Source organism: Sediminibacterium goheungense (assembly GCF_004361915.1).
In the GTDB taxonomy this organism is placed as follows: Bacteria; Bacteroidota; Bacteroidia; order Chitinophagales; family Chitinophagaceae; genus Sediminibacterium; species Sediminibacterium goheungense.
Window position 1 is genome coordinate 346,029 of sequence record NZ_SNWP01000011.1, and the last position, 57,671, is coordinate 403,699.

At 40.6% G+C, this 57,671-nt stretch carries 54 protein-coding genes and 1 tRNA gene (2 of these 55 cut by a window edge); 22 read left to right on the plus strand and 33 right to left on the minus strand.

Annotated features, from left to right (window positions below):
- Together BC659_RS09105 and BC659_RS09110 are read left to right on the plus strand one after the other, a co-directional pair.
- Positions 1 to 183 carry the 3' portion of a hypothetical protein gene (locus tag BC659_RS09105; protein WP_133474401.1) on the plus strand. Its footprint begins 30 nt before the window's first position, so the window shows 183 of its 213 coding nt (coding positions 31-213); the start codon falls outside the window, past its left edge; its stop codon occupies positions 181 to 183.
- 299 nt (positions 184 to 482) lie between these two features.
- Entirely contained in the window at positions 483 to 716 is a 234-nt protein-coding gene (locus BC659_RS09110) for a hypothetical protein (RefSeq protein WP_133474403.1), read from the plus strand.
- A 110-nt stretch (positions 717 to 826) separates the two neighbouring features.
- Here BC659_RS09110 and BC659_RS09115 read toward each other — a convergent pair whose 3' ends face one another.
- The gene (locus BC659_RS09115) at positions 827 to 1,159 is read right to left on the minus strand and encodes a hypothetical protein (RefSeq protein WP_133474405.1); all 333 of its coding nucleotides are present in this window, start codon (positions 1,157 to 1,159) and stop codon (positions 827 to 829) included.
- Positions 1,160 to 1,484: 325 nt separating this feature from the next.
- Between BC659_RS09115 and BC659_RS09120 the strand changes: the two genes are divergently transcribed.
- Positions 1,485 to 1,736: a hypothetical protein gene (locus BC659_RS09120; RefSeq protein ID WP_133474406.1), complete on the plus strand. Its 252-nt coding sequence runs from the start codon at positions 1,485 to 1,487 to the stop codon at positions 1,734 to 1,736.
- A 27-nt stretch (positions 1,737 to 1,763) separates the two neighbouring features.
- Here BC659_RS09120 and BC659_RS09125 read toward each other — a convergent pair whose 3' ends face one another.
- The 3 genes from BC659_RS09125 to BC659_RS09135 are packed head-to-tail and all read right to left on the minus strand — an operon-like array spanning position 1,764 to position 7,876.
- Entirely contained in the window at positions 1,764 to 3,278 is a 1,515-nt protein-coding gene (locus BC659_RS09125; RefSeq protein WP_133474408.1) for a TlpA disulfide reductase family protein, read from the minus strand.
- Between the two features lie 10 nt (positions 3,279 to 3,288).
- Positions 3,289 to 4,665, minus strand: coding sequence for a RagB/SusD family nutrient uptake outer membrane protein (locus BC659_RS09130; protein ID WP_133474410.1), 1,377 nt, complete (start codon positions 4,663 to 4,665; stop codon positions 3,289 to 3,291).
- Positions 4,666 to 4,681: 16 nt separating this feature from the next.
- Positions 4,682 to 7,876, minus strand: a complete 3,195-nt coding sequence (locus BC659_RS09135) for a SusC/RagA family TonB-linked outer membrane protein (RefSeq protein ID WP_133474412.1) — start codon at positions 7,874 to 7,876, stop codon at positions 4,682 to 4,684.
- Positions 7,877 to 8,352: 476 nt separating this feature from the next.
- Between BC659_RS09135 and BC659_RS09140 the strand changes: the two genes are divergently transcribed.
- Positions 8,353 to 8,640 (plus strand): helix-turn-helix transcriptional regulator, encoded by a 288-nt coding sequence (locus BC659_RS09140; protein ID WP_211340760.1) that lies wholly within the window; start codon positions 8,353 to 8,355, stop codon positions 8,638 to 8,640.
- A 173-nt stretch (positions 8,641 to 8,813) separates the two neighbouring features.
- On the opposite strand, the gene BC659_RS09145 is transcribed toward BC659_RS09140, so the two are convergent.
- Together BC659_RS09145 and BC659_RS09150 are read right to left on the minus strand one after the other, a co-directional pair.
- Positions 8,814 to 10,463, minus strand: coding sequence for a serine hydrolase domain-containing protein (locus BC659_RS09145; RefSeq protein WP_133474414.1), 1,650 nt, complete (start codon positions 10,461 to 10,463; stop codon positions 8,814 to 8,816).
- 49 nt (positions 10,464 to 10,512) lie between these two features.
- Entirely contained in the window at positions 10,513 to 11,715 is a 1,203-nt protein-coding gene (locus tag BC659_RS09150) for a helix-turn-helix domain-containing protein (protein ID WP_133474416.1), read from the minus strand.
- Positions 11,716 to 11,830: 115 nt separating this feature from the next.
- Between BC659_RS09150 and BC659_RS09155 the strand changes: the two genes are divergently transcribed.
- Positions 11,831 to 13,075: a hypothetical protein gene (locus tag BC659_RS09155; protein WP_133474417.1), complete on the plus strand. Its 1,245-nt coding sequence runs from the start codon at positions 11,831 to 11,833 to the stop codon at positions 13,073 to 13,075.
- Between the two features lie 85 nt (positions 13,076 to 13,160).
- Here BC659_RS09155 and BC659_RS09160 read toward each other — a convergent pair.
- Positions 13,161 to 13,231 (minus strand) — tRNA-Cys (locus BC659_RS09160).
- A gap of 150 nt (positions 13,232 to 13,381) precedes the next feature.
- Between BC659_RS09160 and BC659_RS09165 the strand changes: the two genes are divergently transcribed.
- From BC659_RS09165 to BC659_RS09180, 4 genes are all read left to right on the plus strand, one after another.
- Positions 13,382 to 14,590, plus strand: coding sequence for a sterol desaturase family protein (locus BC659_RS09165; RefSeq protein ID WP_211340761.1), 1,209 nt, complete (start codon positions 13,382 to 13,384; stop codon positions 14,588 to 14,590).
- A gap of 1,143 nt (positions 14,591 to 15,733) precedes the next feature.
- A complete protein-coding gene (locus BC659_RS09170) occupies positions 15,734 to 16,210 on the plus strand; it encodes an Lrp/AsnC ligand binding domain-containing protein (protein WP_133474419.1) in 477 nt (158 codons plus the stop codon).
- Positions 16,211 to 16,243: 33 nt separating this feature from the next.
- Complete coding sequence (locus BC659_RS09175) at positions 16,244 to 17,116, plus strand: Wzz/FepE/Etk N-terminal domain-containing protein (protein WP_133474420.1); 873 nt, start codon at positions 16,244 to 16,246, stop codon at positions 17,114 to 17,116.
- On the plus strand, positions 17,116 to 18,576 hold the full coding sequence (locus BC659_RS09180) for an O-antigen ligase family protein (RefSeq protein ID WP_133474423.1): 1,461 nt from the start codon (positions 17,116 to 17,118) through the stop codon (positions 18,574 to 18,576). Before BC659_RS09175 ends, BC659_RS09180 begins: the two co-directional genes overlap by 1 nt.
- Positions 18,577 to 18,665: 89 nt before the next feature.
- Here the strand turns inward: BC659_RS09180 and BC659_RS09185 are convergent, their stop codons facing one another.
- From BC659_RS09185 to BC659_RS09195, 3 genes are all read right to left on the minus strand, one after another.
- Positions 18,666 to 19,712, minus strand: a complete 1,047-nt coding sequence (locus tag BC659_RS09185; protein ID WP_246027108.1) for an ABC transporter permease — start codon at positions 19,710 to 19,712, stop codon at positions 18,666 to 18,668.
- A 253-nt stretch (positions 19,713 to 19,965) separates the two neighbouring features.
- Complete coding sequence (locus tag BC659_RS09190; protein ID WP_133474427.1) at positions 19,966 to 21,114, minus strand: glycosyltransferase; 1,149 nt, start codon at positions 21,112 to 21,114, stop codon at positions 19,966 to 19,968.
- Positions 21,115 to 21,194: 80 nt separating this feature from the next.
- Positions 21,195 to 22,001: an alpha/beta fold hydrolase gene (locus BC659_RS09195; RefSeq protein WP_133474429.1), complete on the minus strand. Its 807-nt coding sequence runs from the start codon at positions 21,999 to 22,001 to the stop codon at positions 21,195 to 21,197.
- 74 nt (positions 22,002 to 22,075) lie between these two features.
- On the opposite strand from BC659_RS09195, the gene BC659_RS09200 reads away from it, so the two are divergent.
- The 3 genes from BC659_RS09200 (at position 22,076) to BC659_RS09210 (ending at position 25,771) form a co-directional block, all read left to right on the plus strand.
- Positions 22,076 to 22,516, plus strand: coding sequence for a MarR family winged helix-turn-helix transcriptional regulator (locus tag BC659_RS09200; protein WP_133474431.1), 441 nt, complete (start codon positions 22,076 to 22,078; stop codon positions 22,514 to 22,516).
- Between the two features lie 152 nt (positions 22,517 to 22,668).
- Positions 22,669 to 24,459 (plus strand): acyl-CoA dehydrogenase family protein, encoded by a 1,791-nt coding sequence (locus BC659_RS09205; protein WP_133474433.1) that lies wholly within the window; start codon positions 22,669 to 22,671, stop codon positions 24,457 to 24,459.
- Between the two features lie 142 nt (positions 24,460 to 24,601).
- A complete protein-coding gene (locus BC659_RS09210; RefSeq protein WP_133474434.1) occupies positions 24,602 to 25,771 on the plus strand; it encodes an N-acetylmuramoyl-L-alanine amidase in 1,170 nt (389 codons plus the stop codon).
- A gap of 111 nt (positions 25,772 to 25,882) precedes the next feature.
- On the opposite strand, the gene BC659_RS09215 is transcribed toward BC659_RS09210, so the two are convergent.
- Positions 25,883 to 28,036, minus strand: coding sequence for a S9 family peptidase (locus BC659_RS09215; protein ID WP_133474436.1), 2,154 nt, complete (start codon positions 28,034 to 28,036; stop codon positions 25,883 to 25,885).
- Positions 28,037 to 28,122: 86 nt separating this feature from the next.
- Here BC659_RS09215 and BC659_RS09220 point away from each other — a divergent pair, with 86 nt between their 5' ends.
- Entirely contained in the window at positions 28,123 to 28,476 is a 354-nt protein-coding gene (locus tag BC659_RS09220) for a carboxymuconolactone decarboxylase family protein (RefSeq protein WP_133474438.1), read from the plus strand.
- A 54-nt stretch (positions 28,477 to 28,530) separates the two neighbouring features.
- The gene (locus BC659_RS09225; RefSeq protein WP_133474440.1) at positions 28,531 to 29,571 is read left to right on the plus strand and encodes a 2-oxoacid:ferredoxin oxidoreductase subunit beta; all 1,041 of its coding nucleotides are present in this window, start codon (positions 28,531 to 28,533) and stop codon (positions 29,569 to 29,571) included.
- A 125-nt stretch (positions 29,572 to 29,696) separates the two neighbouring features.
- On the opposite strand, the gene BC659_RS09230 is transcribed toward BC659_RS09225, so the two are convergent.
- Together BC659_RS09230 and BC659_RS09235 are read right to left on the minus strand one after the other, a co-directional pair.
- Positions 29,697 to 30,347: a response regulator transcription factor gene (locus tag BC659_RS09230; RefSeq protein WP_133474442.1), complete on the minus strand. Its 651-nt coding sequence runs from the start codon at positions 30,345 to 30,347 to the stop codon at positions 29,697 to 29,699.
- A gap of 335 nt (positions 30,348 to 30,682) precedes the next feature.
- Complete coding sequence (locus BC659_RS09235; RefSeq protein WP_133474444.1) at positions 30,683 to 31,561, minus strand: cupin-like domain-containing protein; 879 nt, start codon at positions 31,559 to 31,561, stop codon at positions 30,683 to 30,685.
- Between the two features lie 217 nt (positions 31,562 to 31,778).
- On the opposite strand from BC659_RS09235, the gene BC659_RS09240 reads away from it, so the two are divergent.
- Positions 31,779 to 32,387: an L-threonylcarbamoyladenylate synthase gene (locus BC659_RS09240; protein WP_133474446.1), complete on the plus strand. Its 609-nt coding sequence runs from the start codon at positions 31,779 to 31,781 to the stop codon at positions 32,385 to 32,387.
- Positions 32,388 to 32,389: 2 nt separating this feature from the next.
- Here BC659_RS09240 and BC659_RS09245 read toward each other — a convergent pair whose 3' ends face one another.
- Positions 32,390 to 32,989 carry a ribonuclease HII gene (locus BC659_RS09245; RefSeq protein WP_133474448.1) on the minus strand — a complete coding sequence of 200 codons (600 nt, stop codon included), beginning with the start codon at positions 32,987 to 32,989 and terminating at the stop codon, positions 32,390 to 32,392.
- A 165-nt stretch (positions 32,990 to 33,154) separates the two neighbouring features.
- Between BC659_RS09245 and BC659_RS09250 the strand changes: the two genes are divergently transcribed.
- Both BC659_RS09250 and BC659_RS09255 read left to right on the plus strand, forming a co-directional pair.
- Positions 33,155 to 34,216 carry a COX15/CtaA family protein gene (locus BC659_RS09250; protein ID WP_133474449.1) on the plus strand — a complete coding sequence of 354 codons (1,062 nt, stop codon included), beginning with the start codon at positions 33,155 to 33,157 and terminating at the stop codon, positions 34,214 to 34,216.
- A gap of 61 nt (positions 34,217 to 34,277) precedes the next feature.
- Positions 34,278 to 36,509: a patatin-like phospholipase family protein gene (locus BC659_RS09255; protein WP_162847399.1), complete on the plus strand. Its 2,232-nt coding sequence runs from the start codon at positions 34,278 to 34,280 to the stop codon at positions 36,507 to 36,509.
- On the opposite strand, the gene BC659_RS09260 is transcribed toward BC659_RS09255, so the two are convergent.
- From BC659_RS09260 to BC659_RS09270, 3 genes are all read right to left on the minus strand, one after another.
- The gene (locus BC659_RS09260; RefSeq protein WP_133474452.1) at positions 36,510 to 37,412 is read right to left on the minus strand and encodes a diacylglycerol/lipid kinase family protein; all 903 of its coding nucleotides are present in this window, start codon (positions 37,410 to 37,412) and stop codon (positions 36,510 to 36,512) included.
- Between the two features lie 107 nt (positions 37,413 to 37,519).
- Complete coding sequence (locus tag BC659_RS09265; RefSeq protein ID WP_133474453.1) at positions 37,520 to 38,569, minus strand: 3-oxoacyl-ACP synthase III family protein; 1,050 nt, start codon at positions 38,567 to 38,569, stop codon at positions 37,520 to 37,522.
- A gap of 155 nt (positions 38,570 to 38,724) precedes the next feature.
- Positions 38,725 to 39,711 carry an alpha/beta hydrolase gene (locus BC659_RS09270; protein ID WP_133474455.1) on the minus strand — a complete coding sequence of 329 codons (987 nt, stop codon included), beginning with the start codon at positions 39,709 to 39,711 and terminating at the stop codon, positions 38,725 to 38,727.
- A gap of 204 nt (positions 39,712 to 39,915) precedes the next feature.
- Here BC659_RS09270 and typA point away from each other — a divergent pair, with 204 nt between their 5' ends.
- Positions 39,916 to 41,730, plus strand: a complete 1,815-nt coding sequence (gene typA / locus BC659_RS09275) for a translational GTPase TypA (RefSeq protein WP_133474456.1) — start codon at positions 39,916 to 39,918, stop codon at positions 41,728 to 41,730.
- 54 nt (positions 41,731 to 41,784) lie between these two features.
- Here the strand turns inward: typA and BC659_RS09280 are convergent, their stop codons facing one another.
- The 12 genes from BC659_RS09280 to paaA all read right to left on the minus strand — a co-directional run bounded on the left by BC659_RS09280 (position 41,785) and on the right by paaA (position 49,442).
- Positions 41,785 to 42,240: a GNAT family N-acetyltransferase gene (locus tag BC659_RS09280; protein WP_133474458.1), complete on the minus strand. Its 456-nt coding sequence runs from the start codon at positions 42,238 to 42,240 to the stop codon at positions 41,785 to 41,787.
- Positions 42,224 to 42,418, minus strand: coding sequence for a hypothetical protein (locus BC659_RS09285; RefSeq protein ID WP_133474460.1), 195 nt, complete (start codon positions 42,416 to 42,418; stop codon positions 42,224 to 42,226). Before BC659_RS09285 ends, BC659_RS09280 begins: the two co-directional genes overlap by 17 nt.
- 156 nt (positions 42,419 to 42,574) lie before the next feature.
- Positions 42,575 to 42,967, minus strand: coding sequence for a hypothetical protein (locus BC659_RS09290; RefSeq protein WP_133474462.1), 393 nt, complete (start codon positions 42,965 to 42,967; stop codon positions 42,575 to 42,577).
- 172 nt (positions 42,968 to 43,139) lie between these two features.
- On the minus strand, positions 43,140 to 43,547 hold the full coding sequence (locus tag BC659_RS09295; protein WP_133474464.1) for a hypothetical protein: 408 nt from the start codon (positions 43,545 to 43,547) through the stop codon (positions 43,140 to 43,142).
- A 258-nt stretch (positions 43,548 to 43,805) separates the two neighbouring features.
- Entirely contained in the window at positions 43,806 to 44,816 is a 1,011-nt protein-coding gene (gene obgE, locus BC659_RS09300; RefSeq protein ID WP_133474466.1) for a GTPase ObgE, read from the minus strand.
- 51 nt (positions 44,817 to 44,867) lie between these two features.
- Positions 44,868 to 45,476: an acyltransferase gene (locus tag BC659_RS09305; RefSeq protein ID WP_133474468.1), complete on the minus strand. Its 609-nt coding sequence runs from the start codon at positions 45,474 to 45,476 to the stop codon at positions 44,868 to 44,870.
- Positions 45,473 to 45,883 (minus strand): hydroxyphenylacetyl-CoA thioesterase PaaI, encoded by a 411-nt coding sequence (paaI, locus tag BC659_RS09310; protein WP_133474470.1) that lies wholly within the window; start codon positions 45,881 to 45,883, stop codon positions 45,473 to 45,475. Before paaI ends, BC659_RS09305 begins: the two co-directional genes overlap by 4 nt.
- Before the next feature lie 6 nt (positions 45,884 to 45,889).
- Entirely contained in the window at positions 45,890 to 46,666 is a 777-nt protein-coding gene (locus tag BC659_RS09315) for an enoyl-CoA hydratase-related protein (protein WP_133474472.1), read from the minus strand.
- Positions 46,667 to 46,731: 65 nt separating this feature from the next.
- Positions 46,732 to 47,259: a 1,2-phenylacetyl-CoA epoxidase subunit PaaD gene (gene paaD, locus BC659_RS09320; protein WP_211340762.1), complete on the minus strand. Its 528-nt coding sequence runs from the start codon at positions 47,257 to 47,259 to the stop codon at positions 46,732 to 46,734.
- Positions 47,260 to 47,266: 7 nt separating this feature from the next.
- The gene (gene paaC, locus BC659_RS09325) at positions 47,267 to 48,019 is read right to left on the minus strand and encodes a 1,2-phenylacetyl-CoA epoxidase subunit PaaC (protein ID WP_133474474.1); all 753 of its coding nucleotides are present in this window, start codon (positions 48,017 to 48,019) and stop codon (positions 47,267 to 47,269) included.
- Between the two features lie 15 nt (positions 48,020 to 48,034).
- Complete coding sequence (paaB, locus tag BC659_RS09330) at positions 48,035 to 48,403, minus strand: 1,2-phenylacetyl-CoA epoxidase subunit PaaB (RefSeq protein WP_133474476.1); 369 nt, start codon at positions 48,401 to 48,403, stop codon at positions 48,035 to 48,037.
- A gap of 94 nt (positions 48,404 to 48,497) precedes the next feature.
- Entirely contained in the window at positions 48,498 to 49,442 is a 945-nt protein-coding gene (paaA, locus tag BC659_RS09335; RefSeq protein ID WP_133474478.1) for a 1,2-phenylacetyl-CoA epoxidase subunit PaaA, read from the minus strand.
- A 154-nt stretch (positions 49,443 to 49,596) separates the two neighbouring features.
- Between paaA and BC659_RS09340 the strand changes: the two genes are divergently transcribed.
- Positions 49,597 to 50,265 carry a GDSL-type esterase/lipase family protein gene (locus BC659_RS09340; protein ID WP_133474480.1) on the plus strand — a complete coding sequence of 223 codons (669 nt, stop codon included), beginning with the start codon at positions 49,597 to 49,599 and terminating at the stop codon, positions 50,263 to 50,265.
- Positions 50,266 to 50,317: 52 nt separating this feature from the next.
- On the opposite strand, the gene paaE is transcribed toward BC659_RS09340, so the two are convergent.
- Positions 50,318 to 51,397 carry a 1,2-phenylacetyl-CoA epoxidase subunit PaaE gene (gene paaE / locus BC659_RS09345; RefSeq protein ID WP_133474481.1) on the minus strand — a complete coding sequence of 360 codons (1,080 nt, stop codon included), beginning with the start codon at positions 51,395 to 51,397 and terminating at the stop codon, positions 50,318 to 50,320.
- 12 nt (positions 51,398 to 51,409) lie between these two features.
- The gene (locus BC659_RS09350) at positions 51,410 to 52,000 is read right to left on the minus strand and encodes a TetR/AcrR family transcriptional regulator (RefSeq protein ID WP_133474483.1); all 591 of its coding nucleotides are present in this window, start codon (positions 51,998 to 52,000) and stop codon (positions 51,410 to 51,412) included.
- A gap of 177 nt (positions 52,001 to 52,177) precedes the next feature.
- Between BC659_RS09350 and BC659_RS09355 the strand changes: the two genes are divergently transcribed.
- Both BC659_RS09355 and BC659_RS09360 read left to right on the plus strand, forming a co-directional pair.
- Entirely contained in the window at positions 52,178 to 53,101 is a 924-nt protein-coding gene (locus BC659_RS09355) for a PfkB family carbohydrate kinase (protein ID WP_133474485.1), read from the plus strand.
- 310 nt (positions 53,102 to 53,411) lie between these two features.
- Entirely contained in the window at positions 53,412 to 54,401 is a 990-nt protein-coding gene (locus tag BC659_RS09360; protein ID WP_133474487.1) for an aspartate-semialdehyde dehydrogenase, read from the plus strand.
- Positions 54,402 to 54,460: 59 nt separating this feature from the next.
- On the opposite strand, the gene BC659_RS09365 is transcribed toward BC659_RS09360, so the two are convergent.
- Together BC659_RS09365 and ligA are read right to left on the minus strand one after the other, a co-directional pair.
- Positions 54,461 to 55,132, minus strand: a complete 672-nt coding sequence (locus BC659_RS09365) for a DUF2461 domain-containing protein (RefSeq protein WP_133474489.1) — start codon at positions 55,130 to 55,132, stop codon at positions 54,461 to 54,463.
- Between the two features lie 4 nt (positions 55,133 to 55,136).
- Positions 55,137 to 57,257: an NAD-dependent DNA ligase LigA gene (ligA, locus tag BC659_RS09370; protein ID WP_133474491.1), complete on the minus strand. Its 2,121-nt coding sequence runs from the start codon at positions 57,255 to 57,257 to the stop codon at positions 55,137 to 55,139.
- Between the two features lie 140 nt (positions 57,258 to 57,397).
- Here ligA and BC659_RS09375 point away from each other — a divergent pair, with 140 nt between their 5' ends.
- A protein-coding gene (locus BC659_RS09375; RefSeq protein WP_162847400.1) for an NUDIX hydrolase crosses the window boundary here: on the plus strand, positions 57,398 to 57,671 show its 5' portion. Its footprint extends 464 nt past the window's final position; 274 of the gene's 738 nt are visible here — the first part of the coding sequence; it begins with the start codon at positions 57,398 to 57,400; its stop codon lies beyond the right edge, outside the window.

The window sequence follows — 57,671 nt, forward strand, 5'->3', positions numbered from 1 at the left end:
ACTGTTGTGCTATTGGGAATTATTGCATGGAGTTTATTTACGACTGCCAACAAGAAAGAAGGGGGATCAGTGCGATTTGTTCAAAACGGTCAATTGATATTAGATACACAAAATGGATCGGTTTATGAAATAGACGGATATGGTAACGATCCTAAACTCATTTCAAAAAAGATAGCAAAATAAACATTTCATAACTTTAAAGTATGAAAGAAAAGAAACCCATAAAGAAAAAGCCTGCTAAAACCGTTCAGGTAGTAACAGGCTCTTTTATGGATATTATGAAAGCATCTGCATAACAAGCTGAAAATAAATCAGCTAAGAAAAAACAGTAAAATCTACTACATTACTGATTATCAATTCTTTTATTTTATTGTGCGTGTAAATGGGTATAGTTGCCAAAAACATTTGTCCACCTAACAAAAAGAGTATTTACCACCTTTTTATTATCAGACTCTAGTTTTAGTTTTATGAAAACTTGATTTATGCAAACAACTAAGCTAGATATTTCTGAGGAATTGGAAGAGCTTTTAGATTTTGCTCACCCAACTGCTGCGAGAGAAATTTTGTGGGATTGGTTAAAGTTAACTATTGCTGGAAATTTTGCAACTGAAATTGGCCCCAATGAAAAAACTCTCATCATTAATTTATACGAGAAGCTCGATAATTTTTTGAGAGCAGTTGAAATGAATAAATGCACGATTACTCAAATTAATTAAATGGTTTTTTATCTCATAAGTATTCGTATTGTCAAAAAAAATGCTTACCTTTTTAAGACTACTTTAGAGTACTCTAATGATAAGCATCCTTTGGTTTTAGTCTATAGTTATTATCCATTTAAAGGAGATGGAGGCGGGCAAACAGGTGGGCACTGAAACGCATCTTCAAGAATAATTCCATCATCTTCAGTTCTCATTTCCAGAGATGAAGTAGGCAGAATATCATTTCCATTTTTATCAACTCCTACTAAGACACTACAAATAGTATTATTTTCTTTTTTCCCATAATATATACGAAATGATTCACAACCCTCTTGATTTAGCAAGCTTCTAATTGATTGTGCTTGAAATGTCTCAGAGTTTGGTAAATTCTTTTCTGGATTTTCCCGGTACTTTTTTGTGTACTCAATAGCTTGTGCTAAAGTGATTTGATGTTGTATCATATTTTGATGTTTTGGTGACGGCTTAAATACAACGGGGGAATAAAGTTTTATAAATATATGTATTCTATTTAATATCTCCTACTGTTTTATTGATTTTTTAAGTATTATTCGTGCCTTTATCTAGATAATTTCGACGCATTTGTATTAGTCTGATGTTGTTTTATAACAGTTGGGCTGGAAGGAGCATCTGGTATTCAATCTTTTTTTCTTGGTCATCAGTATAACCGCTATCCGTTTACACAAACATATTCATGCATGAACAGGGTAAGCCGAAAACCTGTACAAACGAGTAGGCAAATATTCAATCATTTTTAATGCAACAATTATGAAAAAGATCTCAGTTTTTCTCATGGCAGCACTCCTGGTGGGAGTAGCCAGTGCTTTTACAACGGTTAAACCTGTAAAACAACAGGTGGCTTATGGTTTTGATGGCGTACAATGGCACGAAGTAAATACAGAAGATATCAATGTGACCTTCCAGTGTATCAGTGGCACGGAATATTGTCTCTTTGATGAACCCAACGGAACACCATTGCCAGGTCGATTATCAAACGAACAGTTTGTAAAAATTCCATAAACAAAAAAGGGGGTAACACCCCCTTTTTTATTTTTTTTTCGCATCTATAATATCCTGTACAAGTAGTTCAACTTCATCCCGGTTTTTAGGCATATGTGGGTTCGATTTGAACATTTTATTTCCCTTACCCATAATCATTACCCTTGGATATGCTTGAATTTGGTATTGCTGAATTAAACTATGTTCCATTCCCATCCCATTGGTATAGGCATTTACAAAATCAGCATGTGAGTAAATTCCTTTTGATACACTATTGAGCCAGGTTTCTCTGTCTGTATCTATTGAAATACTCATAAAAACAATATCCGGGTCACCTGCCAACCGGTCTTTCGCTAATCTGAGTACCCGGGCCATGGTAACGCATGCGTCACAACCGGTAAACCAGAAATCTAAAACCACTACTTTATCTATATAATCTTGGCTATTAATTTTTTCTCCATTTAATCCTGTTAAAGAAAAAGGTGGTACTGCGATGCCTGGGGTATATTTTTTTTGAAAATTTTCAACGATGGCCTTAAGCTCAGGTTTATACACCATGGTACCCACTTTGGCCAGCAGTTCCTGAATATTTTCTGTATTTGAATTGTAGATAAAAATATATGCTAATAGGGCAGTTGCTATTGCTTCTCTTTTATTCTCCGGCCATTGCTCTAAGCCATGTACATATTTTATAGCAGGAAATTTATGATTGTTATTCTCCATTATTTTGGTATCGAGCATAGTTTTCCTAACAGCTATATCTAAAAATTTCGGCGATACAGTTGAAGTAGTACTGTTGGTAAGCAGTTCTTGCAGCATCGGGTTAATGATGCTTGCAAACTCGGTATTAAGCTGTTGAATATCTTTTTCAGATGATTTTTTGCTGATTAATTTATCTTTTAATGCGCTATATGTACTGATGATGCCATTAATTTTCCCTATTGTAAATTCGCTTTCAATGATTTTTTTCGACTGTTCGGAAAAATCAGACGTATTTGCTTTTGTTAAGCTATCCCAATATGCTCTATATATTTGTTCATTATTTTCAAAAACAAGAATTGCTTCAGCAAGATTTGTGTATCGTTCAACTAAATTTTTTTTAATTCCTGAAATCTTGTTATACAATCGTGCATAATCGAAAAGATGAATTGCCTGATTTTTAGCTGCATTTCTACCGGTAATTTTTAAAAAAGGAAGATTCGTTTGTGAATAGTTTTTATAACTGTCTTGTTCGGCTTTGATCGAAATACTATCACCAGGTTCAATTAACTGATCAATAAAGAGGAGCCCTTGTAAACGGGTAGATTTAATAGAACAATAATAGGGATGATCCATATCAGTAATTTTAATTCGGAAATTGCCATCACTGGTTACAATTTTTTTCTCTGTACTTCCAATAACAGTTATCCCAAGTTTATATGGATAGTAGTTGATGATAATGGTATCGTTTGTAAAAGGCCATAGTGTGCCATTCAGAATAGCAGATTTAGCATTTTTGTCGACCTGTCCAAAAGCGCAGTTACAAAGTAGGATGTTTATTAAGATAAATTGAATCGTTTTCATATTTAAAATTTTATCTGGGGTTTTGAATAATACCACTCATGCTGATTTCATTAGCTGGAATGGCGAAAATATATTTATTGGCACCTGGCAAAAGTGTGTAGGTCTGGCTACCCAATTTTCTGTTAAGCGTAATATTGGCACCTTCTTTATTGTACCGCTTCAGATCGGGCCAACGATGACCACGCCAAACCAACTCTTTTCTTCTTTCCACTCTTATTTTTTCAAGTGCATCTGTGGCATTGATAGCTGTAAGAGGAGTAAATGTGCCTGAACGCCATCTTTTTTGCAGCAGGTTATTCAGGTCGGCCATACCAGCCTGCCATTGCCCTGTTTTCGCAAGTGCTTCAGCGCGGATCAGCCATACTTCATCGGTAGCAATACCTGTAAATGGAAGTACAGTACCGGTATAGCCTCTTTTGAAACCCATATTACTACCACTGGCAACCCTGAAAAAAATACTTCTTCTCAGGTCATTGGTAGCATAAGATCTGTATAAGGTGGTGTCTGCAAAAACAGTTGTGGAAGTGGTAAACAAAACAGCGTATTCACTGATAGCCTGTGAAAAATAAATGGTTTCTGCATGTGAGCGGTCAAACGGACTTACAGCAGTTGTACTAACGGTATTATAATCTGTAAGGTAATTGTATAAGCCTAAGCAGCTGTCTGCATAGGTTCTCGCTTTTTCGTATTGGCCGGAAGCGATTGACATTCTTGCCAGCTGTGCAAAAGCAGCAGGTTTAGAAGGTCTGTTCTTTGCTATTGGAGGTACCGCATCAGATAACAAAGAAGTAGCTCTGATTAGATCAGCAAAAATACTATCGTAACATTCTTTGATACTGCTTCTTGGTACATTTTCATGTACATTGGTATTTCGTCTGATCGGAATGCCAGCGGTGGTGGTCATACTGGTACTGTCGAATGCAGCAGCAAAATGTTGTACCAGATTACTCATCGCAAACCCCCTAAGGAAAAAAGCAGAACCTTTTATATTGTTCCACTCGGTCTTGGAAGCTGCTGTCGGTTGATTTTTTTCTAGCTGTTCCAGTACAATATTGGCATAAAGTATTTGTTGATGAGGAAGGGTCCAGTCAGTAATATTCAGCTGACTGCCATATAGATCAGACTCCCATGTATAGCTGGATCTTTCTACAAACGGTAGGGCCTGCCAGTTGGTTTCTGTCATATAATAATCATCACTCCCCATTTCACCTAAACCTGGTGAATAGGTAAATACCTGTGTATTGTCAAGCAAAGACCTTAGTTCGGGCAGGGTAGAAGGAATGATGATTGCTGTGTTGGGTTTTTTATCCAGAAAAGCATCTTTATCACAGCCTGTTAATACCCAGCAAAAGAGTGATAGGTACAAGAACTTTTTATGTGTAGTCATAAATATGATGTTGAGGTTAAAAATCAATTTCCAATCCTAGCGCATAGGTTCGCGGCGAAGGAAAGCCGGTAATATTATCGGGGTCAATACCTGCTTTATTCGATCTCCAGAGTATCCCTATGTTATTGACATAGGCATATACACGACAGGATTGTATTCGAAGTGGATTGTTTTTTTGTATTGGTAAACGCCAGCCGAATCTGATATCTCTTAAACGAATATGATCGCCTTTTTCAATCAGTGTGTTTGAGTATTGATAAAATTCATCTCTGGCAGGAACGGCCGGATATACCATTGATGGAATGGTGGTAAACATTTCATCACCAGGTACCTTCCATCTTCTGGCATAATCTGCATGTGTAGAAGGTGTTGCAGAAAGAGAAGAAGAGAAAGCAGTTGTATACAGTACCGAAGGTCTTCTGAAATAATAACCCATTGAATACACCATATTTACGGATAAAGTGAACCCTTGATAGCTGATGTCATTTCTTAATCCACCAAAAAATGTGGGTCTGCCAGAACCTATATACATAAACTCATCTTTTGAAGCAGGATTTACCAGACGACTGTAATTTGTACTGGTAGCATTATCGAGCAACCCTAATGGATTTCCTGTATTGCTTTCCAGACCCGCCATAGGATAAGCGAAAATGGCTGACCAGGGTTTTCCTTCGTATGGATTAGTGGTAATATTGGTGAGGTAAAATTTTGTGAGTGCAGCCGGAACAAGGTAACGTTGAATGATATCTCTGTTATAACTGAATAATAATTGTGCAGACCATTGTAAGGATCTTTGCATGATCAGGGCATTGAGTGTGAGGTCAATTCCCTTTGTTTGGAGGTCAGCAATATTCTGCCGGAATTGCGTTACACCTGTTTGTGGTGCCATGGGGCTTGCGCCTAAAAGATTTTTGCCATTTTTTACATAGTACTCCAGACTGGCATCTATTCTTCCATTGAGTACAGAAAAATCAATACCTGCATTCAGCATATGAATTTTTTCCCAACTGAGTTCGGGGTTAGGAGGATTAATCAGGTAAGCGGTAGGTTGACTAAAAAAACTGTTAATGTCACTGCCTGCTGTGGTGTAGGCGGTAGCTGCTTTATCAATATTGCCGCTTACACCGTATGTGAGTCGAAACTTAAGAGTATTCAAAAAACCTGATTTCCACCAGTTTTCTTTATGCACCATCCAGCCTGCTCCAACTGACCAAAGGGGTACCGTTTTCTGATTCGCTTCCACACCAAAAAGATTAGAAGCATCTCTTCTTGCACTAAATGTAAATTGATACCTGTTGTGGTAACTATAACCCAGATTCATAAACTGCGAAAGAAACCGATCAGCAGTCTGGTTATTGGTTGTATTGGTAGGAATTCTTGATGCGAGTGCATTGGGAAGTGTAGGGAAGGTACTGATAGGATTAATTTCCTGATCAAGGCCAATGCTTTCATTCACACCATAGCGTCTGATACCAGATCGTCTGATGGTGATATCACGAATCTCCATACCCCCTAACAGATCCAATACATGATTTTGTTTCCAGCTGGTTCGGTAGTTTACCTGAATACGACCATTATGGGACACCAGTCTTTGATCATTTTTGTTCAGGATATCACCAAAGGGAATCGCATTGGTAGGTATACCTGTAACATAATTTGGTAGCGTATAACGATTGATCAGGTCCCTGGTAAAAAACTGATCCATTGACTGCAGGTTCCGCGTTTCTGAATTGCCCGTTTCGAGTTGATAACTCATTTGTACCTGTAGCCCCTTTCTAATGCGCCATAGCAAAGATGTGAGCATACGTGTATCCAGTCTGGATGTCTTATGATTTGCAAATCTTATTTCTTCATAAGGCTTATGCAACCATGGCAATAATTGTCCCTGACCAATGGTATCTAACCATGCTTTGCGATAATCTCTATAAACAGGTAGTGCTGCTCCTTGATCATCTACCAGATCCTGATACACTGAATAGTTATTTGAATAGGCTGACGACGGATTATTATTGGTAGACATAATCATATTGAGGTCAGTAGAAAAATCTAGTTTATCCCGAATTAACTGTATCTGTGTTTTGTTCCTGAGCGTGAACCTGTTAAGATCGCTCTGTAATTGCGACTGCTGTTGTTTATCCCACCCCGCAGAAAAATAATATTGCGCTCTTTCACTGCCACCCGAAATATTCAATGCATATTGCTGGGCAACCGATGGGCGATAGAAATAACGAAGCAGATCAGAACGATTATCGGTTTGTAGCAGTTGTTGAATCTGTGTAGCTGAATCGGCCGCAGTAATTCTGCCGTTTCTTCTGTCATCAAAAATTACAACGGCGGGTGAAAGACCGGCAAAACGCTGGTTAATACGGTTATTGTAATAACCCCTGCCAAACAGAAAGGATTCCATTTCTATCAGTGCAGACGCATCGGCGATGGGCTGGTAATACAGATCAGGTTTTTCACCGATGGTAATATTGGTATTGAAGCGTAACTTAGGAGCTGATGATTGTTTGGCTTTTTTGGTGGTAATCACAATCACACCATTACCAGCCCTCACACCCCAGATAGAAGAAGCAGCTGCATCTTTTAAAAGGGTCACAGATTCAATATCATTGGGATTGAGCTGGTTGATATCGCCTTCAAAAGGAAAATTATCAACCACAATCAAAGGTTCTGTATTGGCAAAGATGGTGCTGCGTCCGCGTATCTGGATGGCAGACTCATTGGCATTGGGTGTACGGTTGCGGTTAAAGATTAGTCCCGAAGCAATACCATCCAGCCGGTCGAGTATGGAAGCACCTACTTTCCGGTTAAAAAGATCGGTGTTGATTTTGGTAAAAGAACCGGTTGCTCTTTCAGCTGGTAAGGATTGATAACCTGTTTGTACTTCAACAGTAGCCAGTTCTTCTGCTGAAGGTTCAAGCAGAATATTGGGAAGTTGATAACTGTTAACAGCTAAACGTAAGGTGGTATAACCCGTATAACTGATAACCAGTGTATCGGGCAGCGCTGATATGGAAAGTTGAAAACGACCTTCTTTATCAGTGATGGTGCGTTTATTGTTGGAACGAAGGTATACCACAGCACCCTGAAGGTATTCAGCAGTGTGGGCTGCCCTGATCTGCCCTTTTAGAAGAGAGGCATTGGACGGAGAAACCTGAGCCATGCTTAACATAGGGCAAAGCAGTGCCAGTAAGCAAAATATTCGCATTTTTTGCAGTTAAAGTGTTTGAGAAATAGATGATAGACTTGTGTAAGAGATGGGCGAAAGGAAGCCTACACGGGGTTCTTTGGTTTTTTGGCAAACTGGGTTTGTAATAAACACCAGGCAATGCCAAGAGGGTGAAGATAGGTGAGCTGGTTTTTCATATTAAAGGAATGCCATGGAATTACAGAATGGAATCGAAAATGAAAAAACCGGGGGATATTTTTTTGACGATCAACCTTGACGGAAAAAAAATGACGCAACACAGCAGCCAGTGTTTCTCTCGAAACAAAGACTGCCTGTGTCCGGATTTCCTTTTTCAGCAAGATGGTTTTCATGTTTTGTTATAATGATTGAATCATAAGAGTCTTATAGAGACTGCATTTCAGCAGATTTCTATAAAACTCAGTGTAAAAAAATACCGGATGCACTATTCACCCGTATAGAAAATGCCTATTCAAATATAATAAATATTCTTAGTCATGACTAAGTGGATAGGTTTTTTTCTTTCCCGTCATTGCAGATATATCGTGAGTAGCAATCTGAAAAATAAAGTAGACTGGTTTGTGATCAACAGGATCAAGGAGATACGCTCTGAGCTGGGCATATCGCAGGTAGATATTGCTGTTCATCTCGATGTATCGTCCGGCTTTATAGGGCAGGTGGAAAGCCCCAATTACCGCACCAAATACAAAACGGCACACCTCAATGAAATAGCCAAACTGTTGAATTGTTCCCCCAAAGATTTCTGGCCCGAGAAGCCGCTCTAGAAACGGTAAGAAAATATTGAATAGCGAAGTTCGAACCGGGATAGTATTAACCTGAAGTCATTCTCCCAGAATAAAAACTCCCCTTCTTCCCTTCTCCCTGCAAAAAAAGCTCCATAATTAAAATTCTTTTCGCAGAGAGAAAGGAAGAAGGGGAGGCATAGGTAGAAGGTATTCTAACGGATTCGCTTGAAGACGAGTTTTTTAACCCGCTCACCATCCAGTAAAACAGTATCCTTATCTGCTAATTGTAAGCTATAGTTGCCAGCTAATAATTTTGTAGGTGTTACGAGTATACCATTGAAACGATTATCACGCATCAGCAAACGGTAATTTTTATCAGCTGTTTTTTCAATGCTGAGTTCCACACCGGTTTCATCGTTCACAAATACGCCTGTCCATACATTTTCATCAAACCCGTTCCAGTTTACAACAGGTCTGGTTAAACTATAGGGTGCATGTGTGGTATAGTAGGCCGTTACTTTCATTTCACCCTTTTCGTTAAGCGTAAATTCCTGTTTAAAGGCCGGATCATTTTTCTGGTGAAAAATATTATCGGCCTCCCTTTCCAGTACAATATCATTTCTGCCCACCCTCTTCAGGTAAAGCACACCCTTATCGATGCTAAACTGAAAACTGAAATTATTATCGGTAAGATAAGTGCCGGTGATATCGGTTTCACTTACATATTTTCCAACAGCAGCAGGTTGTGTAAGGTAGGATGCGGTAGACTTTCCGGTAAATAAGAGCAAATCGGCCATTTGCCGGGTTTGCATGGAGGGAATGGATTTGCCTGTATTGGTAAGCGTGATAAGAGATAGTTTTTTACCGGGAAATCGAAGCACAGTTGCCTTCCAGGCACCTGTGGCACCTTCATGAAAAACATAAGGCTGTTCTTTGTAATGCCCGAACTCGAGTCCATAACCATACTGTCGGGTAAGGCCTGGGTTAATGAGTTGCTGACTGGCTTCGATGATTTTCTTTTTAACGGTGGTATTGATTTTTCCCTGAATAATCATCTCCCACCGGATCTGGTCGCGAAGGGTGGTAAAAAGGTTGCCATCGCCACATACATTCCAGATCCACTGATAGGTGGTCCAGGTATTGAAATTAAAATAGGCGCGTGCGATGGGGCCTTTAATAGTCTTGTAGTCCTCTTCAAAAGCCGTGTGTAACATCCCCAGTTTTGTAAAAAGGGTATGGGTGACTTTAGCAAAAGATTGTCCCGAAATTTTTTCAATCAATAAAGCCAGCAGAATATAATTCGAATTGCTGTAGAGGTATTGAGTACCGGGTGTAAAATTGAGTGCTGTTTGCTGTTCTAATAAACGAAGTACCTCTTTATTATCATAAGATTGTTTCCACCAGGTAAGCCCTTTCAGCGACCATAGATCGTATACATCTCTGATACCACTGGTATGGGTAAGCAGCTGTTCGATGCGGATAGGAGAAGCAATGCTTGTAAAAAGAGCAGGAAAGTACTGGCGTATATCGTCCTGCAAACGCAGTTTGCCGGCATCTATCAGTTCGAGTATGGCGAGGGCGGTAAACTGTTTGCCATTGGAAGCAATATTAAAACGGGTAGCTGGTACAATCAATGAACTATCGGCAAAGTCGGCATAACCCCCATATTTTTCATATACCAGTTTTCCATCCTGTACAATGGCGGTGGCAATACCGGGTGCTTTGGCGGGTACATCCTGTAAAGCGATGCTATCGAGTTTTGTAATTGTTGTAACAGAAAGCCTGTTTTGCGCCTGCAAAGAAAGAAAGGACATGCAAAAAAGAAAGCTGATACCTGTAACCCATCGCTGTACTGCTGACATAAATATTTTTTGTAAAAATCTGCTAATGCGGGGTGCGCAGGGTTTCAGATCATGATTTGAAACCAGTTTTCGTTGTTTTTTCAAGAAATTCTTTGGGTGTTATGGCTTTTACCCGTTTAAAAGCCCGGTTAAAAGTAGATTTTGAATTGAAACCCGCATCATAGGCAATACCCATGAGGGTTTGTGAATTGGCCTCACCGGCTTCTATTTTCCGGATCACTTCTTCAACACGGTAGGTATTGATAAAATCATTGAAATTCATTTCGAAGCCCTGGTTAATAACCTGGGAAATTTTCTTGCTGTGCGTATGTAGCCTGTCGGCCAGATCGGCAATGGTAAGTGCCGGGTTTTCATACAAGCGCTCCCTTTGCATTAACTGCATGATTTTTTCTTTCCATTCGGTTATATCTTCTATCGCTTCCTTATCGTTGCCAATCGCTATATACTCTGTTGCGGGTTCCTCGGTGATGACCTGTACCGGTAAAGGATCGGGTAAGGAAAAAATAGAAAAAGAGGTTACGGAACGTATGGTATTGATATAACCACTGATGGAGATATAATAGTATAAAGCTGAAAAACTAAGGTAGTACCAGAATTTTTTACCAAAAGCGGCCCATTCAGGATTGATGATAAAGAAAAGTAAGCGTAGTCCTGCCAAAACCATCAAAGCAAGTAGAAAATGTTTGGCCCATTTAAATAAAACAGTATCAGCAAAACTCAGTGCATCATAACTCAGCAGTTTATAACGTTTGTATACCCTTAAGCTGGCTATCAGATAAGCTATCAGTGAAATAAAACCTGCCATCTGGTACCAGGGTGAAAAGTCTTTGTCTTTACCATCGGCATAAAAATAAGCATAGCCCATGATCCACTGATCGGTGATAAATACAATCAGGCTATACAGGCCATATACAAAAGCAGGGATAAAATGAACCAGGTGTTGCCTGCGGAATACAAAAGACTGATCTAGCAGGCTTCGGATGTAAAAGAACAAAACAGGTGGTAATAACAGTAATTGCTGAAACGGTATATAAAACAAGAGTTCTCTATAGATGCCCCCTGCGTACCAGCCAGCATAACCCAGCATGAAGGGTGTGATGTATAAAGTGCAGAGACCGGTAAATGTACCCAGCCATTGGCAGGCACGGTTGTTTTCGCGTAAGCCTTTGATCCAGAGCAACAGGGTGAATACCAACCCGTGAAAAAAGAAAATCAGTAATAAGGAACTCTTTAGCGAGAAGTCAAAAAGCATGGAAATATTTGTTCGGTCAGCAGATGCTTGAAAATACGAACAACTACCGTAAAAATCCATACAGCCTGCTATTAATAAAGTAGTAAGTTTATCATCATATACTTTACAGGCCTTTATGCGTGCTGCCAGAAACCTTTTATTTGTTTTCCTCGTGCTGGAAACCTTCTGCGTAACCTACGCATTGAAATTTCCTGCGCTTGTTTCATTGGCCACCATTTTATATACCATGAGTGGATTTGCCATAGCCATACTCTTATTGTACATGCCGGAAAGAAAAATCAATCTGAAGTATATACCTGATGCAAAAACACCGGTATGGATGTATCAGTTGTTTTTGTTATTGTTTCTGGGAATATTTATCCTCTCTTGTACGCAGCAATGGATTCAACAGTCGCCGCTCACTTATCGCGATGCAGATATGATACCGATTATGCAGGTAATGGCTGAGCGTTTTTTGGCGGGCAACTGGTCGGGCGTGTACGATCCTGTTCAGGAAATATGGAATGGTATTCAGCCCATTTACCTGCCGGCGATGTGGATGCCATTTCTGGTAACCGTAAAATCGGAGCTGGATCCACGATGGGTGACTTCATTTGCCGTATTTCTTTCTTTTACCATGTTCATTGCTTTGTGGCGCATACATTGGCAAAAAATGTCTGCCATTTTATTATTAGGTATCGCAGGTATGCTTTGTTACTGGTTGTATACCGATCATACGCATAATTTTATCCGCCTTTCTGAAGAAGGCATTGTAGTATTTTATTATAGCCTGCTTGTGCTGGCCATCTTATCCGAAAATTTTCTGTTGATGGGTATCGCAGCAGCCTTATGTGCATTGAGTCGTTATACCATAGCCGGATGGTTACCTGCTATGATGCTCTATCTGTTATTAATCCGGAAACAAAAGCGGGACACGCTTCGTTTTGTATGTTCGTTTGCGTCTGTTGTTGTTTTGCTGGTGTTGCTGCCTTTTGGTGTCAAACCACTGCAGATTGCTTTTGAGCAGCCAGGGCAGTACATACAGCATGCTGTAAGAATATGGAACGAATCACCTCAATACTTTACCCAAAGTATGGGACTGGCTAAATTCTTCGGTCCTGACCACATTGTATTGCAACATACGATATTATTGTACGCTTCTTTTTTGCTGCCTCTTTTATGTGTATTGGGTATCCGGTACCTGCCTAAACAATGCACATATAATAATAATATTGCACTGGCTTTATTAAAACTAACCCTGGTAATAGTCTATAGCCTGATAGATGTGCCTTATCAATATCTTTTTTATACTTCTTCTTTTGTGAGTTTGCTGGCTGTTGTGTGGGTAACAGGTAAGGGTAAGGCGTCAAATGAAAATTGAATACGCAATAACCAGCCATAAGAATGGTATCATCAACTATATAATTCAATTAGCAGTTGTATTATAATCAGCTTTTCAAAAAATGACGTCACGGATGGATTCGAACCATCGTAGAAGGTTTTGCAGACCTCAGCCTATCCTCTCGGCCACGTGACTATATGCTATGCATGCATGTAACAAAGAGCTTGCGGGTATGATTTAACAAATCAATCCTTCGGAAGCAAAATTATTAGCATTTTATTAGTCTACCAATTTGGTAGGCTAATAATTTAAAATTATTTTTACCCTTCAACAGGGAAAGTATTTATGATAAAAATCAATATTCTTGCGCTGGCAGTACCCTTTTTTATCGGGTTCATTTTATTAGAATATTTTGTAAGTCAGAAAAGGAAAAAAAAGCTGCATCAATTCGAGGAATCGATTGCCAATCTCAATGTGGGTATCGCCGAAAGGGTAACGGATCTGCTTACAACCGGTGCATTTTATTTTGTGTTTTCCTGGATATATAACAACTATGCCATTTTTGATATCCATCCCGGCTTCCTGAGTTGGGTAATGATTTTCCTGGTTACAGATTTTGTATGGTATTGGTACCATAGGTTTGGGCATAAGGTAAATCTATTCTGGAGTGTTCATGTGGTGCATCACCAAAGTGATGATTTTAACTATACAGTATCTACACGGATCACCATTTTTCAGGCGGTGGCACGTGGATTATTCTGGTCTGTTTTACCGCTATTGGGTTTTCCTCCAGATATGATTGCTGTTTTCCTGATTATTCATGGTGTATACCCATTTTTTACGCATACACAGCTGGTAGGAAAATTGGGCTGGTTGGAATACGTTTTTGTTACCCCCTCTCATCACAGGGTACATCACAGCAGTAATCCTGAATACCTGGACAAAAATTACGGTGATATACTCATCGTCTGGGATAAACTGTTGGGAACATTTGCGGAGGAAAAAGAAGAGCCCAAATACGGACTCACAAAACCTTTAAACAGCTATAGTTTTTTATGGCAACATTTTCACTTTCAGCTCGAAATGTTATTAGCGCTGAGAGAGGCCAAAGGGATAAAGGCCAAATTAAAAGTGCTATTTGGAAAACCAGATGATATAGATCCGGTTCACCGTGAATACCTGGAAGAGAAGTTATTGAATCGTAATAAACAACCTATACAGTTGGCCCTGCAACGATTGATTTTACTGAATACGGTGATCACGCTTATTGTTTTATTTTTTACCTTATTACTAACAGAGTATGTTACCACCCAACAGCAAATTTTACTTTGTGTTTTCATACTGCTCAGCATCATCAATTCCGGCGCTATGATCGAACAAAAGAGATGGGTGTTTTACCTCGATTATTTCCGCTTACTGGTTGTTGGCTTGATCTGCTATACATTTATACCCAGCGATTCTATGCTATTATCGATAACGATTTTGTGGCTGCTACCCCTTTTTTTTTATAAGAGTACACAGAAAAAATATTATGCTTATCTATACAATGGTTGAAGCATAAACACAAATACCTTCTAATATCATTATAAGAGGTCTGTGTTAAAGTTGTAGGCTAATGATCGAATCCGCCTGAGGCGGACAGTTAGCTATAGCGCATTATAGCAATAAAAAAAAGCCACCCGGTTAAGAGTAGCTTTAAAGCTGTAGGGGGAGTGATCGAATCCGCCTGAGGCGGACAGTTAGCTATAGCGCATTATAGCAATAAAAAAGCCACCCGATTAAGAGTGGCTTTAAAGCTGTAGGGGGAGGGATCGAATCCGCCTGAGGCGGACAGTTAGCTATAGCGCATTATAGCAATAAAAAAAAGCCACCCGGTTAAGAGTAGCTTTAAAGCTGTAGGGGGGAGAGTGATCGAATCCACCTGAGGCAGACAGTTAGCTATATTAGATTATAACAATAAAAAAGCCACCCGATTAAGAGTGGCTTTAAAGCTGTAGGGGGAGGGATCGAATCCGCCTGAGGCGGACAGTTAGCTATAGCGCATTATAGCAATAAAAAAAAGCCACCCGGTTAAGAGTAGCTTTAAAGCTGTAGGGGGGAGAGTGATCGAATCCACCTGAGGCAGACAGTTAGCTATATTAGATTATAACAATAAAAAAGCCACCCGATTAAGAGTGGCTTTAAAGCTGTAGGGGGAGGGATCGAATCCGCCTGAGGCGGACAGTTAGCTATAGCGCATTATAGCAATAAAAAAGCCACCCGATTAAGAGTGGCTTTAAAGCTGTAGGGGGAGGGATCGAATCCGCCTGAGGCGGACAGTTAGCTATAGCGCATTATAGCAATAAAAAAGCCACCCGATTAAGAGTGGCTTTAAAGCTGTAGGGGGAGGGATCGAACCTCCACGAGGCAGTTAGCTATAGCGCAAAGTTCAGTGGTCGACCCTGGTCGAACCGATATTGCTACCGATCCGGCTCTACACTACGTTTGTCCTGTTATCCTCACCCCCGAGACAAGAGGGCATGTCTGCCAGAAATTTCATCACCCCACAGTATGTAAGATCTTTGTCTTTGTTTGACAACACAATATTAAGATAAATGCCGTATTCTTTACAAATAATTCAAATAATATTTTGAAAATATAGAAATTATTCAATAATATTGTTTAATTGTTTGATTATATCAAAAAATACACTTGAAAATGTCTGCCAAATTAAATCTTGACAAACTGGATTACCAGATTATCCAGGAAATGATGGAGGATGCCGAGATATCTTATGCCGACCTGGGCAAAAAACTCTTTGTTTCCGGTGGTACCATCCATGTAAGGATCAAAAAACTGGAAGAACTAAAGGTTGTGAAAGGTAAAAAACTATCTGTTGATCTCAAAGCCCTCGGATACGATGTGATCGCTTTTATCGGCGTTTACCTCGAAAAAAGTTCACTGTACGATACCGTAGCCAAAGAACTCAAAAAAATTCCGCAGATCGTACGCCTCAATTATACCACCGGTAACTATAGCATGTTTGCTGAAATTGTATGTAAAGACATTCAGGAACTGCGCTATGTACTGCACGATGAACTGCAAAAAATAAAAGGGATCGAAAGAACCGAAACTTTTATCTCACTCGAAGAAAGCCTCGACAGAAATGTAGTGGTGCTTCCCGAAAACTGCTAAAACATACCTTATTAAATTGTACATTCATAGCGTATGCATACGAGCTCATTTAATATGGCAGAAACAGCAGGTGTTATTCAACATAACTGGAAGAAGATAGGCCTCTTTACTCTGCTCTCTATAGCGATTGCCACTGTTACTGTTTATATACTCCCTAAGCAGTATCGTTCAACGGCCATGCTGATAGCAGCGAATCCACAACTGGCAGATAAATCGCGTCTTTTTAATGAGAATATACAGGGGCTGTATTCCTATATCGGTTCGGGTGACGATCTTGATCGGATAATGGGTATTGCAGACCTCGATACAGCCTATAAGCAATTGGTGGATGAATATAAACTGGTCGACTACTATGAACTCAGTAATAATCCACTTCCTCTTCTCAGACGAAAAGCGGTGCTGAAATTGCGCGAAGACCTTACTCTGCAGAGAACGGAAAGAGGACAGCTGAAAATTTTGTGCTGGACAAAAAATCCACAACTTTCAGCAGATCTGATTAATGCGATGATTAAAATTGTAACCAGACAGGCAGAACAGATAGCGCATGAACAGTATGAAGGCTCACAGTCTTTACTCGAAAAAACCATACGTAATAAAGAAGAAGAGTACCGCCAACTTGCAGACAGTCTCCAAAAAATACCGCAACAGCAGTATGATTCATATGAATTATTACAGCTTAGTGCAAAATCTGTTTTAAAAGAACTACAGGAATACAGAACATTGTATGCACAGTTTACGATGATGGCCAAATTACAAACACCGGTATTGTTTGTTTTAGATAAAGCAGTTCCCGCAGCCAAAGCTGAAAGACCCGATAAGCCAGCCATCATTATCGCCGCTGCTATCGCAGGTTTTGTTTTTTCGATCCTGCTTTTATTAGTCGGTAACCGTAAACGCAGTTTGTAATGCGTTTCTTTTTTCCTGCATACCAAACAAGGGAAATCATTGCATCGCTCTGCTTTTTTATTTTTTCTGTATGGGCCATTATTAGTCAGCAATGGTTATGGATGCTGGTACCCTTTGCCATCTTGCTGGTTCCGGTTATGATTCAGGCAGCCATACAGCATACCGAAAAATTATTCTGGCTGCTGATGATATTGCTCCCTTTATCAACGGAATTGAATATTACACCCCAGCTGGGAATTGATTTTCCGGATGAAATTGTGATGTTGCTCTTAACAGGTATGGCATTATTATACTGGTGGCACAAACCCATGCAATTCCCGTTAACCGTATGGAAACATCCGCTTTTCTTTTGGCTTATTATACATGTATGCTGGATAGCCATTACAGCGGCGTATGCAATAGAACCCTTACCCGCCATTAAATTTTTACTGGCCAAAATATGGTATATCGTTCCCTTTGTACTATTACCTGTTATCTGGGTGAACAGTATTTCGGGAATGCAAAAGCTGGCGAAAACTTTATTATGGCCGATGGCTTTTGTAATAGTAATCACTTTTTTTCGCCATGCCACCGAGGCATTTAGTTTTGAAAGTATCAATCGGCATCTCTTTCCTTTTTTCAGAAACCATGTAAACTATGCGTCCATGCTGGTTTGTTTGCTGGCCGTTCTTAGCTGCGCATGGTACCTGTGCCCCAAACAATCAGTTCAACGGAAATGGCTATTCATTGCTTTACTACTGGGTTTGTTGGCATTGGTGTTTGCCTATTCAAGAGGAGCATGGCTTGCGTTGATAGCGGGTGTTTGTACAATACTTGTTATACAAAAAAGGCAAATGGTAACATTCATTCTGTTGGCTGTTGTGGCAGTACTTGTTTCAACAGCATGGCTTGTTACCGACAAACAATATTTTCAATTTGCCCCTGATCATGATAAAACGGTTTTTCATACCGATTTCTCTCAACACTTATCTGCAACCGTAGCATTGAAAGATGTGTCGAATGCCGAGCGTTTTTATCGCTGGGTGGCAGGCGCCAGAATGCTGGCAGATAAACCCATCACAGGTTTTGGTCCTTCATCCTTCTACCTGCATTACCGACCTTATACAGTAAAGCGTTTTGAAACCTGGGTAAGTAATAATCCTGAACACTCAACCGTTCACAATTATTTTTTACTGACTGCATTAGAACAAGGTATTATCGGGCTGATAATTTTTTGCACGCTCTATTTTTTTATGTTGATGCGTCTACAAAAAATATATCACCAGTTACACAGTTATTTTTACAGGGCGGTAACCATGACCGTGGCAGTAATACTTGTGATGATCGGTGTCATCAATTTTATCAGCGATATGATAGAAACTGATAAAATCGGCAGCCTCTTCTGGCTCTGTATGGGCATGGTTATGATACTCGATGGCAAAGTGAAGGAAGAGAGAGCAAGTTTGGTGAGTAGTCAGTAGTCAGTAGTCAGTAGTCAGTAGTCCTGTATAGAGATTTCCGCAAGATACATGACTCACTACTGACTACTCACTACTCACCATTCAGATCCTCACTTCCTCACCTCCAACGCATCTCTCAATCCATTTCCCAATAAATTAAAAGCAAGCACCAGTAACATGATGGCGATGCCAGGTGCCAGCGCCAGCATGGGGTTATTGGTAATGATAAAATTGTAGTTCTCCTTAATCATCAGCCCCCAGCTGGGTTGTGGTGGTTGTACGCCTACACCCAAAAAGCTCAGTCCGGCTTCTATTACAATGGCCGATGCAAAATTACCGGCGGCAATTACCAGTACCGGACCCAGTATATTCGGTAGTATATGTTTTACAATAGTGCGCATATGCGAATAGCCGAGTACCCTGGTAGCTTCTACATATTCCAGTTCGCGGATCGCCATAACCTGTCCGCGTACCAAACGGGCCACATTCACCCACATGGTGAGTCCGACAGCGATGAATACCTGCCAGAATCCTTTTCCGAGTGCCAGTGTAATCGCAAAAACCAATAATAAAGTGGGAATACTCCAGATCACATTTAGTAACCACATAATAATATCATCTGTTTTACCCCTGAAATATCCGGCTATGGCACCTAAGAAAATACCGATACTCAACGATATCAAAACAGCAATAAAACCTACTGCCAAACTAACCCGTACGCCAATAATGAGCCTGCTAACTATATCGCGTCCGAACTTGTCTGTTCCGAGGTAGAACCGGGTGCTGATCACAGGGATAGCTGCCGTATTTTTTAGTAGGATGGCTTTTCGTTCCGTAATATGATCATCAATGATCCGCTGGTAAATAAGGCTGTCTTTTTGTATTTGATAACTGTTCACCGGAACATATTGCCAGCTGTCTTCCTTACCGTACAAGAGTATGTGCCATAGGGATGGTGAACCGGTATTCTGTTCACGTTGTAAACGGAGCAATTGCACTTCAAAGCCTGGTTTCTTACTGCCGATTTCAGGAATCATGCGGTTGGCATTGGGTGAAGCATCAGGGGCAATAAAATATCCCAATACGGCAAGCAGCAAACTGCATACAATCAGGATCAATCCAAAGGCAGCTCCCTTATTACGGAGCAGCTTTTTCAATATGGGTAACGTATGAGAAGTATGGGCCACTGGGGAAAATTAATGATTTATGTGAATCGCCGGGAGAAAACGAACATTTACCGAAAAATCATAATATCATTTAAACCTCTGGGTGTTTTTGGTATCATTTATGTATAAGTATTTGTATGTGGAACCTTTTTAAATATTGTTTTGTACTGGTTGGATTGGTTGTCATGATCTTATACTCATGTCTGCCCGACAGAAATGTTTCGCAACAGGCTGATTTATAGGATTATTTCACTTTTCTTCCCTTCCACCGGTAAGATCCGAACTTACCCATCCATCCCGCTATTACGGTATAGGGGAGGTGTAACAATTGCATAAAAGGGAAATACAGCAGTGTATCTGTCTGCTGATAAAACCTCGCCACCGGCCGCATAAAGGAAAGCTCAACAAGCGTTTTAAGTAACATCAGGGTTAACCAGTGGGCAATTTCACCTGTTACAAAAAGGTTTACCGGTAATAAAATCAACAGCGCAAGATTTACAGCATACACCAGTACAAGAATGCGGAAAACATTTTTGTCATCATAACGATCGGCTTTGCTGGCCCATCGGATACGCTGGTTGATAAAACCTGACAGGGTATGCATAGGTTCCGTCGTAACAATAGCTCCCTGATGAAATAAATATCCAAGTCCCTGCGGGTATTTCTGTTTGATTTTGTACATCAATAACATATCATCACCGCTTGCAAGTGTATCAATACCCCTGAACTGTCCTACTTCATAAAACACGTCTTTCCGATAAGCAAGATTCGCGCCATTACAAATGGTATGTGAGCCAGCTGAAACAGCTGCTGCGGTAATACCCTGCAGACTCATGAAATCAAGCAGCTGAAACAAAGATAAAATGCCTTTTGTATGGGTAAACATAACCGGTGAAGCTACTAAAACCGGTTTTTCCTGTTGTATATAAGCATCTAAAAGCGTGAGCCATTCTGCAGGCACTTTGCAGTCTGCATCAGTGGTAACGATCCAGTTGCCCTTACTTTTACTAATGGCAATTTCGATGGCTTTTTTCTTGTAGGCATTCAATGGATTTCCATCCAGGTGTTCTTCGAGGTTAATAAGGTGAAGGTTTGGATAAGTAGTTTGTAACTGTTGAACAATAGACGCTGTTGCATCGGTTGAATGATCGTTTACAACAATTACTTCCATCAAAGTTGAAGGATAATTACCATCCAGTATACTTCTGATACAGGATTCAATAAAACCTGCTTCATTTCTGGCCGGCACAATCACAGAAAAAAAACTGCCTGGCACTAAGCCCGCCTGTGGTTTGAATAACCGAGTACGCCGGAACCATTTTCTGTATTGTACTATCAGCCAGCAATAGGCCAATACCAAAAGGGTAGTAAGGATAAGTCCGGCAACGTACATACCGCAAAGAAACTTATTTAATCGATATGTAGCGAGAAGACGGGAAGTCGGAAAAACCGAAAGACAACCAAATAGGAAAATTAGTTTTTAAGCATTGGTAAGAAATGGATCTTGAATTTTTCCTGTAAAAGATGATGACCGGCTTCGATTTCTTTGATAGTAATGAAGCGCTCAAGTCCCTGTTGTAACCTATAGCCGTGCTTTGGCAGAATTACACGGTCGTATTTTCCAAATAAAAGGTGAACCGGTATTTTTTGGCTTTCAATTATTTTCTTCAATCGTTGTATCTGTGGACGAAACCTACGCATCGTAGTCCATCTTTTATACAATTTTTTTCTTTCTACTGCATCATCGAGGTAATAATGTGCAAACTTACTGATGCTTTTATTGAAGAGCCCAAGTTGGGTGGCCAATCCCATCAACATAAACATCCATCCGGGATATTGCATGGTAAAACGAAAAAGCCGGTTCCCTACCCATGTTTGGGTAGAAAATTTTTGCCAGGGGTTTCGGTGTAACCCATCTGGCGCTACCAAAATAAGGCTACTGATATATTGGGGATAGCATTCCAGTAAACGCAAACAAATTCTTCCACCCATACTGTAACCCATTAATTGAAAAGGGGTATCTGGAGGAGCCAGTTGCTGGATTATGCCCATGAGGTCGGCGGGTTCCAACAAAAGTGGGTCTTGCCAATCGGTATTTCCATGAAAGGGCATATCAATGGCAATGATTGTATGCGTATTGGCCAGATCATCTTCCAGTAAAAGAAATTTAGCACCTTCTTCTCCATAACCATGAAAGCAGAATAACCACTGTTTCCCATGTCCAAATCGATGGTAATGAAGCCTGGAACCCCGGAATGTTATAAAAAGTGGTACAGACATGGAATTTTAAGGATTTATTCTTGGCAATATCAAAGAAACGAATTTACTTTGAAATTAGTTGCATAACTAACTATATGCCAAACAACCAATTTAAAAGAGGCGAATTATACAGTGTTATCAATGGCATGGCTTCTACAGCTGTAGCCAGAAGATTACAGAAGAACTTCAGACAGGCCGGACTTGAAATTACCATTGAGCAATGGAGTGTATTGTATCATTTATGGAAAGAAGATTGTTTGAGTCAGCAGGAATTATGTAACCGTACCTTTCGTGATAAACCCAGCATTACCAGATTGATCGATAATCTTGAAAAACAAAAACTGGTAAAGAGAACGGCATCAAAAGAAGACAGAAGAATCAATCTGGTTTGCCTTACGGAAGCGGCAAAAGCTTTACAGGACATTACCATTGATCTGGCAAATCAGACCATGAGTGAAGCACTGGTAGGCGTGAATAAAGATGAAATAGAAACCGTTAAATCGGTGTTTCAGAAAGTGTATGATAACCTGACTTAGCAAATAGCGGATAGCCAATGGCTTATAGCAGATGAGTCTATTAAGAGTAGGCCTGCCATAAGTGTAAAAATGAATTACCATAAGCCATTTGCCATAACCTATACGCTAAAACCATACGTTCAAAACATATTAATTAACTAATACAAACTTCCATGGAAACAGCAAAACAGGCGAAAGCCCTTCAGGGTGGTGAGTGGCTCATTAAAGAGAGCAACCCGTTTGAAACCTTCATACCAGAAGATTTCAACGAAGAACAGCGAATGGTGATGGATATGTGTACCCAGTTTCTGGATACGGAAGTATTACCCATCATAGAACGTATCGACAAACTGGAACCCGGCCTTATGCCTTCTCTCGTAGAGAAAGCAGGTGAGCAAGGGCTCTTGTCTACCTCTTTTCCGGAACAATACGGTGGGTTGGGTAAGGACTTTATTACTTCTACCATTGTAAATGAAGGATTGGGTGGTGGCCATTCATTCTCAGTTGCTATAGCAGCCCATACAGGTATTGGCTCTCTGCCTATTCTGTATTTTGGTACCGAAGAACAGAAACAGAAATATATTCCTAAACTGGCCAGTGGTGAGTGGAAGGGCGCATATGGTTTAACAGAGCCCAATAGTGGTAGTGATGCATTAGGTGCCAAAACCACAGCCAAACTCAGTGATGATGGAAAATATTATATTCTGAACGGACAAAAATGCTGGATCACCAATGGTGGTTTTGCGGATGTATATACCGTTTTTGCCAAAATAGATGGTGATAAGTTTACCGGATTTATTGTGGAGCGCGGATTCGAAGGATTTACACAGGGACCTGAAGAACATAAAATGGGGATCAAGGGATCGTCGACCGTTCAGTTGTATTTCCAGGATTGTAAAGTGCCGGTAGAAAACGTATTGGGTGAAATTGGCCGTGGCCATATCATTGCATTCAATATCCTGAATATAGGCCGACTCAAATTATGTGCGGCCGCATTGGGTGGCTCAAAGCGTGCAGCAACTACCTCTATTCAGTATGCCATTACACGTGAGCAGTTTAAATTACCCATTGCTAAATTTGGTGCCATCAAACATAAAATGGCTGAAATGGCCATACGTATGTGGGTTTGCGAAAGTGCCCTCTATCGTGCATCTAAATGGATTGATGATAAAGAGCATGAACTGATGGCCAGCGGTAAAACTTTTGCGGAAGCCCTTTTGGGTGCGGCAGAAGAATATGCCATTGAGTGTGCCATGCTGAAAGTATATGGCAGTGAAGTATTGGATTATGTAGTAGATGAAGGTGTACAGATACACGGAGGTAATGGTTTCAGTGATGAGTATGTTATTTCAAAAGCTTACCGGGATAGCCGTATCAATCGCATCTATGAAGGAACCAATGAAATTAACCGCCTGCTTACGGTAGATATGGTATTGAAACGCGCCATGAAAGGTAAACTTGACCTTATGGGTCCTGCCATGGCGGTACAGAAAGAGCTGATGAGTATTCCTGATTTCGGAGCTGAGGACGAAGGTGCTTTCAGTAAGGAACTGAAGTATATTGCCAACTTCAAAAAAGCCATTCTTATGGTGGCAGGTGCAGCTGTTCAGAAACTGATGATGCAGTTGGAAAAAGAACAGGAAGTACTCATGAATATTGCGGATATGGCCATTGAAACCTATAATGCAGAAAGTGCCCTGCTCCGTGTGATGAAACTTACTGAACAGAAAGGAGCGGCTGCTACCCAGTTACAAAGCGATATCATGAAAACTTACCTGTATGACGCGGCAGACCGCATCAATAAATCGGGTAAAGACGCCCTGAACAGCTTTGCAGACGGCGATGAACTGCGCATGATGCATATCGGGCTGAAACGTTTCACAAAAGTGGAGCCCTATAATACCAAAGATGCCCGTCGCCGCATCAGTGAAAAACTGGTAGCCGACAACGGATATCATTTCTAAGAAAAAAAGCGCCCAAAAATTACCGGATTTCGTAAAGATTTCACATATTTGATCTTTGTTTTACGGTTGCTTGCTCAAACAAAGGTCTCATTGTTTCAAAACAGTGAGGCCTTTTTGTTTGTATTTATCCTAATTTGACCCTATGAAATCTGTCTTTGTCATCATTGGTTTAGCTTTCATTTTTGCTGCAAACGCACAGTCTTCTTTTTATGCGCCATGGATCGGTCGCTCAACCGGTAAACTTCCGGCATTGGCCTATGGCTTAGGCGAAGACAGGTTGGGTGGTGCCAAGCTGGGGTATATTGATTCTAATATTGCCCTTCGGGTAGTGGATACCATTAAAGGTATGTACCTGGTACAGTTATCAAAATTTCATCAGGCATTTATTGAACAACAGTATGTTCGTAAAGATAGCCTTAACCGACTAAAACCCTGGTATGTTACAGGCTCCATTAGTGCCAAAGGCGATTCGGCAACGGATAATGTAGCGGTGGTGATGGAAGAGAAGCTCCCCTATAAAAGCTGGATGGAGATTAACCCATCGAAAATTATAGTGGATATTTACGGCGTACAAAGCAATACCAACTGGATTACCCAACTGCAAACTTTAAAAGAAGTAAAACAGGTTTATTATCAACAGACAGAAGATGATGTATTTCGTTTAACGATTGAACTCAAACACCAGCAGCACTGGGGCTATAGCATAGGTTATGCCGGGAAGGCCCTGGTAGTGAAAGTGCGGAGACAGCCGGTAAAAACAGATTTGAGAAGCCTGCGCATAGCCATTGATGCAGGTCATGGTGGAACCAATACCGGTGCCTCAGGTATTAAAACCAAAGCTTCTGAAAAAGTCTATACCCTTCGTTTTGCAAAAGCATTACAAAAGCATCTGAAACTGAAAGGGGTAAAAAATATTATCATGACCCGTGATGAGGATACCACTTTCGATAACAAGGACCGCATATTGTGGCTACAGGAACAAAAACCTGATCTTTTAATCAGCCTGCACCTCAATTCCAGTGCCAATACAAATGTGAGTGGTACCAGTACTTATTATAAACATCTCGGTTTCAGACCTCTTACGGCCGCCATACTAAAACGTATGCTAGAATTAAAACTGAATGAATTCGGCAATGTAGGTAGTTTCAATTTTGCACTCAATTCACCTACTGATTTTCCGAATGTATTGGTGGAGATTGCTTTCTTAAGTAATGAGGCCGATGAGAAAAAAATCATCAGCCCGAAATTTCATGCGGATGTAGCCACAAAAATTCACCTCGGATTAGTAGATTGGTTAAAAACACTAAAGTAGCTACCCTTCTTCCCTTCTCTTTGCTAACAGCTTCCATAAATGTAAAGCCAGCTAAAATTGAATAATTCATTTTAACAAAGAGAAAGGAAGAAAGGAAGTTCCGTAAAGTAATTAATGCTTGATGAATCGATCAAAAAATTCAATGGTTCTCAACATCTGATCAATACGTTGTCTGTTATTACCACTTCTTGTGAGTTCATGTGTACCGCCGGGATGACGCACATACTCAACCGTTCTTCCCAATACTTTTAAACTCTTGTACAACATTTCACTTTGAATAACACCCGTGCGCAGATCATTTTCTCCATGAAAAATAATGAAAGGCGTTTTGATCTTATCTACATAGTTGATCGGTGATTCACGTTCAAGAATTGGCTTCGCTTTCTCTTCCCACGGGTAGCCACCAAAATAATTTGGTACCAGTCTCCAGGCATTTCCTTCTCCAAAAAAAGTACCCAGTTCATACACCCCACGCTGTGCACAGGCTGCTTTAAACCGTTGGTCATGCGCAATGATCCATGCAACGAGATAGCCGGCATAAGAACCACCGGTAACCGCCAGTCTGGAAGTATCAATAAAACCGCCACTGCCTGCTTTGGTAAGATAAGTAAGTACATCAGAAGTAGGTCCGGTTCCCCAATCGTTTACATTACCGCGAAGGAAATCGGTGCCATATCCGCCTGAACCCCTGGGATTGCCATAGACTACTACATAACCTTTGGCAGCATAGTATTGAAACTCATGCCACATAGAATTTTCACCAGGTCCCCACATAGCGGAAGGACCACCATGTATGTTAAGAATTGTTGGATACTTTTTACCAGCTTCATAATTAGCCGGTTTCATTACCCAGTATTCAACAGTCATTCCTTTTTCATTTACAAAAGAGAATTTCTCAGGAAAACTCAGCTTCTTTTGTTGTAGCCAGTTGTGGTTAAAAGCAGTCAGCCTCTTTTCATTTTGCATGGAAATGTTATTGCCATATAATTCAGATGGATTGCTTACCTGTGTTTTACTGTACACCACCATATCATTATAGATGTCGAAGCTGTTAATACCTGCATCATAACCAGATAATTGTTTTACCTGTTTGGTTTTTATATCTGCTTTATACAAAGGAGCGCCACCATTGCTTTGTGCAGTAAAATAAAGCGACTGTTCATCCTTGCTCCAGGTAATACCGCTTTTGTTCCTGTCGAAAGGAATCACCACCATATCTGTTGCTTGGCCATTCAAGGGCATGATAGCCAAGGAGGGAACACTTACAAAAGAAGTTCCTCCAAACTGAAAGGCCATCCATTTACCACTGGGCGATACTGCTGGACTATTATAACTTTTCCCTTTTTCCCCCAGTATTTTTCTCATATTACTTCCATCTGTATTGGCGATATAAATCTCGCTTTCCAGAACACGGTCAGGATTTTCGGTAAGACCGGCATTACCCGTAAGGATAATATGCTGACCATCGGGTGTAAAATCAATACCATTAAAACGGTTAAATCCATGGGTAATCGCTTTTGCTGTACCGCTGCCATCCGCATTCATGATAAAAAAATGGGTAAAACTTAACTCACCGGAAGTGGTTGACTCCTGCTGGAAATTGAGTTTATTGATGACTTTGGCTTTTTGTGCACTTGCATTAAGATTTAGATAGGCCCTTATTTCATCTGTATTACCATCAGGATCCGGCTTGGCATTGTTCAGTAAAAATTCATTTGCCGGAAAGCCGGGTTTTTCTAATGACCAGGATGGAGGTTTTTTACCCGGATTCAATTCTTCATCTGCTAATAACTGCTCCAGACGGAGGTTCACCGAAAAAATGATTTTCTTACCATCCGGGCTCCAGCGAGGGCTACCGACACCATATTTAAAACGGGTTAACTGAACAGGTTCCCCGCCATCCAGCGAGAGGAGGAATAATTGAGCCCTTCCATCGACTGGACGAACAAAGAGAATCTGCTTACTATCGGGGCTCCATACTGGCTGACTGGCCGATTCTTTTCCGCCTGTTATGGCTTTGGCCGTGCTGGAACCCTCATTATTCAACAGGTAAAGCTTGTTTACATAGCGGTATTCCCATTTATTTTCGCCTTCAGGTTCAATGCTGGTTACAGCGAACAGTGTTTTACTGCCGTCCGGACTAATACTAACGTTTCCAACCTGGCTAATTGCAAGCATATCGGTTACCTTAATGGTTTCCGTGCCATTTTGTGCCATCAGAAACTGGGTCAGACAGAGACTGATCCATAGAAATAACTGCTTCATGGTATTGATTTATGGATTTAAAGTACAAATAAATGACATGCGCAGTCACAGGCTTTTGTACTTTTACAGGCTAAAAAGTAAATTTTATGGGTAAACTGGTAGAAGAGTTTAATTCGTACAGAGAGAAAATGAATGATGTGATCCTGAGTAAGAATAACCTGGTCATGAAGCGTTTATGGAACCTCGATACCAATACATACGATGAAGGTGCACTGGATAAGAAGACAAAAGAAATGCTCGGGCTGGTAGCCAGTATGGTACTGAGGTGTGATGATTGTATTAAATACCATTTGGGGAAATGTCATGAACTGGGGGTAAATACAGATGAGATGTACGAGATATTTGCTGTGGCCAACATTGTGGGTGGAACCATTGTTATACCACATACCCGCAGGGCCGCAGAATATTGGGAAGAACTAACCGGCGCTTCTGCATCATAATTTTTTTTCGGAACTTTACAGGAATACCCGTCCTGTCATTTTAATTAAAAAAGCATGTCAGCAATAACTACAAACCCGCCTGTATTAACCGCCAAAGATTTTGCCACAGACCAGGAAGTGCGTTGGTGTCCGGGCTGTGGTGATTATTCTATTTTGGCACAGGTACAGAAAATAATGCCAGGTATTGGTGTTCCCAAGGAAAATATTGTCATCATCAGTGGTATCGGTTGTAGCAGCCGTTTCCCTTATTATATGAATACCTATGGTATGCATTCTATTCATGGCAGGGCTACAGCTATTGCCAGCGGTTTAAAAGCTACACGACCCGAATTAAGTGTGTGGATCGTTACCGGCGATGGGGATAGTTTAAGCATCGGTGGTAACCATACCATCCATTTACTGAGAAGAAATTTTGATGTAAATATTCTGCTTTTCAATAACCAGATATATGGCTTAACCAAAGGGCAGTATTCGCCAACATCTGAAGAACATAAAGTCACCAAGAGTACACCTTATGGCAGTATCGACCATCCTTTCAACCCACTTGCCTTAGCAATGGGTGCCGATGCAAGTTTCATCGCAAGGAGTATGGATCGTGATCCGAAACATTTACAGACAATGTTAACCCGGTCGCATCAACATAAAGGCGCTTCTATGCTGGAGATCTATCAAAACTGTAACATCTTTAATGATGGTGCATTTGAAATTTTTACAGAAAAAGGAAGTAAACCCGATGAGGCCCTGTTTCTGGAGCAGGGTAAACCACTTGTATTTGGAGCCACTCAGCAAAAAGGAATCCGGATGGATGGCATGAAGCCTGTACTGGTTGATTTAACAGATGGATCTGTGAATATGGATGATTTATGGATACATGATGAAAGAGATTTTTATAAGGCCCAGGTACTGATTCGTATGTTTGATGATCCGAATCAACAAGGCACACATTTTCCCCGTCCTTTTGGTGTATTCTATGAAACAGAAAGAGCCTGCTATGAAGATGTAATGGCCATGCAGCTGGAAGAGATTATTGCTACCAAAGGCAAAGGAGATTTGGATAAATTATTACGTGGTAAAGAAGTGTGGGAAATCGTATAAAACAGAAGAACAGCGAAATTTTCAAATTCGAAGCTGGATATTTCTCTGTTACGCTGTTCAAAGAAAAGTCCCGGTTTGCTGACCGGGACTTTTTTATAAAACAAAATCGATCGAATAGAGACGAACTATAATCTGGCAATATCATGCTTGATGGCAAAAAGAGCAAGACCCACACGTGTTGCCGTTTGTAATTTCTGAAAGAGGTGATCTCTTGTTGCATCTACATTCCGCAGGCTGGTGCCCATTAGCTCTGCAATTTCATGGTAAGATTTATCGGTGCAGGCCCAACCCAGAAATTCTTTTTCCTGATCGGTAAGTTCTGTGAATTTCTGGATATCTGCATCTTCTTCAGGTGAAGTTTTCATGGTATGCATGATATTATCGCACATCAGTTTATTGAGGTAAACACCTTTGCTAACAATACCATCCAGTGCTGCTTTCAGTTCCTGTGGTTTACTGTCTTTAAGAAGGTATCCTTTGGCCCCGTTTTTAAACATGCGAATGATAGAACGCTCATCATTCAGCATGGTGAGTGCCAGTATTTTTATCTGTGGATAATGAGTTGTGAGCCATAAAGCTGTTTCATAACCATTCATATCCGGCATGGTAATATCCAGCAACACAACATCGGGTAAATTATTGGGGTCCAATAATTCGATCATGTGTTTACCGCTATTGGCTTCAAACAATACTTTATATCCACTAAAAGAGTTAACCAGTGAGGCAAGCCCGTTTCTTAACAGTACATGGTCATCAACCAGGGCAATTTGAGTCATATCAAAACATCTTTAACAACAATACAAAAGCCACACCCGAGTTGCCGGATGTGGATTCGGCTAGTAAATTACATTTTTTTGTGTTGCAAAACTCAGTTTTCTCCGGAATTTATCACGGATGATTTCACCGAATTATCATCAGTGAAAACACCCTATTAATTTGGGTGTTTTCAACGTTGGATTTTTTTGGCGACTATACTACATTTACCGCGGGTAGAGAAAAACAGCAGAAATGACTGTAATTTTTCTCGTATTCAGTTTTCATTAGGGGTTACAAGTGAAAAAGGCGGCACAAGGCCGCCTTTTTCTGTTTCATTTATAACCGCTTCCGGCGCTTATTTTCGGAGTTCTTTTTCGGCGTATTCAAATATTTTTTTCTTCTTCCAGTTGTACCAGGAATGAGGAGCTGTTTTTTTCATCATCGTATCAATATTGCGCATACCAAACAGGTTCCAAACACCATTGAGTTTTCCTTTTACAGAAGATTGCATAGCTCTCAGACTCATTGCAAATCCACTATCCAGGTATTCCATATGGTGCCAGTAACCAGCCGGCATAAACAGCGTATCGCCATGTTCAAGTGTAATATCATACCCATTGGCCAGTTTAAGGGCCGGATACTGCGTATAATCTGGCGTGCCATTGTGGTGGTGATAATTGCTGAAATCGGCGAGACTTAAAACTTCAAATGGCTTTCTGTAAAGCTTATATTGTTCTTCAAAAGGAAATAGTAATACTTTTTTTCGCCCCACAAATTGTGTATGCAGAATATGACTCATGTCGATATCAAAATGCATATGGGTGATGCTGGTTTCGCCACCAACGAAAAGCATGGGGAATCTTTTTACAAAGCCACTCATGAATTCGTCAGGCCAGGTAAAATCTTTGGTTAGCTGTGGGGCATGCTCAAAAATATTGAATAGGAAAATACGCCAGGCAGCAGGTCCCATTTTAATCATATCAATGTATTCACCGAAGGTTTTGTAATCGTCGGCTGTATTGATGGGTGTGTAAGCATCGCTTTTGATATTATTGTATAAACCTACTTTTTTATCGCCTACCAGTGTTTTGAAATAATCCCAGTTCCATTTCTCATATGCAGGCCAGTTTTTGGCCATGTCACGGATCACCAATGGTTTCTTAGGCAGGTAATAGTTTTGTTTAAAATCTGCAGGGCTGATTTGATCAACGATATCAACTGCCTGTAATTGCATGGTTGAATTTTTTGCAAAAATAAGTGGAACGTATTGTTAATAAAAGTATAATCAACATAATTGCATGGGGAGCCATTTTTTTTATTAATAATAGTGCTATGAATGTGTAGCTGAGTTTTCTGTATTCTATATAGCATCTATGATCAGTAAAGGGTATAATTGATTATAATACAGTGCATTAAATTTCGTTATCTCAGTTTTTTTCTTATATTTAAATATGCTGCTTGAAGTGCATCCAGACAATCCCAATCCCCGGCATTTGCGTATGATCGCAGAATGTTTGCTGTCTGGTGGTGTAATTATTTATCCTACGGATACGATTTATGGTTTGGGTTGTGATATTTTCCAGCATAAGGCGGTTGAGCGTATTGCCAGAATTAAACAAGTGGATCCCGCCAAAGCACAACTGAGTTTTATTTGTTATGATCTCAGTGATTTAAGTCAGTACACAAAAAGTATTTCCACACCCCTTTACCGGCTCTTGAAAAGTTATTTGCCTGGTCCTTATACTTTTATTCTGCCTGCAAGTAAAGAAGTACCCAAAATTCTGCAGAGTAAGAAAAGTACGATTGGCTTAAGGGTACCCGATAATAATATTGCCCGGCAGATTGTACATGAACTCAGGCATCCTATTCTGTCAGCATCCCTCCCCGGCGAAATGGTAGAGGAGTATACTGATCCGGCTATTATTTATAAAAAGTTTGAAAAACTGGTAGATATTGTAGTAGATGGCGGTAATGGTGGTATGATACCATCTACCGTTATTGACTGTACAAAAGATACCTACGAAATTATCCGTGAAGGTGCAGGAGCCTGGAATGAATAAAACTAGATCGGTAGCTGTAACTGTTGCGGAACAATGTTAAAACTTTTTCTGTGGTGCTCGCAAAGACCATGTATTTCAATAGCACGACGATGTTCGGCAGTTCCATATCCTTTGTTTCTATTCCATCCATACTGAGGATATGTTTCGTGCAATTTCATCATCCATTCATCGCGGTGTGTTTTTGCCAGAATACTGGCAGCGGCAATACTGCTGTACTTACCATCTCCTTTTACAATACATTCATGAGCTATGCCAGGATACCTGATAAACCTATTGCCGTCAATCAGCAAAAATTCAGGAAGCGGATTTAACTGACGAATGGCCATATGCATGGCTTTATAAGATGCTTTCAGAATATTGATCTCATCAATTTCATGGTTGCTGATGGCTGCTACCGACCAACTGATGGCTTCCTTTTCAATAATGCCCCTGAGGATATTCCGTTGCTTCTCCTGAACCTGTTTACTGTCGTTTAACAGCGGGTGGTGAAAATCTTTTGGTAGTATAACCGCCGCCGCAAAAACGGGACCTGCATAACAGCCACGGCCAGCCTCATCACAACCGGTTTCGGTTAATTTTTCCTGGTAAAAAGGTAGTAGCATGACCTAAAATTCCAGAAACTTGATGATATGAGATCATTTTTTTTAAACCGCAACAAATTTCACTATGAAACCACCATCTTTTCACTGAGAAACTCAAAAACGATCAAACAAAATCATGACTGCTTTTAATAACACAATAACTTTGCCTCAACCAAGAAGCTATATATGGAACAGGTGAACAACAGGTCTTCGAAATTAGTGGCAAGGTGGTTATTATTGGGCGTGGTGATGACCATTATACAAGTGGCGCTGGGAGGTATCACCCGTTTAACAGGCAGCGGCCTTTCCATTACGGAATGGGATGTGATTACCGGCACATTACCCCCCCTGAATGAACGGGCTTGGCTGGCTGAATTTGAAAAATACAGAGCCACTCCTCAGTTTCAATTACTCAACTTTGAATTCGGACTGTCGGATTTTAAATTTATTTTTTTCTGGGAATGGTTCCACCGTTTATGGGCAAGGTTGATAGGTCTTGTATTTGCAGGAGGTTTTATCTGGTTTATCATTGGTAAACACTTTAAAAAAGAAATGGTACGCCCATTGGTGGTATTATTCCTGCTCGGTGCATTGCAGGGTGCTATCGGCTGGATTATGGTGGCAAGCGGACTTACGGGCGATGCGGTATATGTAAAGCCTACAAGACTGGCACTCCACTTCATTTTCGCACTCGGCCTGCTTTGCTATACTTTCTGGTTTGCTTTAAAACTATTGATTCCGGAGCAGCAGAGAGTTGCATTCCCTTCTTTACGAAAAATCAATTTGTGGCTGATTGGCTTATTGGTACTTCAATTATTGTATGGCGCATTGATGGCCGGACATAAGGCAGCGAATGTAGCAGCCAGCTGGCCCAAAATTAACGGTGATTGGGTGCCTGATTCCTTATTTTCTCACAAACCCTTTCTGCTGAATTTTATCGATAATAAGATACTGATTCATTTTGTGCATCGTGGCCTCGCTTATCTTATTTTGATCTGGATAATTATCTGGACCATTCAGTTGGCTAAACATAAAGGATCATTGCTTTTTGAAAATATCAAACGAATTCCGCTATACCTTACCTTTCTGCAGGTATTGCTTGGAATTTTAACGATCTTAACCAGTACAGGTATCATACCGGGTAAATGGGGTACATTTGAATGGATGGCACAACTGCATCAACTCACTGGTATGTGTTTGCTGTTGTCGCTATTTGCTACTTTGTTTGTATTGAGCAAACAAAAATAAAGCTGCTAAACCCGGCGGGAAAAGGAGGGAAGCATGGTCTTCCATCAAAATGTTGTATCGAATGGATAAACTCAAACAATATTTTTCGGGTTTCTGGTTCTCTATGCCTGTACAGTTATTGCTACTGCATTTTCGCAGGTATCAGGTGTTTCTGGTATTCTGGTATGTACTTTTTTCAACAGTAGCAGGTGGATTCATGCGCACTTTTGGTGCGGACTCACTTTTTCTTGCACCTGAATATTTTGGTAAGATCAATGTACTGAGTACCGCCATTGTTGGGTTTGCACTGGGTATATTTATCATGAGCTGGAACATCACTACATTTATTTTATTCAGTAAATATTTTCGTTTTCTCGCCACTACAGCTCAACCCTTTTTAAAATACTGTATTAATAATGCAGTACTGCCGGTTATTTTTCTGGTATTTTATTTTTCTAAAGCTGTTTCTTATGCCAGATACCAGGAGTTGTTTGGCGCTACAGAAATTTCATGGATGGTATTGGGTTTTGCTGGAGGTATCATAACTTCTATACTCATTGCTTTCGCCTATTTTTTCGGAGCTGATAAAACGATTTACAGAAGCATGGCGAGTGTAATTGATACAGCCAATGTACACTATGCACTGGTTTCAAAAAACAATCCCTTACCTAAAGAACGAACAGAGCTTCGTATTGACTGGTTCTTCAGTGCTAAAATGGCATTGCGTAAACCCAGAGATGTAAGGCATTACAGTCTGGCATTTCTGGATACTGTTTTTAAAAGGCATCACTTTGCAGCCGTAATTGCAATTGCCATTGCTTTCTTTTTTTTGATAGGTATAGGTTATATCTCTGATACAAGATTGTTTCAACTGCCAGCCGCTGCCAGTATTACAGTATTCTTTGCCATTCTTATTGCGGCGGCAGGAGCTATCTCAACATTTCTACATAGCTGGAGTATTCCGGTGATGGTTCTTGTATACCTCTTTGTGAATTTTTTATACCAGAAAGATATCATTGATCTCAGGAACAAAGCTTATGGATTGGATTATTCCTCAAAAACGGTGCGGCCGGTTTATTCCAGAGAGTCTGTTATGCATCAGGCAGGCAGTGCCGAAATAGCTGCCGATAAGCAGGTGTATATAAATATGCTGAATCAATGGAAAAAAAAGCAGGGAACGACTAAGCCGGTGATGTATCTGATTAATACAAGTGGAGGTGGTATCAGAAGCGCCACTTTTACCATGAATGCATTACAGCAACTGGATAGTATGTTTGGTGGTAAACTCCTGCAACAAACTTTCCTTATCAGCGGTGCATCGGGCGGTATGCTGGGAGCTGCTTATTTCAGGGAGCTGTATTACCGGAAACAAAAGGGAGAGAAAATCAATCTTCAGGATAAGCAGTACATTGATGATATTTCAAACGATTTATTAAATCCGCTGTTCTCATCTTTTGTTACCCGCGATCTTATTGGGCCTGCAAAGCCTTTTACCAAACATGGATATAGTTATACAAAGGACCGGGGTTATGCTTTCGAACAAAAACTAAACGAAAATACCCATGGATATCTTAACAGAACTTTGAATGATTATAAAGAACCTGAAGCAAAAGCGGAGATACCGCTGATTTTTTTTAATGCGGTGATTACAAGAGACGGACGAAAGCTTGTGATGGCTACTCACCCTGCAAGGTTTATGACAAGGCCACTTACTGATTCGACCAGTATTCTTCCCTTTGATGCAGATGCAATCGATTTCCGTAGTTTTTTTGATAAACAGAATGCTGGTAATATTGGTGTACTCTCAGCACTTAGGATGAATGCTACTTTCCCTTATGTATTACCCAATGTATGGTTACCCACAAATCCGGTTATTGATGTAATGGATGCAGGATTACGTGACAATTTCGGTCAGGAAACATCTTTGCGTTTTATCGAAGTATTCCGTGATTGGCTAAAGGAAAATACCAGCAAAGTAGTGTTACTGCAGTTGCGTGACAGAAGTTTGAGCGATTGGGACAGGCCCTTGGAAGGAACAAGCCTGTTTGGCACTTTTACCAAACCTTTTTTATTACTACAGAATAACTGGTACAAGCTGCAGGATTATTATCAGCACGACCAACTGGCATTTAGTTTTGAAGCATATGGACCTCAGTTTCACCGGATCTGTTTTCAATATGTGCCCTCCAGAAAAGAAGCGCCTGCCAGTCTCAGCTTTCATATAACCGCTGCAGAAAAAAGAGATATCGCCCTCGCACTGAAGGCAGAAGATAACCGGAAAGAATTCAAACGTTTAAGGAGCCTTATGAAATAATCAGGCAGGCTGTATTAACAGAAAATAGTCTTTCATGATGCTGATGGTAAATTCATCTGCTGTTTCTCTTGGCTCCCCATCAATATGTAAAGGTGCTAGTTTTAAATTGCGTATGGTGATCTGCGGTGTCTGGAAGTAGAGAATATTCTTCTTGGTCATATCTTCTACCAGTTGCTGTAATTTATTATTACCTCTGATTTGACGTAGAATAGCGAAAGGTAATTTAGCCTTGTTCATTTTTTGTACAATTACAATATCCAGCATGCCATCGCTCAGACTGGCCTGTGGTGCAATTTTGAAATTGTTACCAAACTGATTACTATTGGCTATACTGATAAAAAAAGCGTCTGAAAAAAAGGAAAAATTCTCGAGTTTAATTTCAAACTGATAAGGAGTGGCTTTAAAATAGTTGATAATGCTTTGCTGTGTATAGGTGAGTAGTCCGCGGGAAGCCTTGCTCGCAAAATCATGTGCCACCTGAGCATCAAAGCCAATACCACTTAACATGCAGGAATAATGGTTGTTTACCATGAATGCATCAATAGGCCTGGCTGAACCTTCAAAAATAAGTGAGAGCGCCAGTTCTGGTTTGGTAGGAATCCTGGCAGCCAATGCAAGGCCGTTACCTGAACCCAGCGGAATAATACCGAACCTGACCGGCAGTTCATGTAAGGCCTGTGTAACCTGATTAACGGTACCGTCGCCTCCAATGATTACCACATCAGTAATATGTTCTGCTCTTATTTTTTCGCGGAGAAGTTGGTAATGCCCACCGGCATTTGTATGCATAATTTCAAAGAGAATACCTCTGGAAGTCGTCTCTTTTTCGATTAATTTTTTGATCCCGTCTTTTTTCGACGTACCCGAAATAGGGTTTACGAGGTAAACAATTTTTCTTTCCATCAGCTCCAACGTTAAAATGAATATAGCCTTACTACAGGATCAGTCGTTTATAAGGCTGCAATATTGCATTTTCTTTCTGTAAAATCCTGTTAAACTAGGTTAACAGTTTACCACTTCAGCAAGGCACTGGCCCAGGTAAAACCACTACCAAAAGCAGCCAGACAAACAAGATCGCCATCTCTGATCAATCCTTTTTCCCATGCTTCACAAAGCGCAATAGGCACAGATGCGGCTGTAGTATTACCGTAGGATTGGATGTTATTATAAACCTGTTCATCACTTAAGCCCAGCTTCTGCTGTACAAACTGGCTGATACGCAGATTGGCCTGGTGAGGAATCAGCATATTGATATCAGATGGTTGTAACCCATTTTGCTGCAGGGCTTCCATGATGACTTCCGGAAATTTTACAACGGCTTTCTTGAATACAGAAGGACCATCCATATTCGGGAAATTCTGTGCCTTATCAATCATGTTATGGCTCATGAACATTTGCCCGATTTCCGCATCATCAAAATCTGCATAGTTTTTATCGGCCCAGTAATTGGCATGTGTACCGGGGTTATACATGGCCAATATTTCAGCCGATTCTCCATCACTGTGTAAATGGGTACTTAAAATACCCTGTCCCTTTTTTTCTGTAGGTTGTAAAACAACGGCGCCAGCACCATCGCCAAAAATGACAGATACATTTCTGCCACGGGTAGAGAAGTCCAGTCCGAATGAATGTTTTTCACTACCTACAACCAATACATTTTTATACATGCCTGTTTTAATAAACTGATCGGCTACACTCAATGCATAAACAAAACCACTGCACTGGTTACGGATATCCAATGCGCCTACTTCTCCCATTTTCATGGCTCTCTGAAGGAGTACACCACAGCCAGGGAAATAATAATCGGGCGATAAAGTAGCAAAAACAATAAAGTCTATTTCTTCAACGGTAGTACCTGCGCGTTCAATGGCAATGCGTGCAGCTTCAACAGCCATCGTAGTAGTGGTTTCTTCGGTACGATGTGCGTATCGCCTTTCCTTGATACCTGTTCTTTCCTGTATCCATTCATCACTTGTTTCCATGTACTTAGTGAGGTCATGATTGGTAACTACGTTTTTGGGTACGTACATACCAATACCTGCAATTTTGCTACTGGGCATAGGCAATCGTTTTTCTAAGGGCTAATATAGGTATTTATCGTGGTGAATGGTGAATGGTGAATGGTCAATAAGACGGTTGGTTCATGCAATATGATCTATAGATTATTGAATGAATACCTGGCATATTCACCATTGATCATTCACCATTCACATGATCACATTTTCAACAATTCTTTCATAAATCTGGCAGCTTCCTTTTCAACTGTAACAACATCTTTCGATTGTATAGGTGAACCCAATACATGGCTGCCTGCATTGGGAATGGGTATCATTCTTTTCATACCGGCAGGTGTACTCACTTCTTCAAACATTTTTTTCATCGCACTTACTTTCACAACCGGGTCCTGTTCTTTTTCATTTTTATAATAATACAGGGTAAGAAGAGGCTGTTGTATTTTTTCAAAAGTCTTTTTGTTCATCGTTGTTTCCAATAGCTCCTGTAATTCCGTTACTGCTTCGAGCCGGTAAGTCTGGTTCCAGTATTTTTTATATTCATCAGTTTTATTGGGAATGATATTCATCTTGCCTCCTTTTACGAGCCTTGCAATCTGTAAACCCCATGGATTGTTGGTGATCCATGCATTTGGATCGTTAATGGCAATATTGGGTGATAATAAAATCAGTCCTGCAATTTCGGGATAGGCTGCTGCCAATTGTAAAGCCAGTGTACCTCCTGTTGAAGTACCCATCATAATCACTTTTTCACCCAGCTGTTTTCCGATTGCATACGCTTCCTTGGCTGTTTCCCATAAGCTGGTGGCTGTCATGTTTAATAAAGCGTCTGAAGTATCAATACCGTGAGCCGACAAACGTGCCAGATATAAATTGGCGCCAAATTGTTTGGCCAGATTTCTGTGCACAGGATTGCCTTCTTCCTGACTGGCACTGAACCCATGCAAATACACAATGGCATAGGCTGTTTTAGTGTGTGCAGAATCGTTTGCCCATACTACCCTTGCCTGGTTATCAGGTTTGATAGAGTGTTTAGCCTCCAGTAAACCAACAAAGGCATCAATACTGTCCGGGGTAGCAGGTATAGAGGGCAACTGGGTAGCATAAACAGGGGTATCAGGGTGAGGGCCGAGCAGGTAGACCACAAAAAGAATGGCGATCAAAACCAGCAGTTTTTTCAGCAATCGCATAAAAATAAATGTTTACCGTAAGATAAGCATAGTTACAGAAACCCCGGATAGTACAGAAAATACAAGATAAAATCTATTGTTTTGCATTGAAATACATATAGTTAGGTGTTATTCGAACCATTTAGGCACCAATCCCCGTTAAGTTTATGTATCTGCTTTGCCCTCCGGCCATAAAGCCGTACCTTTGCAGCCTTAAAATTTTACATGGAAATAAGAAACATTGCCATTATTGCACACGTTGACCATGGCAAAACAACCCTGGTAGACAGGATTCTACACGCTACCAAAGTATTCAGGGATAATCAGGATACCGGTGAATTAATTATGGATAGTAATGACCTTGAAAAGGAAAGAGGTATTACCATCTTCAGTAAAAATGCAGCCGTTACCTATAATGGTATTAAAATAAATGTAATTGATACACCGGGTCACAGCGACTTTGGTGGAGAAGTGGAAAGGGTATTGAAAATGGCAGATGGTGTAATTCTGCTTGTGGATGCCTTTGAAGGTCCTATGCCCCAGACACGTTTTGTACTGCAGAAAGCCTTACAACTGAACCTGCATCCGATTGTAGTAATTAATAAGGTGGATAAACCCAATTGCCGTCCTGATGAAGTACATGATGCAGTATTTGAATTGTTTTTTAACCTTGATGCAACAGAAGAGCAGCTGAATTTCCCTACTTTCTATGGTAGTGGCAAAAATGGTTGGTTCAATGATAGCTTAACACCAACAGAAGACATCCTTCCGTTGATGGATGGTATTATTAAATATGTACCTGCTCCCAAAGTAAATGAAGGTACATTGCAGTTACAGATTACCTCACTTGATTACTCATCTTTCCTTGGCCGTATAGCCATTGGTAAAGTAACCCGAGGCTCTATTAAAGAGAACCAGCAGATTGCATTGGTACAGGCTGATGGTACCATTAAGAAAATACGCGTAAAAGAATTGTATGTGTTCGAAGGAATGGGTAAGCGTAAGGTAACGGAAGTATTATCTGGTGATCTCTGTGCTGTAGTAGGTCTGGAAGATTTTAATATTGGTGATACCATTGCTGATGCAGAGAATCCTGAAGCATTGCCTGTTATCAGTGTGGATGAGCCGACCATGAGCATGACTTTCAGTATCAACAACTCGCCTTTCTTTGGTCGCGACGGTAAGTTTGTGACTTCTCGTCACCTGCGTGACCGTTTGATGAAAGAAACAGAGAAGAATCTGGCATTGCGCGTAGAAGATACAGATAGCGCAGATAGTTTTCTGGTATACGGTCGTGGTATTCTTCACTTGGGTGTATTGGTAGAAACCATGCGTCGTGAAGGATATGAACTCACCGTTGGTAACCCTCAGGTATTGGTAAAACATATCGATGGTAAGAAACATGAGCCTTATGAGATACTGGTAGTGGATGTGCCAAGTGAGTTTAGCGGTAAGGTAATCGATCTGGTTACACAACGTAAAGGTGAAATGCTGGTAATGGAAAGCAAGGGCGAAATGCAGCACCTGGAATTCGATATTCCATCAAGAGGGCTGATTGGTCTTCGCTCTCAAATGTTAACGAATACTGCAGGTGAAGCTGTAATGGCACACCGCTTTAATGAATACAAGCCCTGGAAAGGACCCATCCCCGGAAGAAACAATGGTGTATTGATTGCCAAGTTCCAGGGTGTTACCACTGCTTACTCTATCGATAAATTACAGGATAGAGGTAGTTTCTTTATTGATCCGGGAGAAGAAGTATACGTAGGTCAGATCATTGCTGAGCATATTAAGCCCGGAGACCTGAACGTGAATGCGGTAGAAGCCAAAAAACTCACCAACCACCGTGCAAGCGGTAGTGATGACAGTGTTCGTATTACACCCAAACTCCAGTTTACACTGGAGGAGTGTATGGAATATATTCAGCAGGATGAGTGTATTGAGGTTACGCCTAAAAACATTCGTATGCGTAAAACCGTATTGAATGAAGAAGACAGAAAGAAAGTAGCCAGAAGTATGCAGTCTGAAGCGGCTGGATAATTAGATACCTGATAAATAGTCAAAAGCCATCCCGTCGTAGACGGGATGGCTTTTTTATGGGATTAATTTTTTCCGGAAACAAACACTATTCTCCACACCGGCATATTGTCCATAATTGGGAATAATACTATATCCATTTTTCTGATACAACGCAATTGCTTCCGGTTGTCGTTTACCTGTTTCCAGAACAGCAGTTGTATAATTTTCTTCTTTTGCCCATTGTTCCAATGCTTCCAGTATACGAGAGGCATAGCCTTTTGAACGGTAAGAAGGTAAGGTATACATACGTTTTACTTCGACGGTAGCTTGCTCAATTTCTTTAAAAGCGCCACAGGCAACAGCTGTATTATCATCATATAAAATAACAACATGAGCGAGTTGCTGTATGCCATTAAACTGGTGATAGAATGCATGTTCATCGCCATCTCTTGCAGCCAGATCAGCATCCAGTTGCTGAACCAGTGCGATGAAATCGGCGTTTGCAGAATCGGTTTTACTGATGCGATACATTTTCACCTGTATGTGTATAATGGATAGTTTGTGTGGCTGCCAGTAATTGATTGGTATTACAGTTATCACCATCGCAACAGGGTAGTGCATTGGTGGTACAAACCGGACATTGATAATGTCCATGTACGTGAACGAGTTGTACCATATGACCGCAGAAAAGGCATTGTTGTGGTTGCATACCTGAAAATAAGAAGCAAAAAGGACGATCTATGGTAGAATTTGTCAACACCCGTGAAAAAGAACGACCGGTAAGCATATTGCAGCCAACCGGTCGTTCCACACAACTTGTATGTTTTCTCTATACTTACTTATTCCCTTCGACTACGCTCAGGCCTTATTTCCTATTTCTCTTTACCGTTACATCAGAAACTTCACGGGTGATTACATTGATATCGAAACTCTCTTTGTACACTTCTTTACCTGACTGAAACTGGAAAGTAAGTTTATTTACGTCGGCATCTTTGAGCAGTACGAACTTCTTTTCAAATTTCTTATCAGAGAAATTACTTTTAAAAAGACTTTCTCCCTCTTCATTGATAATATTTAAGGTAACATAATTACCCATTGGATTATCAAATTTCACGTTGAAAGAGAGGTCGTTGTTGAAGAAGCCTGTGTAATTCACTTCGACCTTGGCTTTGTTGGCATCTGGTTTTTCATTGGTGCGTGCTTCGGCAGCAGTAAATAAAATAACAGATAATAAACCGGTAATGATTGCTTTTTTCATGTTCATATTCTTTTTGCGTTAATAATAAATGACGCCTGTAGTAGGTACAGGTTTTCGTATCGCAATGAATATTTCGTAAAGCAAAAACGTAGCAATTCAATCAAGCAAGGATCGTATAGAGGTCAGATACCTATCTAAGAGCATTTGCTCTTAGATAGGTATCGAAGTAGTATTATTGCTGGCAACCAGCTTTTCTGGCTTCAGTTTCGCTGAGGAACAGGTTGATGTCCTGATCAAAACTTTGTTTACCAGTCTGGATGCGGAAAGTTAATTTTTCGGCATCTTCTTTAGACAGTACAAATCTTTTTGTGAAATCTTTTTGCGCATAGCTTTCTTTAAAGAACAGATCACCTTTCGCATCCAATACCAGCAGCGTAAATTTTTCACCACTTGGGTTATTGAATTTGATGTTGAAGGAAGCCTGATCTTTTGAAGAACCAGCGTATTTAAATTCTGCAGACGCTTTTGCAGCTACAGCTTCACCGGAATTATTAGCGTTGGCCTGAATAAATGTACCGGCGGTTAAAATGCCACTCAGGATGATTCCTTTTACGATGGCTTGTACAGATTGCTTTTTCATGTTGTTTCTTTTAAACTTTTAAATAAAATGATGCCCTTCTCCTGTGCGCAGAAGAATTTCCGTAGTGCAAGTAAAAGTTTCGTAAAAGCGAGCCGGCAGAAGCGAAGAAGTATGGATTTATAAAAAATCCGGTATGTACGTTCAAAATTTGTTTCGTACATCCTTTATACCTGCAAGATATAAAAGGTAACCCTCCCAAAAAATGAATTTTGGGTGAACGGTGTTAACATATAAATAAATTGGATATCTTAACGTGTGTTAGTTTCCGGCTACGGGCTTATTCAATGTCTCCCATAACAGGTCTTTTAAAGCCGTTAATCCGGTCTGGGTTACAGACGAAATAAAAAGGTGCGGAATGCCTTTGGGAAGCTCCTTACTGATGGCTTCTTTCAGTTCATCATCCAGCATATCACTTTTACTGATGGCAATGATGAAATCTTTTTGCAGCATCTCAGGATTATATTGCTCCAGCTCATTTCTAAGAATCTCAAACTCTTTTCTATGATCTGCACTATCGGCCGGAATCAGGAACAATAAAACTGCATTTCGTTCAATATGTCTCAGAAAACGATGACCCAGGCCTTTCCCTTCTGCTGCACCTTCAATAATACCGGGTAAATCGGCAATACAGAATGATTTTGAATCCCGATAGGCAACCATACCCAACTGAGGCGTCAGGGTAGTGAATGCATAATTGGCAATTTTGGGCTTAGCGGCAGTAATCACTGATAGCAAAGTCGACTTTCCTGCATTTGGAAAACCTACCAGACCCACATCGGCCAATACTTTTAATTCAATATTTTTCCAACCCTCCACGCCGGGTTCGCCAGGTTGGGCATGTTCAGGCACCTGATTGGTAGGGGTTGCAAAATTGCTGTTACCCAAACCACCACGACCACCTTTCATCCATATAATTTCCTGACCGTCTTCCAGTATTTCGGCTTCTATCTTACCGGTTTCTTCGTCACGGGCAACGGTACCAAGAGGTACTTCGAGTACAATATCTTTTCCATCGTGACCGGTACAGTTATTCTTGCTGCCACCTTCTCCGTTCTCTGCCAGTACATTTTTAAAATAACGCAGGTGTAATAAGGTCCACATCTGCGAATTGCCGCGCAGAATAATATGTCCGCCACGACCACCATCACCACCATCAGGGCCACCTTTGGCAGTTAGCTTATTACGCATAAAATGCTTGGCGCCGGCACCACCATGTCCACTACGGCAGAAGATGCGGATATAATCAATGAAGTTATTTTTCTCAGACACGGTTCAATCAAAACTTTGGTGGAATACAAAAGTACGAAAATATAAGCGGTATCAGGATTTACGGGTTGTGTTCCAGGTTTTATAAAGCGTCTGACTGTTTTCTTCCGTTGATGAAGTTGTGTCAGGCAAAATGCGTAATGGTTCACACGCTTTCCAGTAAGTATGCATTTCGGTCGGTAATTGCTGGTAGAGTTCGGTACCCTTTGTTTTCCAGCTGATCATTTCATCACTTACCTCTTTTATTTTTTTTGCAGGATTCCCTACAATCAGGCTTCTTGGTTCAAATATTTCATCTGCCTTAATCATACTCAAGGCTCCAACAATACACTCATCGCCCAGTACAACATTGTCCATAATAACACTGTTCATACCTACCAAACAGTTTCTGCCGATGGTGGCACCGTGTATAATGGCACCATGACCAATATGAGCTGCTTCATGTAAACGTACCGTTATACCCGGAAACATATGAATGGTACAGTTTTCCTGCACATTGCATCCATTTTCAATAATAATCTGTCCCCAGTCGCCACGAATCGCAGCTCCTGGGCCAACATACACATGTTTACCAATAATCACATTACCCGTAACTACCGCCTGTGGGTGTATAAAAGCAGTTTCATGTATAACGGGAATATGTTCTTTGAACTGATAGATCATAGCAGGGTTTTGCCGGTTCTGAAGCAGGTACCTTTAAAGTGGGCTACCTGCTCATGATCCTGATTACTGATTGCGATATGGTATAAACCTGTACTTCTGCCATTATGAATTTCTTTGGCTTCGGCAGTTAATACATTTCCCACCTGTATGGCTTTGGTGAAATTAATGGAAGTGTCGAGTGCTACAGAAAGGTTATTTCGGTTATTACACGCAAATGCAAAGGCACTGTCTGCCAGCGAAAAGGCAATACCACCATGTACAATTCCAAAACCGTTTACCATTTCGGGGCGAACAGTCATCTGAATCCGGCTATAGCCTTCCTGAATCTCAAGCACTTCGATGCCCAGCCATTGCGAAAACCGGTCATGTTCCATCATATGCGCTACTACCTGTTGGGGACTGTTCATACTATTTTATTTGCCTTTGAATAAGGGATTTCTCTTTTCCAAAAATGCCTCTACGCCTTCTTTAAAATCTTCTGTAGCAGCTGCTTTCTGCTGGTAATCATCTTCAAGTGACAGCTGTTCTTCCAGATCATTAGTAATGGAATGATTTAGCGCATGTTTAATGTAGGCCAATGCTTTGGTCGGCATTTGAGCGATGGTTGCTGCTATTTTTTTTGCGGATGCCATAAAGTCTTCGTCTTCATAAACCTTATAAATCATACTCAGTCGTTCTGCTTCTTCAGCGGTTATTTTATCACCCAGCATCATCAATGCACTTGCTTTTTGAAAACCAATCAGTCGTGGTAAAATAAAAGTGCCACCGCTATCCGGTATCAATCCTATTTTAGAAAAAGCCTGGATGAAAGAGGATGATTTTGTTGCTACAACAATGTCACAAGCCAATGCAATATTGGCTCCTGCACCTGCAGCCACACCATTTACGGCAGCAATCACAGGTTTGGGCATATTACGCAATCTGGTAATAATGGGATTATAGTGTTCACTCAGGATGCGTTGCATGCCCGGGCCATTAGGATCAACGACTTCTGCCAGATCCTGTCCGGCACAAAAACCTTTTCCGGCTCCCGTGATATATACAGCTCTCACTTCATGAAGAGAAGCACATTCGTCTAATTTCGATTGAAGTAATAAAGCCATTTCCCTGTTAAACGAATTCAATTTATCCGGGCGGTTTAGTGTGAGATAGGCAATGCCTTCTTCTATATGAAAAACTATACTAGACATGGTTATGGGTTTATTCAAATTTACAACCTTCTCGGTGGTAAAGCCGGGATTTATTGAAGGGAAGATCAATGACATTTAAAATAATCGAAAGGCTCTTTGCAATCCTCACATTTATACAATGCCTTACAGGCGGTACTTCCAAATTGTGAAACCATTGTTGTGTTCCAGGAATTGCACTGCGGACATTGAATAGCTTCTTCAGCCTGAAAAGCATCTGGTGTACACACTGCCTGCTTATATTGTGGAGGTGCAATACCATAAGCTTTCAGTTTGTCTTTTCCTTCTGCACTCATCCATTCGGTTGTCCAGGCTGGCGATAGTACTTGCTTTATTTCAATAGTCGTAAAGCCTGCTTCCAGTAAAACCATTCGTATCTGCATGCTGATTACATCCATGGCCGGACAGCCACTATAAGTGGGGGTGATGGAAATGATGGGTTTATAACCAGTTGCTCCGGACTGCTCAATTTGTACATCTCTGATAATGCCCAGATCTATAACTGATAATACAGGAACTTCCGGATCGTTTACCGTTTCCAGCAACGACCAGATTTTGTGCTTTACTTCTTTGATATGGTCAGTTAAGATTGTCATCAGTTTATTACCATTCAGCGCCAGGATAAGCCCTCTGCAGAAACTGCATTTCGGCAAGTATATAACCAAGGTATTCTGTATGAATACCTGTTTTGCCGCCTTGTTGTATAAAGCTTTTGGCAGGAATACTTATGGTAGCTTCTGCAAATACTTCCTGCACTTTATGTAGCCATAGTGGTTGTATGGCCAATACATCAACACCTGTTTTATTTGTATTGAGTTCCTGCTCATAGGCAGCAGGTACAAACATTTCACCCGTGAAGTTCCATATTTCATCAACTGCTTTCAAAAGTCTTTGATGACTTTCTTCTGTACCATCACCCAGTCGAATAACCCATTCACTGCTCCATCTTACATGATAGGTTACTTCTTTTAACGACTTTGCAGCAATCGCTGCCAGCTGCTCGTCGGTTGAATACTGCAGTTGCTGATACAAATAATATTGATAGCTACTAACTAAAAACTGGCGCAAAGTGGTTTGTGCCCAATCACCATTAGGTATTTCAGTGATCAGTAGGTTTTTAAAATCCTGTACATCTCTCAGGTAGGCAAGTGTATCTTCTGTTGCACCATTGCCACTGAGACTGGCAGCATACTGATAAAAATTTCTGGCCTGACCTATAAAGTCAAGGGCAATATTTGAAATGGCAATATCCTGTTCAAGAACAGGTCCATGTCCACACCATTCGCTGTTGCGATGACCCATAACCAATGCAGTATCTGCAAGGTGTAGCGTATAATTAATCAACGATGTATTCATGCTCTTCACTGGGTCTTAAATATGTGTTAACTCGTCTGGTAAATCGTAAAAAGTAGGGTGGCGGTATGCTTTATCATTAGCAGGGTCATACAAGGCATCTGCATCATCGGGGTTGCTGGCATGTATATGTTTACTTTCTACTACCCATATACTAATGCCTTCCATTCTTCTGGTATATACATCACGGGCATTTTCGATGGCCATCTGCGCATCAACCGCATGCAGGCTTCCAACATGTTTGTGATCCAACCCTTGTTTACTGCGTATAAAGACTTCCCACAATGGCCATTCATGCTGTGTTTTGCCAGAAGTGGAAATGTCAGCTGCACCATTTTTGCCTTCGCCGTAATCACCGTAATAATATTTGTTGATGTATTGTTTCATGATAAGTTCCGGATTTCAAACTAAAATTTATCTCAAATACACTTTTTAGAAATAGCTTTTAAAAGTAAAACCTATTCCATTCACCATTCACTATTCACGCTCTTTTTTGCGCCAGACGTTCAGCACGTTTTCTGGCATGTGCACTGGCAGCTTCTCTTACCCATGCACCATCTTCCCATGCTTTTTTTCGTGCATCCAGTCTTTGCTTATTACACGGACCATTACCCGCTATCACCTGCCAAAACTCATCCCAGTTGATGGGACCAAAATCATAATGCCCGGTGGTTTCGTTCCACTTTAAGTCAGGATCGGGAATGGTGAGATTAAGTATTTTAATCTGTTCTGCACAGATGTCTACAAATTTCTGCCTAAGTTCATCATTGGTAAATCGTTTAATTTTCCATTTCATACTTTGAATGGTGTTCGGACTTTCATCGTCTTTCGGACCAAACATCATAATACTTGGCCACCACCAGCGGTTGATGGCATCCTGTGCCATACGACGTTGCGCTTCTGTACCGCGGCTAAGTGTAAGTAATATTTCAAAACCCTGACGCTGATGAAAACTTTCCTCTTTACATACACGTACCATAGCTCTTGCATAAGGTCCGTAACTGGTTCTGCAAAGAGGTACCTGATTCATAATCGCAGCACCATCCACCAACCAGCCAATGGCACCCATATCGGCCCAGCTTAGTGTTGGGTAGTTAAAAATGGAAGAATATTTTGCTTTGCCACTGTGCAGCTGTTCATACATTTCATCGCGGCTGATACCCAGGGTTTCCGCAGCTGAATACAGGTATAGGCCATGACCTGCTTCATCCTGTACCTTCGCCAGTAAAATGGCTTTTCTTCTCAGGTTGGGAGCACGGGTAATCCAATTACCTTCCGGTAACATACCAATGATTTCACTGTGTGCATGCTGACTGATCTGACGAATCAGTGTCTGCCTGTATTTCTCAGGCATCCAATCTTTAGGTTCAATACGGATCTCTTTATCAATCCTCTCCTGAAACATTTGTTCCATATCTTTTTCCATACCCAGAATTTGAATTGTAAAAATACAAAAAGAAATGATTTCGCTAACAAATGTTAGTATTCTTTATTTATAATTTTAAATGTTTTGTTAGTTTTTGTGGATGTTTTTTGCGTAACGCGCTTATATCTTATGAACAGGTCTTTATCTTTCGGTCATGAAAAAGGTGTTACTCTTACCATTATTGGTCATTATTACAGCAGCTGGTTTTTCACAGGCTGCCCCTCCTTTCCGAAAAGAAATAGATGCATTTTTAAAAACAGATAGCTTATCTAAGCCTGCTTCAAGGCAACTATTATTTGTGGGCAGCTCATCTTTTACTTTCTGGAAAGACATCAAAGATTATTTTCCGGCATACCCGATTATGAACCGTGGTTTCGGTGGTTCTACTTTATTAGATTTGATCAGGTATGCCGATGAGGTTATCATTCCTTATAAGCCCAAACAAATCATAATTTACTGCGGTGAAAATGATATAGCAGATGCATGGGATAAAAACAGAATAACACCCGACACGGTTCTGTTACGCTTTAAAACTTTATTCACTACCATACGTAAAAAACTGGGAAAAGTTCCTGTTGTCTTTGTGTCCATAAAACCCAGTCCCAGCAGGTGGAAGATGGAAAATGACTTTGTCAAAGCAAATCAACTGATCAAAGCTTATTTACGAACCCAGCGAAAAACAAAGTATGTAAATGTGCATGATGCCATGTTATTATCTGATGGCAATGTAAATCCGGAACTCTTTATCAAAGACAACCTGCATATGAATGCAAAAGGATATGCTATCTGGCAGAAGATCATTGGGCCTGTATTGCTGAAGTAAAAGGGAAACACTTCTATTCCTTGCACAGGATTTAAGTCGGGTGCAAGGAATATTATTTGATATCAAAATCTACCACTACTTTTTCAGAGCGCGGGTGCGACTGGCAGGTGAGAATAAAACCCTGTTCAATTTCTTCGGGCTCCAGACCATAATTCACTTCCATATCAACTGCTCCTTCTATGAGTTTGGCCCTGCAGGTACAGCATACACCTCCTTTACAGGCATAAGGCAAATCAGCACCCTGCTTCAATGCTGCATCCAGAATGGCGACACCGTTTCTGGCAAGATCAAAATCGAAACTGATGCCATCGAGTTTTACTGTAATCCTGCTTTGGGATTGTTCATCATTTTCGATTGCTTGTACCGACCTGTTTTTTTGTTCTTGTCCGGGTGTAGTAAATAGTTCAAAATGTATTTTCTTCTGATCGATACCTTTTTCTTCCAATACACCCTTCACAGCAAAAATCATTTCTTCCGGACCACATAAAAAGAATTCATCAGCAATAGAGAGGTCAATGGTTTTTTCAAACAGCGAATAACACTTATCGTTATCTATCCTGCCTGCATTTAATACAGTATCAGTAGTCTCTCTTGATAAAATATGTATTAACCTGAACCGGTCCATAAATTTATTCTTCAGTGCTTCGAGTGCTTCCCTGAAAATAATTGAATGACGGTTGCGATTACCATATACCAATGTAAAACTGCTATGTGGTTCGGTTAATAAAGTTGTTTTGATGATGGATAATAAGGGTGTAATACCACTGCCGGCAGCAAAGCCCACATAGTTTTTTTTCTGATGGCTATTAAGCGGGCTGAAAAATTTACCCATGGGTGGCATTACATCTAACCGATCTCCTGCTTTCAATTGCTCATTGGCATAAGTTGAAAAAAGTCCATTTGGTACTTTCTTTACAGCTACGCGTAGCTCATGATCCAATGGGCTGCTGCAGATGGAATAGGAGCGACGCACTTCTTCGCCATGAAGTGTGGTGCGAACAGTAATATATTGTCCTTGTATAAAACGAAACTGCTCCTGTAATGCCTGTGGTATTTCAAATGCTATTGAAACGCAATCCTCTGTTTCTTTTCTTACTTCTTTAACCTGTAGTTGCTCAAAATGTATTGACATACCATTATTTCCTTATTGTGTTAAACCACCTACTAAAATGGTCACCATATTTTCCTCGAGTTCAGCAGCGCTTATTTTTTGTGTGGATCTATGCCAGCTTTCAATACCACTAATGGCATGTAACATAATCAGTACGGCAGTTGGGGCATCAATTTTTTTAACTTCATGATTACGTATACCGGATTCAATGATAGCGGCAAAGCGCTTGCGATAAATACGGCGCTGGTTCTGGAAATTAGACAGATAGGGATCAGCCAGGTGTTTCCACTCACGATCGCTTACATATACTTCTTCGTAATGATGAATCATTTCATTGATATGAAAGCGGAGTAATTTCTCGATTTTTTCAATCGCAGGAATTTTTTCTGCTTCTACTTCATCAATTTTCTGAAGAAAGCGATTGGCCACACTGAAGCATAGTTCATGCAGCAATTCTGTTTTCGATTTAATATGATTGTACAGGCTGGCAGCTTCTACGCCTACGGCTTCTGCCAGGTCACGCATACTGGCCGCTTTAAAACCCTTTTCCCTGAAAAGGGAGGCAGCTTTGGTAACAATCACATCTTTCCGTGAAATGTTTTTATCAGTCTTGATTCTAGCCATGCTACGAAGATAAATCGCTAACGCGTGTTAGCCAAAAAATGATTTTATATATTATTTTTTGTTAGTTTTTGGTCCTGCATGTTCCCAAACGCTTCAACACAGGTAAATAAGTTCCTTTAAACTAGCATTTGCCCTTTAAATACGCTAGTTTCGCACCCCGATAACAAAAAATAATTTATGTCTTTAGTCGTTGTCGGTTCTATGGCTTTTGATGCCATTGAAACACCGTTTGGAAAAAGTGATAAAATCATTGGCGGTGCTGGTACCTATATTGCCTGGTGCGCTTCAAATTTTACACCCGTAAAGCAAATCTCAGTAGTGGGTGGCGATTTCCCGCAGGAAGAACTGGATCAGTTAACAGCCCGTGGTGTTGACCTGGCCGGTGTGCAGATCAAAAAAGAAGAAAAGACTTTCTTCTGGAGTGGTCGTTATCATATGGATATGAATTCGCGTGATACACTGGAAACGCAGTTAAACGTATTGGAGAATTTTGAACCTGTTGTTCCTGAAAGCTTTCAGGACTGTGAGTTCCTGATGTTGGGCAATCTGGTGCCAGCCGTTCAACGCAGTGTAATTGAGCAATTAAAGACGCGTCCCAAACTCATTGTAATGGATACCATGAATTTCTGGATGGAAATCATGATGGATGAGTTGAAAAAAACATTGGGCATGGTTGACCTGCTGATGGTAAACGATAGTGAAGCGCGCCAGTTAAGTGGCGAATATTCACTCGTGAAAGCAGCAGCAGCCATTATGAAAATGGGACCTAAATACCTGATTATTAAAAAAGGGGAACATGGTGCATTACTTTTCCATGAGAATAAAGTGTTTTTTGCACCGGCTTTGCCATTGGAAGAAGTATTCGACCCAACCGGTGCTGGCGACACGTTTGCCGGAGGATTTATCGGACATATTGCCCGCACGAAAGATATTTCTTTCGAAAACATGAAAACGGCCATCATTGTAGGTAGCGCCATGGCATCTTATTGCGTAGAGAAATTCGGAACACAGCGGTTAAGAGAAATCAGCAAGGAAGATATAGCCAACCGGATTGATGAGTTTGTACAACTGGTGAACTTTGATATTGATCTGGTGGGATAGCAGATGGCTGATGGCTTATAGCTTATAGTAAGGTCTCTACCATACGCTATCTACCATTAACCATAAGCCACAACTAACGGTTGTCAGTAAAAATCTTTTGGCTGCAAAATAAAACGCGTCTATTTTCGCAACGTAATGATGATAATGAAACATACAAAACGTACCAAGAAACCTCTCTGACCGGGAAGTGCCTGAACGTTTGTGTATGATCAAGAATATACTCAGAGGCCTTCCCGAAACGGAGGGCCTTTTTGTTAGTAACAACAACCATAACTGAATAAAACATCAAAAAACAAAACAAACGAAAACCATGAAAGTAGCAGTTGTAGGTGCCACGGGTCTGGTAGGTACCAAAATGTTGGAAGTGCTCGCAGAGCGTAATTTTCCTATTACGGAACTTGTTCCGGTAGCTTCAGAAAGATCAGTAGGTAAGGAAGTAAGCTTTAAAGGAAAACAGTACAAGATCGTGAGCATGGCAGATGGTATTGCAGCCAAACCTGCTGTTGCTATTTTCTCTGCAGGTGGTAGTACCTCACTCGAATGGGCCCCAAAATTTGCGGAAGCTGGTATTCGCGTTATCGATAATTCTTCGGCCTGGAGAATGGATCCCACAAAAAAACTGGTGGTTCCTGAAGTAAATGCAGAAGTACTTACCCAAGATGATTTTATTATCGCCAACCCGAATTGTTCTACCATTCAAATGGTAGTGGCACTACAGCCTTTGCACAAACGTTACGGTATTAAAAGAGTGGTCGTAAGCACTTATCAAAGTGTAACAGGTACCGGAAAAAAAGCGGTAGATCAATTGTTTAATGAAAGAAAAGGTGTGGAAGGGGAGATGGCTTATAAGTACCAGATCGATCTGAACGTGATTCCTCAGATAGATGTGTTCCTGGATAATGGCTACACCAAAGAAGAAATGAAGATGGTGAATGAGACCAAAAAAATTATGCAGGATGATAGTATTCGTGTAACAGCTACTACAGTGCGTATTCCTGTAATAGGCGGACATAGTGAAAGCGTAAACATTGAATTTGCAAACGACTTTGATCTCACAGAAGTAAGAAATATTTTAGCGGCAGCACCAGGTGTCATTGTACAGGATGATATTGCCAACCAGCAATACCCAATGCCATTATGGGCCCATGAAAAAGATGAAGTGTTTGTAGGCCGTTTGCGTAGAGATGAAACACAAGATAACACATTGAATATGTGGATTGTGAGCGATAATCTGCGTAAAGGTGCCGCCACCAATGCTGTGCAGATAGCTGAATATTTATCAGCGAAGGGATTGTTGTAGTTTTTTAGCCACAGATTCACGGAGTAATGAATGAAATCTGTGAATCTGTGGCTTTATTTTTATTCTTCTATTGCCCTGTTCAAGAATAGGATCAATGGTTGCAAAGTTTCAAATGCAGCTACAATATCTTTAGCCAATGTGTTGGATGTAAGTTGTGCGTCGGTAAAAGTTGTAGTGGCAACCCAACTTTTTAGTTTAATGTATTCAATGGCCGGATTGTCCTTTTCATACCCCTTTGGTTCCCGGCTTAATACCATTCCCTCTTCCCGTTGGAGGGTTGTATATACTGAAACGAATTTTTTGTTTTGGATTATCTTGCTAAACTCATTCCAGTTATAATCAATTTCCTGTCTCACTTTCTTAATTACATCTGCTTCAGGCATCCATAATCCACCGGCGGCAAAGCTTTTTCCACCTGGTTCCAGATGGAAATAATATCCTGAGAAAAGTGATTTTTTACCATCCCTGCTCAGGTACATACCCATATTGGTTTTATAGGGGTCTTTATTCTTGCTGAAGCGAACATCCCGGTTAATCCGGAAAACACATTCTTTTGCAGTAAGTGGTGCAATGAAGGGATCTTTTTTGCCCAATCCCTTAATGACTTCATTCACCAGTGTGGCATAATCGGCTTTAGCTGCCTCAAAGGCTTTTCTATTGGAATCAAACCATGTTTTATGGTTATTCTTTTTAAGATCTCGTAAAAATTTAAGCGTGCTGTTTTGTAACATAGTTTTATTGTGTTGCAATCAATTCCAGAAAATCAGCTTCTGTAATGATTTTAATAGTATTGATTTTTTTTGCTTTTTCCAGTTTACTACCTGCGTCTTCTCCTACAACGAGATAATTCAGCTTATTACTAACGCCACTAACAATCTGACCGCCATGTTGTTCTGCCAATGCTTCTGCTTCACTTCTTTTCATTTGGCTAAGGGTACCTGTAAATAAAAAGGTTTGTCCCTGTAAACTACCACTGACTGGCTTTTCTTTCTTTTTATTCCTTAATTCAAGTCCGAGTTCTTCGAGTATTTTTAGCATTTCAACATTCTGTTCATTGCTAAAAAAGTGATGAATACTTTTTGCCACTTTGGTACCTACATCTTCGAGTTTCTGTAATTCCTCTTCTGTTTTTTGAGTAAAGTCTAGTAAATGCTCTACTGCATTCGCAAGTGTTTTAGCCGTGGTTTCGCCAACAAAACGTATTCCTAGCCCATATACGAGACGATGTAATGGTTGTTGTTTTGAAGCTTCAATGGCAGTTTGTAAGTTGTCAAGACTCTTTTTACCAAACCCTTCGAGCTGTCCAATTTTTTCAAAGTCAAGTGTATAAATACCCGGAATATCCTTTAGTAGCTTCATGTCATAAAATTTTCTGACATTGGCTTCGCCAAAGCTTTTTATGTCCATGGCGTCTTTGCTTACAAAATGAATAATTTTCTCTACTACCTGTGCTTCACATTCAATATTGATACAGCGCCATACTGCTTCGCCTTCTTCTTTAAACAACTCACTGTTACAGACGGGGCATTGCTTTGGAAAAATAATGGCTTCCTCAGTCCCATTTCTGAGTGCATCTTGCGATTTTACAATCTGGGGAATTACATCACCAGCTCTTTCTATTAAAACGGTATCCCCGATTTTAAGATCTTTTTCTCTGATATAATCTTCATTGTGAATGGAGATACTACTTACGGTCACACCGCCCAGATAAACAGGGTCAAGTTTTGCAACGGGTGTTATGGCACCCGTTCTGCCCACCTGAAATTCTACACTACGTAATTTGGTAGTTGCCTGCCTGGCTTTAAACTTAAATGCAATTGCCCAGCGAGGGTGGTGCGAGGTCATCCCCATTTGTTCCTGTAAATGAAGATTATTAACCTTTACTACCATTCCATCAATTTCATAGGGAAGATCATCTCTGCCGGCTTCAAAAGACTGGCAATAATCAATTACGCCCTGGATACCTTTTACTACTCTTTTTTCCTTTTCAGGTGAGCGAAATCCCAGTTGCCATAATAATGAAAGATTACCACTATGTGTTTCCATCAGTTCTTCATACTTATTAGCTTCCTGATGATCATTAATTTTTGTAAAGAAACTGATATGATACAAAAAAGCGTCCAGTCCTCTTTCGCCTACATCTTTAGGGTCTTTCATTCGTAAGCTTCCTGATGCTGCGTTACGTGGGTTAGCAAGCGGTGAAAGATTTCTTGCTGCGAGTAATTTGTTGTAATTGGTAAAGGAGTCTTTACTCATAATTACTTCACCTCTGATCTCAACCTGCTGAATACCTGCGGATGAAAAGTTGGCAGATAAGGGGATTGAACGGATTTGTCTGATATTGGCAGTTATTTCTTCACCCTCAACTCCATCGCCCCTGGTGGCGGCACGTACCAGTTGATCATTCTCATAAATTAAAGAAATACTGGCACCATCAAATTTTGGTTCGATACAATATTCAATTTCTTCCAATCCGGTTAATTCCCTTGCCTTTCGGTCAAAATCAATCAGGTCTTCTGCATTATAGCTATTATCCAGACTCAGCATGGGTACGAGGTGGCTTACTGTTGTAAACTGGCTGTTGAGGCTGTTTCCTACACGCTGTGTAGGTGAATCGGCAGTAATCAGTTCAGGATGATTTTGTTCTGCTTTCTCCAGCATTTTATACAAAAGATCATATTCCTGATCTGCAATCAGTGGGTCATTTAATACATAATATCGGTATTCATGAAATTGTAAGATCTGCTTTAATTTGTTAATATGATCGGCAGAAACAGGAAAGTCAGACTGCTGGGTTGTAATTAATAATTCAGATGTGAGTACCTGAAGCTGACGTGTTAAGTCGGAAGAATACATAGTTCTATTTTACAAGATAAAGTTAATTGCTAATCGGATAGTCTGGATTTGATTTCTTGACAGATACAGCTTATTTGTAAACTTTGTATCTTGCCCCACCCTTATAGCGATGTAATCGCTTAAAACTGATGTGTACTCCGATGAAGAAAACCAGTACTACTGTTGCCCAGTCAGACCAGGTGGTAAAAGATCCGGTACAATTGGTATTTACCTATCCTAAAGTACCCCTGACTGTAGACTGCGTAATTTTTGGTTTTGAAGAAAATAAACTGAAGGTACTGCTGATTAAAAGTGATCTTGAAATTTTTAAAGGGCAGTATTCATTGCTTGGAGATATAGTTCAGGATAATGAAGACCTGAATGAAGCTGCATACAGGGTACTGAAACAAAGAACCGGGATGAGTGATGTTTTTC

Excerpts from the sequence above, each read along its gene's own strand:
- BC659_RS09110 (WP_133474403.1), top strand. The coding sequence starts at position 483 with ATGCAAACAACTAAGCTAGATATTTCTGAGGAATTGGAAGAGCTTTTA.
- BC659_RS09115 (WP_133474405.1), bottom strand. The coding sequence starts at position 1,159 with ATGATACAACATCAAATCACTTTAGCACAAGCTATTGAGTACACAAAA.
- BC659_RS09120 (WP_133474406.1), top strand. The coding sequence starts at position 1,485 with ATGAAAAAGATCTCAGTTTTTCTCATGGCAGCACTCCTGGTGGGAGTA.
- BC659_RS09125 (WP_133474408.1), bottom strand. The coding sequence starts at position 3,278 with ATGAAAACGATTCAATTTATCTTAATAAACATCCTACTTTGTAACTGC.
- BC659_RS09130 (WP_133474410.1), bottom strand. The coding sequence starts at position 4,665 with ATGACTACACATAAAAAGTTCTTGTACCTATCACTCTTTTGCTGGGTA.
- BC659_RS09135 (WP_133474412.1), bottom strand. The coding sequence starts at position 7,876 with ATGCGAATATTTTGCTTACTGGCACTGCTTTGCCCTATGTTAAGCATG.
- BC659_RS09140 (WP_211340760.1), top strand. The coding sequence starts at position 8,353 with ATGACTAAGTGGATAGGTTTTTTTCTTTCCCGTCATTGCAGATATATC.
- BC659_RS09145 (WP_133474414.1), bottom strand. The coding sequence starts at position 10,463 with ATGTCAGCAGTACAGCGATGGGTTACAGGTATCAGCTTTCTTTTTTGC.
- BC659_RS09150 (WP_133474416.1), bottom strand. The coding sequence starts at position 11,715 with ATGCTTTTTGACTTCTCGCTAAAGAGTTCCTTATTACTGATTTTCTTT.
- BC659_RS09155 (WP_133474417.1), top strand. The coding sequence starts at position 11,831 with ATGCGTGCTGCCAGAAACCTTTTATTTGTTTTCCTCGTGCTGGAAACC.
- BC659_RS09165 (WP_211340761.1), top strand. The coding sequence starts at position 13,382 with ATGATAAAAATCAATATTCTTGCGCTGGCAGTACCCTTTTTTATCGGG.
- BC659_RS09170 (WP_133474419.1), top strand. The coding sequence starts at position 15,734 with ATGTCTGCCAAATTAAATCTTGACAAACTGGATTACCAGATTATCCAG.
- BC659_RS09175 (WP_133474420.1), top strand. The coding sequence starts at position 16,244 with ATGCATACGAGCTCATTTAATATGGCAGAAACAGCAGGTGTTATTCAA.
- BC659_RS09180 (WP_133474423.1), top strand. The coding sequence starts at position 17,116 with ATGCGTTTCTTTTTTCCTGCATACCAAACAAGGGAAATCATTGCATCG.
- BC659_RS09190 (WP_133474427.1), bottom strand. The coding sequence starts at position 21,114 with ATGTACGTTGCCGGACTTATCCTTACTACCCTTTTGGTATTGGCCTAT.
- BC659_RS09195 (WP_133474429.1), bottom strand. The coding sequence starts at position 22,001 with ATGTCTGTACCACTTTTTATAACATTCCGGGGTTCCAGGCTTCATTAC.
- BC659_RS09200 (WP_133474431.1), top strand. The coding sequence starts at position 22,076 with ATGCCAAACAACCAATTTAAAAGAGGCGAATTATACAGTGTTATCAAT.
- BC659_RS09205 (WP_133474433.1), top strand. The coding sequence starts at position 22,669 with ATGGAAACAGCAAAACAGGCGAAAGCCCTTCAGGGTGGTGAGTGGCTC.
- BC659_RS09210 (WP_133474434.1), top strand. The coding sequence starts at position 24,602 with ATGAAATCTGTCTTTGTCATCATTGGTTTAGCTTTCATTTTTGCTGCA.
- BC659_RS09215 (WP_133474436.1), bottom strand. The coding sequence starts at position 28,036 with ATGAAGCAGTTATTTCTATGGATCAGTCTCTGTCTGACCCAGTTTCTG.
- BC659_RS09220 (WP_133474438.1), top strand. The coding sequence starts at position 28,123 with ATGGGTAAACTGGTAGAAGAGTTTAATTCGTACAGAGAGAAAATGAAT.
- BC659_RS09225 (WP_133474440.1), top strand. The coding sequence starts at position 28,531 with ATGTCAGCAATAACTACAAACCCGCCTGTATTAACCGCCAAAGATTTT.
- BC659_RS09230 (WP_133474442.1), bottom strand. The coding sequence starts at position 30,347 with ATGACTCAAATTGCCCTGGTTGATGACCATGTACTGTTAAGAAACGGG.
- BC659_RS09235 (WP_133474444.1), bottom strand. The coding sequence starts at position 31,561 with ATGCAATTACAGGCAGTTGATATCGTTGATCAAATCAGCCCTGCAGAT.
- BC659_RS09240 (WP_133474446.1), top strand. The coding sequence starts at position 31,779 with ATGCTGCTTGAAGTGCATCCAGACAATCCCAATCCCCGGCATTTGCGT.
- BC659_RS09245 (WP_133474448.1), bottom strand. The coding sequence starts at position 32,989 with ATGCTACTACCTTTTTACCAGGAAAAATTAACCGAAACCGGTTGTGAT.
- BC659_RS09250 (WP_133474449.1), top strand. The coding sequence starts at position 33,155 with ATGGAACAGGTGAACAACAGGTCTTCGAAATTAGTGGCAAGGTGGTTA.
- BC659_RS09255 (WP_162847399.1), top strand. The coding sequence starts at position 34,278 with ATGGATAAACTCAAACAATATTTTTCGGGTTTCTGGTTCTCTATGCCT.
- BC659_RS09260 (WP_133474452.1), bottom strand. The coding sequence starts at position 37,412 with ATGGAAAGAAAAATTGTTTACCTCGTAAACCCTATTTCGGGTACGTCG.
- BC659_RS09265 (WP_133474453.1), bottom strand. The coding sequence starts at position 38,569 with ATGCCCAGTAGCAAAATTGCAGGTATTGGTATGTACGTACCCAAAAAC.
- BC659_RS09270 (WP_133474455.1), bottom strand. The coding sequence starts at position 39,711 with ATGCGATTGCTGAAAAAACTGCTGGTTTTGATCGCCATTCTTTTTGTG.
- typA (WP_133474456.1), top strand. The coding sequence starts at position 39,916 with ATGGAAATAAGAAACATTGCCATTATTGCACACGTTGACCATGGCAAA.
- BC659_RS09280 (WP_133474458.1), bottom strand. The coding sequence starts at position 42,240 with ATGTATCGCATCAGTAAAACCGATTCTGCAAACGCCGATTTCATCGCA.
- BC659_RS09285 (WP_133474460.1), bottom strand. The coding sequence starts at position 42,418 with ATGCAACCACAACAATGCCTTTTCTGCGGTCATATGGTACAACTCGTT.
- BC659_RS09290 (WP_133474462.1), bottom strand. The coding sequence starts at position 42,967 with ATGAAAAAAGCAATCATTACCGGTTTATTATCTGTTATTTTATTTACT.
- BC659_RS09295 (WP_133474464.1), bottom strand. The coding sequence starts at position 43,547 with ATGAAAAAGCAATCTGTACAAGCCATCGTAAAAGGAATCATCCTGAGT.
- BC659_RS09305 (WP_133474468.1), bottom strand. The coding sequence starts at position 45,476 with ATGATCTATCAGTTCAAAGAACATATTCCCGTTATACATGAAACTGCT.
- paaI (WP_133474470.1), bottom strand. The coding sequence starts at position 45,883 with ATGAACAGTCCCCAACAGGTAGTAGCGCATATGATGGAACATGACCGG.
- BC659_RS09315 (WP_133474472.1), bottom strand. The coding sequence starts at position 46,666 with ATGTCTAGTATAGTTTTTCATATAGAAGAAGGCATTGCCTATCTCACA.
- paaD (WP_211340762.1), bottom strand. The coding sequence starts at position 47,259 with ATGACAATCTTAACTGACCATATCAAAGAAGTAAAGCACAAAATCTGG.
- paaC (WP_133474474.1), bottom strand. The coding sequence starts at position 48,019 with ATGAATACATCGTTGATTAATTATACGCTACACCTTGCAGATACTGCA.
- paaB (WP_133474476.1), bottom strand. The coding sequence starts at position 48,403 with ATGAAACAATACATCAACAAATATTATTACGGTGATTACGGCGAAGGC.
- paaA (WP_133474478.1), bottom strand. The coding sequence starts at position 49,442 with ATGGAAAAAGATATGGAACAAATGTTTCAGGAGAGGATTGATAAAGAG.
- BC659_RS09340 (WP_133474480.1), top strand. The coding sequence starts at position 49,597 with ATGAAAAAGGTGTTACTCTTACCATTATTGGTCATTATTACAGCAGCT.
- paaE (WP_133474481.1), bottom strand. The coding sequence starts at position 51,397 with ATGTCAATACATTTTGAGCAACTACAGGTTAAAGAAGTAAGAAAAGAA.
- BC659_RS09350 (WP_133474483.1), bottom strand. The coding sequence starts at position 52,000 with ATGGCTAGAATCAAGACTGATAAAAACATTTCACGGAAAGATGTGATT.
- BC659_RS09355 (WP_133474485.1), top strand. The coding sequence starts at position 52,178 with ATGTCTTTAGTCGTTGTCGGTTCTATGGCTTTTGATGCCATTGAAACA.
- BC659_RS09360 (WP_133474487.1), top strand. The coding sequence starts at position 53,412 with ATGAAAGTAGCAGTTGTAGGTGCCACGGGTCTGGTAGGTACCAAAATG.
- BC659_RS09365 (WP_133474489.1), bottom strand. The coding sequence starts at position 55,132 with ATGTTACAAAACAGCACGCTTAAATTTTTACGAGATCTTAAAAAGAAT.
- ligA (WP_133474491.1), bottom strand. The coding sequence starts at position 57,257 with ATGTATTCTTCCGACTTAACACGTCAGCTTCAGGTACTCACATCTGAA.